Annotated in this window: 61 protein-coding genes and 2 tRNA genes; 36 read left to right on the forward strand and 27 right to left on the reverse strand. The window is 40.0% G+C overall.

Going from position 1 to position 57,671, the window contains the following annotated elements; genetic code table 11:
* Positions 1–36: 36 nt before the first annotated feature.
* Positions 37–963 carry a type II methionyl aminopeptidase gene (gene map / locus BK009_RS08765; RefSeq protein ID WP_169032713.1) on the forward strand — a complete coding sequence of 309 codons (927 nt, stop codon included), beginning with the start codon at positions 37–39 and terminating at the stop codon, positions 961–963.
* 75 nt (positions 964–1,038) lie between these two features.
* On the opposite strand, the gene BK009_RS08770 is transcribed toward map, so the two are convergent.
* The 6 genes from BK009_RS08770 to frhA form a co-directional block, all read right to left on the reverse strand.
* On the reverse strand, positions 1,039–2,082 hold the full coding sequence (locus BK009_RS08770) for a zinc ribbon domain-containing protein (RefSeq protein ID WP_100909401.1): 1,044 nt from the start codon (positions 2,080–2,082) through the stop codon (positions 1,039–1,041).
* 62 nt (positions 2,083–2,144) lie between these two features.
* Positions 2,145–2,516, reverse strand: a complete 372-nt coding sequence (locus BK009_RS08775; protein WP_100905388.1) for a tetratricopeptide repeat protein — start codon at positions 2,514–2,516, stop codon at positions 2,145–2,147.
* A 222-nt stretch (positions 2,517–2,738) separates the two neighbouring features.
* On the reverse strand, positions 2,739–3,623 hold the full coding sequence (gene frhB, locus BK009_RS08780; protein WP_100905387.1) for a coenzyme F420 hydrogenase subunit beta: 885 nt from the start codon (positions 3,621–3,623) through the stop codon (positions 2,739–2,741).
* An 11-nt stretch (positions 3,624–3,634) separates the two neighbouring features.
* On the reverse strand, positions 3,635–4,423 hold the full coding sequence (gene frhG, locus BK009_RS08785; protein ID WP_394340087.1) for a coenzyme F420 hydrogenase subunit gamma: 789 nt from the start codon (positions 4,421–4,423) through the stop codon (positions 3,635–3,637).
* 9 nt (positions 4,424–4,432) lie between these two features.
* A complete protein-coding gene (gene frhD, locus BK009_RS08790; protein WP_100905385.1) occupies positions 4,433–4,903 on the reverse strand; it encodes a coenzyme F420-reducing hydrogenase, FrhD protein in 471 nt (156 codons plus the stop codon).
* An 8-nt stretch (positions 4,904–4,911) separates the two neighbouring features.
* Complete coding sequence (gene frhA / locus BK009_RS08795) at positions 4,912–6,129, reverse strand: coenzyme F420 hydrogenase subunit alpha (protein ID WP_100909402.1); 1,218 nt, start codon at positions 6,127–6,129, stop codon at positions 4,912–4,914.
* A 354-nt stretch (positions 6,130–6,483) separates the two neighbouring features.
* On the opposite strand from frhA, the gene BK009_RS08800 reads away from it, so the two are divergent.
* From BK009_RS08800 to BK009_RS08815, 4 genes are all read left to right on the forward strand, one after another.
* Positions 6,484–6,930, forward strand: a complete 447-nt coding sequence (locus BK009_RS08800) for a PepSY domain-containing protein (RefSeq protein ID WP_100905383.1) — start codon at positions 6,484–6,486, stop codon at positions 6,928–6,930.
* Positions 6,930–7,649: a proteasome assembly chaperone family protein gene (locus BK009_RS08805; RefSeq protein WP_100909403.1), complete on the forward strand. Its 720-nt coding sequence runs from the start codon at positions 6,930–6,932 to the stop codon at positions 7,647–7,649. Before BK009_RS08800 ends, BK009_RS08805 begins: the two co-directional genes overlap by 1 nt.
* Positions 7,650–7,657: 8 nt before the next feature.
* A tRNA-Arg gene (locus BK009_RS08810) sits at positions 7,658–7,731 on the forward strand.
* 111 nt (positions 7,732–7,842) lie between these two features.
* Positions 7,843–7,917, forward strand: a tRNA-Arg gene (locus BK009_RS08815).
* Positions 7,918–8,390: 473 nt separating this feature from the next.
* Here the strand turns inward: BK009_RS08815 and BK009_RS12425 are convergent.
* The 17 genes from BK009_RS12425 to hpt all read right to left on the reverse strand — a co-directional run bounded on the left by BK009_RS12425 (position 8,391) and on the right by hpt (position 20,778).
* On the reverse strand, positions 8,391–9,605 hold the full coding sequence (locus BK009_RS12425; RefSeq protein ID WP_100907334.1) for a transposase: 1,215 nt from the start codon (positions 9,603–9,605) through the stop codon (positions 8,391–8,393).
* A 188-nt stretch (positions 9,606–9,793) separates the two neighbouring features.
* Entirely contained in the window at positions 9,794–11,020 is a 1,227-nt protein-coding gene (locus tag BK009_RS08830; RefSeq protein WP_100909406.1) for a TIGR00375 family protein, read from the reverse strand.
* Positions 11,021–11,125: 105 nt separating this feature from the next.
* Positions 11,126–11,899, reverse strand: a complete 774-nt coding sequence (locus tag BK009_RS08835) for a proteasome assembly chaperone family protein (RefSeq protein WP_100907151.1) — start codon at positions 11,897–11,899, stop codon at positions 11,126–11,128.
* A gap of 87 nt (positions 11,900–11,986) precedes the next feature.
* Positions 11,987–12,154, reverse strand: a complete 168-nt coding sequence (locus tag BK009_RS08840; protein WP_100905379.1) for an RNA-protein complex protein Nop10 — start codon at positions 12,152–12,154, stop codon at positions 11,987–11,989.
* Entirely contained in the window at positions 12,151–12,930 is a 780-nt protein-coding gene (locus tag BK009_RS08845) for a translation initiation factor IF-2 subunit alpha (RefSeq protein WP_100905378.1), read from the reverse strand. The genes BK009_RS08840 and BK009_RS08845 overlap by 4 nt, the downstream gene beginning before the upstream one ends.
* Before the next feature lie 9 nt (positions 12,931–12,939).
* Positions 12,940–13,116 carry a 30S ribosomal protein S27e gene (locus BK009_RS08850; RefSeq protein WP_004029362.1) on the reverse strand — a complete coding sequence of 59 codons (177 nt, stop codon included), beginning with the start codon at positions 13,114–13,116 and terminating at the stop codon, positions 12,940–12,942.
* Between the two features lie 10 nt (positions 13,117–13,126).
* On the reverse strand, positions 13,127–13,408 hold the full coding sequence (locus tag BK009_RS08855) for a 50S ribosomal protein L44e (protein WP_100905377.1): 282 nt from the start codon (positions 13,406–13,408) through the stop codon (positions 13,127–13,129).
* A gap of 113 nt (positions 13,409–13,521) precedes the next feature.
* A complete protein-coding gene (locus BK009_RS08860) occupies positions 13,522–14,538 on the reverse strand; it encodes a DNA replication complex subunit Gins51 (RefSeq protein ID WP_100909407.1) in 1,017 nt (338 codons plus the stop codon).
* Between the two features lie 13 nt (positions 14,539–14,551).
* A complete protein-coding gene (pcn, locus tag BK009_RS08865) occupies positions 14,552–15,286 on the reverse strand; it encodes a proliferating cell nuclear antigen (pcna) (protein WP_100905375.1) in 735 nt (244 codons plus the stop codon).
* A 15-nt stretch (positions 15,287–15,301) separates the two neighbouring features.
* Entirely contained in the window at positions 15,302–15,997 is a 696-nt protein-coding gene (locus tag BK009_RS08870; protein ID WP_100909408.1) for a hypothetical protein, read from the reverse strand.
* 26 nt (positions 15,998–16,023) lie between these two features.
* Complete coding sequence (locus BK009_RS08875) at positions 16,024–16,338, reverse strand: transcription factor S (protein ID WP_100905373.1); 315 nt, start codon at positions 16,336–16,338, stop codon at positions 16,024–16,026.
* A gap of 163 nt (positions 16,339–16,501) precedes the next feature.
* The gene (locus BK009_RS08880) at positions 16,502–16,915 is read right to left on the reverse strand and encodes an NUDIX domain-containing protein (RefSeq protein WP_100907153.1); all 414 of its coding nucleotides are present in this window, start codon (positions 16,913–16,915) and stop codon (positions 16,502–16,504) included.
* Positions 16,916–17,003: 88 nt separating this feature from the next.
* Positions 17,004–17,606 (reverse strand): endonuclease dU, encoded by a 603-nt coding sequence (locus BK009_RS08885; RefSeq protein WP_232728080.1) that lies wholly within the window; start codon positions 17,604–17,606, stop codon positions 17,004–17,006.
* A gap of 10 nt (positions 17,607–17,616) precedes the next feature.
* Entirely contained in the window at positions 17,617–17,964 is a 348-nt protein-coding gene (locus tag BK009_RS08890; protein ID WP_100909410.1) for a DNA-directed RNA polymerase subunit L, read from the reverse strand.
* Between the two features lies 1 nt (position 17,965).
* Positions 17,966–18,535, reverse strand: a complete 570-nt coding sequence (locus BK009_RS08895; RefSeq protein WP_100905369.1) for an exosome complex RNA-binding protein Csl4 — start codon at positions 18,533–18,535, stop codon at positions 17,966–17,968.
* A gap of 518 nt (positions 18,536–19,053) precedes the next feature.
* Entirely contained in the window at positions 19,054–20,043 is a 990-nt protein-coding gene (gene dph2 / locus BK009_RS08900; RefSeq protein ID WP_100909411.1) for a diphthamide biosynthesis enzyme Dph2, read from the reverse strand.
* Positions 20,044–20,199: 156 nt separating this feature from the next.
* Positions 20,200–20,778: a hypoxanthine/guanine phosphoribosyltransferase gene (hpt, locus tag BK009_RS08905; RefSeq protein WP_100909412.1), complete on the reverse strand. Its 579-nt coding sequence runs from the start codon at positions 20,776–20,778 to the stop codon at positions 20,200–20,202.
* Between the two features lie 403 nt (positions 20,779–21,181).
* Here hpt and BK009_RS08910 point away from each other — a divergent pair, with 403 nt between their 5' ends.
* The 26 genes from BK009_RS08910 to BK009_RS12815 all read left to right on the forward strand — a co-directional run bounded on the left by BK009_RS08910 (position 21,182) and on the right by BK009_RS12815 (position 47,145).
* Positions 21,182–22,513 (forward strand): signal recognition particle protein Srp54, encoded by a 1,332-nt coding sequence (locus tag BK009_RS08910; protein ID WP_100907157.1) that lies wholly within the window; start codon positions 21,182–21,184, stop codon positions 22,511–22,513.
* A 140-nt stretch (positions 22,514–22,653) separates the two neighbouring features.
* Positions 22,654–23,874 carry a tRNA pseudouridine(54/55) synthase Pus10 gene (locus BK009_RS08915; protein ID WP_100907158.1) on the forward strand — a complete coding sequence of 407 codons (1,221 nt, stop codon included), beginning with the start codon at positions 22,654–22,656 and terminating at the stop codon, positions 23,872–23,874.
* A gap of 295 nt (positions 23,875–24,169) precedes the next feature.
* Positions 24,170–24,463 (forward strand): 50S ribosomal protein L21e, encoded by a 294-nt coding sequence (locus BK009_RS08920; RefSeq protein ID WP_100907159.1) that lies wholly within the window; start codon positions 24,170–24,172, stop codon positions 24,461–24,463.
* Between the two features lie 5 nt (positions 24,464–24,468).
* Positions 24,469–24,810 (forward strand): RNA polymerase Rpb4 family protein, encoded by a 342-nt coding sequence (locus tag BK009_RS08925; protein ID WP_100907160.1) that lies wholly within the window; start codon positions 24,469–24,471, stop codon positions 24,808–24,810.
* Positions 24,811–24,938: 128 nt separating this feature from the next.
* Positions 24,939–25,523, forward strand: coding sequence for a DUF655 domain-containing protein (locus BK009_RS08930; RefSeq protein ID WP_100905362.1), 585 nt, complete (start codon positions 24,939–24,941; stop codon positions 25,521–25,523).
* A 35-nt stretch (positions 25,524–25,558) separates the two neighbouring features.
* A complete protein-coding gene (gene rsmA / locus BK009_RS08935) occupies positions 25,559–26,401 on the forward strand; it encodes a 16S rRNA (adenine(1518)-N(6)/adenine(1519)-N(6))-dimethyltransferase RsmA (RefSeq protein WP_100907161.1) in 843 nt (280 codons plus the stop codon).
* 56 nt (positions 26,402–26,457) lie between these two features.
* Positions 26,458–26,799, forward strand: a complete 342-nt coding sequence (locus BK009_RS08940) for a carboxymuconolactone decarboxylase family protein (RefSeq protein ID WP_232728081.1) — start codon at positions 26,458–26,460, stop codon at positions 26,797–26,799.
* Positions 26,800–26,917: 118 nt separating this feature from the next.
* Positions 26,918–27,520: a HemK2/MTQ2 family protein methyltransferase gene (locus BK009_RS08945; protein ID WP_100907162.1), complete on the forward strand. Its 603-nt coding sequence runs from the start codon at positions 26,918–26,920 to the stop codon at positions 27,518–27,520.
* Positions 27,521–27,729: 209 nt separating this feature from the next.
* Entirely contained in the window at positions 27,730–33,708 is a 5,979-nt protein-coding gene (locus BK009_RS08950; protein WP_100909413.1) for an Ig-like domain-containing protein, read from the forward strand.
* Positions 33,709–33,803: 95 nt separating this feature from the next.
* Positions 33,804–34,781: a hypothetical protein gene (locus BK009_RS08955; protein ID WP_100905356.1), complete on the forward strand. Its 978-nt coding sequence runs from the start codon at positions 33,804–33,806 to the stop codon at positions 34,779–34,781.
* Positions 34,782–34,875: 94 nt separating this feature from the next.
* A complete protein-coding gene (locus tag BK009_RS08960; RefSeq protein ID WP_100905355.1) occupies positions 34,876–35,379 on the forward strand; it encodes a hypothetical protein in 504 nt (167 codons plus the stop codon).
* Positions 35,343–35,768: a hypothetical protein gene (locus BK009_RS08965; RefSeq protein ID WP_100905354.1), complete on the forward strand. Its 426-nt coding sequence runs from the start codon at positions 35,343–35,345 to the stop codon at positions 35,766–35,768. Before BK009_RS08960 ends, BK009_RS08965 begins: the two co-directional genes overlap by 37 nt.
* Positions 35,769–35,782: 14 nt before the next feature.
* Positions 35,783–36,679, forward strand: coding sequence for a hypothetical protein (locus BK009_RS08970; protein WP_100905353.1), 897 nt, complete (start codon positions 35,783–35,785; stop codon positions 36,677–36,679).
* An 84-nt stretch (positions 36,680–36,763) separates the two neighbouring features.
* Complete coding sequence (locus tag BK009_RS12430) at positions 36,764–36,931, forward strand: hypothetical protein (protein WP_157809446.1); 168 nt, start codon at positions 36,764–36,766, stop codon at positions 36,929–36,931.
* Positions 36,882–38,699, forward strand: coding sequence for an Ig-like domain-containing protein (locus BK009_RS08975; protein ID WP_100909414.1), 1,818 nt, complete (start codon positions 36,882–36,884; stop codon positions 38,697–38,699). The genes BK009_RS12430 and BK009_RS08975 overlap by 50 nt, the downstream gene beginning before the upstream one ends.
* Before the next feature lie 12 nt (positions 38,700–38,711).
* Positions 38,712–39,608 (forward strand): hypothetical protein, encoded by an 897-nt coding sequence (locus BK009_RS08980; protein WP_100905351.1) that lies wholly within the window; start codon positions 38,712–38,714, stop codon positions 39,606–39,608.
* A gap of 54 nt (positions 39,609–39,662) precedes the next feature.
* Positions 39,663–40,631 (forward strand): hypothetical protein, encoded by a 969-nt coding sequence (locus BK009_RS08985; RefSeq protein WP_100909415.1) that lies wholly within the window; start codon positions 39,663–39,665, stop codon positions 40,629–40,631.
* 22 nt (positions 40,632–40,653) lie between these two features.
* Complete coding sequence (locus tag BK009_RS08990) at positions 40,654–41,664, forward strand: hypothetical protein (protein WP_100909416.1); 1,011 nt, start codon at positions 40,654–40,656, stop codon at positions 41,662–41,664.
* 76 nt (positions 41,665–41,740) lie between these two features.
* Positions 41,741–41,941, forward strand: coding sequence for a hypothetical protein (locus BK009_RS12435; RefSeq protein WP_157809720.1), 201 nt, complete (start codon positions 41,741–41,743; stop codon positions 41,939–41,941).
* Entirely contained in the window at positions 41,917–43,170 is a 1,254-nt protein-coding gene (locus BK009_RS08995; RefSeq protein ID WP_100909417.1) for an Ig-like domain-containing protein, read from the forward strand. The genes BK009_RS12435 and BK009_RS08995 overlap by 25 nt, the downstream gene beginning before the upstream one ends.
* Positions 43,171–43,181: 11 nt before the next feature.
* On the forward strand, positions 43,182–44,183 hold the full coding sequence (locus tag BK009_RS09000) for a hypothetical protein (protein ID WP_157809721.1): 1,002 nt from the start codon (positions 43,182–43,184) through the stop codon (positions 44,181–44,183).
* 29 nt (positions 44,184–44,212) lie between these two features.
* A complete protein-coding gene (locus BK009_RS12810) occupies positions 44,213–44,344 on the forward strand; it encodes a hypothetical protein (protein WP_257790620.1) in 132 nt (43 codons plus the stop codon).
* Positions 44,345–44,391: 47 nt separating this feature from the next.
* A complete protein-coding gene (locus BK009_RS09005; protein WP_257790630.1) occupies positions 44,392–45,621 on the forward strand; it encodes an Ig-like domain-containing protein in 1,230 nt (409 codons plus the stop codon).
* 11 nt (positions 45,622–45,632) lie between these two features.
* Positions 45,633–46,520 (forward strand): hypothetical protein, encoded by an 888-nt coding sequence (locus BK009_RS09010; RefSeq protein ID WP_100909420.1) that lies wholly within the window; start codon positions 45,633–45,635, stop codon positions 46,518–46,520.
* A 75-nt stretch (positions 46,521–46,595) separates the two neighbouring features.
* A complete protein-coding gene (locus BK009_RS09015) occupies positions 46,596–46,973 on the forward strand; it encodes an Ig-like domain-containing protein (protein WP_257790631.1) in 378 nt (125 codons plus the stop codon).
* A 40-nt stretch (positions 46,974–47,013) separates the two neighbouring features.
* The gene (locus BK009_RS12815) at positions 47,014–47,145 is read left to right on the forward strand and encodes a hypothetical protein (protein ID WP_255553805.1); all 132 of its coding nucleotides are present in this window, start codon (positions 47,014–47,016) and stop codon (positions 47,143–47,145) included.
* 291 nt (positions 47,146–47,436) lie between these two features.
* Here BK009_RS12815 and BK009_RS09025 read toward each other — a convergent pair whose 3' ends face one another.
* On the reverse strand, positions 47,437–48,447 hold the full coding sequence (locus BK009_RS09025) for a hypothetical protein (protein ID WP_100907168.1): 1,011 nt from the start codon (positions 48,445–48,447) through the stop codon (positions 47,437–47,439).
* 20 nt (positions 48,448–48,467) lie between these two features.
* Positions 48,468–49,439 carry a hypothetical protein gene (locus BK009_RS09030; RefSeq protein ID WP_232728082.1) on the reverse strand — a complete coding sequence of 324 codons (972 nt, stop codon included), beginning with the start codon at positions 49,437–49,439 and terminating at the stop codon, positions 48,468–48,470.
* Between the two features lie 368 nt (positions 49,440–49,807).
* On the opposite strand from BK009_RS09030, the gene BK009_RS09035 reads away from it, so the two are divergent.
* From BK009_RS09035 to amrS, 4 genes are all read left to right on the forward strand, one after another.
* On the forward strand, positions 49,808–50,206 hold the full coding sequence (locus BK009_RS09035) for a Zn-ribbon domain-containing OB-fold protein (protein ID WP_100905344.1): 399 nt from the start codon (positions 49,808–49,810) through the stop codon (positions 50,204–50,206).
* Complete coding sequence (cfbA, locus tag BK009_RS09040) at positions 50,178–50,636, forward strand: sirohydrochlorin nickelochelatase (RefSeq protein WP_100909423.1); 459 nt, start codon at positions 50,178–50,180, stop codon at positions 50,634–50,636. Before BK009_RS09035 ends, cfbA begins: the two co-directional genes overlap by 29 nt.
* 5 nt (positions 50,637–50,641) lie before the next feature.
* A complete protein-coding gene (thiL, locus tag BK009_RS09045; RefSeq protein ID WP_100909424.1) occupies positions 50,642–51,703 on the forward strand; it encodes a thiamine-phosphate kinase in 1,062 nt (353 codons plus the stop codon).
* 103 nt (positions 51,704–51,806) lie between these two features.
* Positions 51,807–52,811, forward strand: a complete 1,005-nt coding sequence (amrS, locus tag BK009_RS09050) for an AmmeMemoRadiSam system radical SAM enzyme (protein WP_100909425.1) — start codon at positions 51,807–51,809, stop codon at positions 52,809–52,811.
* 104 nt (positions 52,812–52,915) lie between these two features.
* Here the strand turns inward: amrS and BK009_RS09055 are convergent, their stop codons facing one another.
* Both BK009_RS09055 and purE read right to left on the reverse strand, forming a co-directional pair.
* The gene (locus BK009_RS09055) at positions 52,916–54,199 is read right to left on the reverse strand and encodes a UbiD family decarboxylase (RefSeq protein ID WP_100907172.1); all 1,284 of its coding nucleotides are present in this window, start codon (positions 54,197–54,199) and stop codon (positions 52,916–52,918) included.
* A 332-nt stretch (positions 54,200–54,531) separates the two neighbouring features.
* Entirely contained in the window at positions 54,532–55,587 is a 1,056-nt protein-coding gene (gene purE / locus BK009_RS09060; RefSeq protein ID WP_100905339.1) for a 5-(carboxyamino)imidazole ribonucleotide mutase, read from the reverse strand.
* Between the two features lie 205 nt (positions 55,588–55,792).
* On the opposite strand from purE, the gene BK009_RS09065 reads away from it, so the two are divergent.
* Complete coding sequence (locus BK009_RS09065; RefSeq protein WP_100905338.1) at positions 55,793–57,523, forward strand: glycosyltransferase; 1,731 nt, start codon at positions 55,793–55,795, stop codon at positions 57,521–57,523.
* Positions 57,524–57,671 lie beyond the last annotated feature (148 nt).

A 57,671-nucleotide genomic window follows, 5' to 3' on the forward strand; every position in this document is an offset into this window, starting at 1 on the left:
AAATTGTTGGAAAAATATCAGTCCATGTGTGATGCCATGATAGACATGTACCAAAAAGCAGGCAAAATTGTAAAAGATGTTAGAGAACTGGCAGTTGATGAAGTTCATGAAGGAATGAAAGTTTTAAGTCTGATAAACCTCATTGAATCAGAAATTATTAAAAGAGGAGGTTTCCCAGCTTTTCCATGTAACATATCCATAAATGAGGTTACAGCCCATTACACCTCACCTCCCGGGGATGATACCCTCCTTAAAGAAGGAGATTTGGTGAAAATTGACTTAGGGGCCCATTTTGATGGTTTCATTGCTGATTCAGCTACTACTGTGATGATCGGATCAGGAGAAGGTCCTTACAAATCTGGAGAGAAAGTTTACACCCCTGAAAAACAGGTTGAAATGATTGAAACGGCTAAGCATGCCCTCGAAGTTGCCATTAGTAACATCAGACCCGGTGCTGAGCTGGGCAAAATTGGTGAAGCAGTGGAAGATTATGTAAAATCCCAGGGTTATTTAACCGTAGCCAATCTAACTGGTCACAGTATGGATCGATGGATTCTCCATTCAGGGTTATCTGTACCCAATATTAAGGAAAAAAATCATCATCAAATAGAAGAAGGGGATGTTCTTGCCATAGAACCTTTTATAACTGATGGTGTTGGTGTGGTTGGGGACATGAAAGATACTTTTATCTTCAGATTCCTCCGAGACCGACCTCTGCGCCTGGCTCCAGCCAGAAAGTTACTTGATCTGATAAAAATGAAGTATGCAAACCTTCCTTTTGCTCAGAGATGGTTAAAGGAAGAACCAGGTATACGTCAATTGAATCCAGCCATGAGGCAACTTATCTCTTCAAGGGCAATCTATCCTTACCATGTTCTCCGTGAGAAGAGTGGGGCTAGGGTGGCCCAGGCTGAACATACGGTTATTGTGGAAGGAGATGGATGTACCGTTATAACTGAATAGGTTATAACCGGACAAAAAAAAGTGGAAAGTTTAAAGGGATGATGGAAATTAGATCTATGGTGAGTTAAGATTTATTCACCAGTCAAATCCATCATTATCCCCGCCTTCGAAAGAATCACAGATATCATCAAAGGAATCAAAAACATCATCAAATGAGTCAATTATAAAATCATCTAATCCATCAAAAACGTCCATGTCAAATAGATCAAAGGAATCATCGTAATCAAACAAATCTTCTCTCTTTTTTGATGCATTTCTTCCACCCATTTTCATTCCAATCAAAAAAGAAACCGGATAAAGTAAGTAGGGATAGAATTTTGATGTTTTGGTCTTAACATTGGCTAGTCTATTTTTCAATGACAGCAGCTGATCCATGTCGTAGGGGAGAATGAATATATGCGTGCCGACTGCTGATAAAAAAGCTTTAGCTTTCTCTGGATTGGAATCTGCCCATTGGAACAAATTATCTGAATCCTTAAATATATCATTTATTCTATTTTTAATTCCCACACCAGATCCAGTTAGCTCATATTTTGCAGGAGATACTATACCCTTCTTCTTAACCAATAAAACATATCCTTTTTCAATTAAAATAGGCATTACAAAATCAGTTTTATACTTTGAAAATGAAGGGCCAGTTAAACGAGATTTAAACGGTTTTAACATTTTTTTGAAATATTTTTTGAGATCTAATTCAGGATTTTTACTTAAGGGTGAAGTAAATATTTCTTCATGGGGCTTGAGATCCGTGTCAAAGTTTTCTCCCTTTCCTATCTTTTGAACATTTTTAGTGGACAAAAACCTCTTTTCCTCGCGAGAATCGATTTTGATAACTTTACGTGCTAAAAGATCCTTCATTGTTAATTTTAACAATTCTTTTCCATGAGCATTATCAGTAGCTAAATTTGAAGAATCCAAATATAAGATCAAATACGATTCCGCGGGTGTTAATTCCAAAGATTTTTCTCCAGAGGAATTCATTTCCCCATTTAAGGATTGATCATCAGATTTTTTATCAATATTAAGCCCGCATTCACTGCAGAATTTAGCATTAATGGGGTTTCGAGCACCACACTCACCACAAAAAATCACATTTTCAGGAATTTTTTTCTGCAACATTTTTCCACCATTATATCTCACCTGCGTTAACCATTTAAAGATTATTATAAATAATTTGAAGATTACAAATAATTTAGGGATTTTTGGGTTTTAACAACCCCTTCCTCCTCTTCATTTTCGTGGAATATCTTAAAAGATTCTTCAAAAAAGTACTGGGCACTTTCAACATCATCCTGCTCCCGGTACACTAATCCTATGTGATAAAGGGCTTCAGCCATATTATGATAATCATTGTTCTTTTCAGAATATTCATAAGCAATTTTAAAATAAGCATATGCTTTCTCATAAACCCCCCTTCTGAGGCTTATCACACCTTTTGAAATCAGTTTAGGTGGCCTATTCTTTTTTTCTTTTGAATAAATGTTATAATACAACATCAGCATTCCTGCATAGGCTAGAAACAGCGCCCCACTAATTAAAAAAATCATTTCCATTATTACTCCCCTTTACTCCCTAATCTAGTATTATTCCCATTCCATTTTTAGTTTTTACCTACCCATTGATTATGACTTAATTTGTAGTCTGGAATATCATACAGGTTTAGGTTGAATGTAATTAATCTAAATAGATGTCCTAAATTCAATAAATACTGGAAAAGCTATGTATACAATCCAATAATTTATCCAAAAAAAATAGTAAAAATAGGGATGTTATCCCTATACGTTGGCTAATGGGTCTTCTTTTTCACCGCTGCCTTTGAAAGGTACAGGTAAGCCCATGGCTTTCCTTTCATCTATTACTTTCATGGCTTTGGTTTTCTTGTCGGTGGCCAGTTTTTCAAGTAGGCCTAAACCTGGTTTTACATCATCCATTGATTTGGTTTCAATAACTCCAGCTTCAACAGCCTGTTTGAATATAGTGTCACCGGCATCGGTTCTGACGAAGACTGTGGACCAGCCATCGGGTGTTCCCACTGAGCCAGTTGATACGTCAGCTAGTTCTGCCACGTAGTCTAGACAGATTTTACATCCGTTCTGTTCGTATCCGTGGGTTTCTTTGAGTGGTATGCTGAGTAATTCGTCAGCAGTTTGGATCCAGAATTTACCTTTACCGATATCCATTTTTTCCACTAGGTCAAAGTCAACTCCTGCTTTTTCTGATATGAAAGTTCTCAGAGACTCGTATGGGAAGTTTTCCATACAGAAAATACCCAACATTAGGGCGATTTTGTCTGCTAAGAATCTTACACCGAATGGGTAGGATTGCATTTTCCTGATTCCCATGCTCTGGCAGGGAATGGCTACTGTACCAACTTTTTCTAGACCGTACTGTCGGACTGCTTTTTTAAGCATCCAGACGTTTGGAGAGAAGGTGTATTTGGTTCCAGCGGCGGCCAGTATCTCATCTGAGGACATGGCTACCATTGGTTCTGGTTTCCACATGACGTCAGTTGGTCCGGCTACTACTGCACCATCGATGAGTTTTTCATCCAGGGCGTAGCAGAATAGACCAGATACTATTCCTCCGTCTTGGGCTATTTTTTGGATCTGTTTGTCAGTTGATCTTGCTGCAACAACTTCTTTGTAGGTTCCTAATACCATTTTTTCACCTCCTATAACCCTAAGTCCTGGTTGATCCTTTCAGCAGGCCACCAGCTTCGTGGGCACTGCACGTAGCAGATTCCACATTTAATACAACGGTCACTGTTCAGTTCTGGTCTTCCGTTGGTCATGCTTAGGGCTCTGGTCTGGCAGGCCATGGCACAGGTCCCACATCCTATACATAGGGCCTGGTTTACCACTTTGCTCTGCAGGTCACAGCCACACGCTTCGGTGTAACCAGCCAGGTCCATCATGGGCTGTAAGTAGTCCATGTCACCGTTTATGGCAGCTACAACTGTTTTAGCTATTATTTCCGGTGATGGCGGGCAGCCAGGTATGGCCAGGTCCACTTTTACCAGATCAGCTATTGGCACGAATGATTCGTGGTTTGGCTGTGCTTGCTGTCCTCCTCGTGAGTATCGGGTGAAACAACCAGTTGCTGCGCAGGACCCGAAGGCCACTACTAAGCCTGCTTTTTCCCGTACTTCCTTGAGTTCATGTAAACTGTGTTCATCTTGCAGACACACAGATCCTTCAACCAGGGCTATGTCCATTTCAGGCATTTCCCATAGGTCTACCAGGGTTTGTCCGTAAACTATATCCACCATTTCAGTTAGTAAAGGTGCGAGGATGTCGTAATTCTCGGTTAACGACATTCCATCTCCAGTACATCCACTCAGGTGAATGTATCCTATTCTTGGTTTAGCTTTTTCTTCAGCCACTTTTTCAACCTCCTCTTGTGAAGCGTTCTTGTCAGGTTTTGCCTCCATTCCAAAAAACGATTTAATGCGGGCTAATATTGACATCAACTAACCCCTTATTTCCTTTAATATCAGTTCAATGGCCTTGGGAATGGCATCTTCCACACTTTTGCTTAACCCCATTTCCACATCGGGGGCAGAGATATGTTCTGGCTTGCATCCAATTACCATAACTTCGCAGATATCCGCTAAATCATGTAATGGTTCGTTAACTGGCCAGGAATGCACGTTTTCGTAGGAACCTTTGGGAATTTCGTCAACACTGAATTTACGGACTGTTCCAGGTTCTGCATTAAACTGTACCACATCCACCACTATCATCTTCTTCCATTCTTCATGAGGCAGGCTGAAGACAAAGTGGGGGCCACCGGTACCGGCATCGATTAACATGACACTATCTGGTAAGGGGTTTTCCTTAGAGTATTCTCCAAGTGCTTTTATCACTTCTGGTCCGAATCCGTCATCCGCAAAAAGGATGTTTCCGCATCCGACCACTATTATCTCTGCGCTGTATGGCATGCTCCTCCCTAAATCCTGACCATCTCGTTTTTGAGAATGCTCCGGTCTTCGTCGTCTACTACGATCATGTGAGTCGCACAGGACAGACATGGGTCGTAGGCTCGGATAACATGAGGTCCGAATTCATGGTGGAATCCTTCGGTGGCTGGTCCCATAGTGGGTATGTTCCAGGTGGTTGGTACCAGACAGCTGTAGAACTGAGTTTTACCATCGGCAACTTGGGCCATGTGAACATCCATTCCACGTGGTCCTTCAATAGCACCGACTCCCAGTTTATTGGTCCCAGTTACATCAAAATCAGCCATTACTGGGGCAGATGTGTCCAGTTCACCCAAAATGTCTATACATTTGGATAGTGCTGTTTTCATTTCCACTGCTCTGGCTACGTGCTGGGCCACTACACCTCTTTCTTTGAAATCACCATAAGTGGCTAACCTAGCCCTTGGACCCACTTCCACATTTCTGCCATCGTAGAGAGGGATGGTTGAACAAGCTCTTTTGGCTACTTCAGGGTCATCGTACCAGCTTTCTGGCATTATTTCTGTGAATCTGTCTAAATCAAAGTTATCCCGGTTACCGTATAATACATCGGTGGCGAGTGTTGGTGCGTTTGTAACACCTAATCCTTCTGGGAATCCTTTGTCTGCAACTAAACCAATGATTAATTCGACATGTGCGTCTAATTTTGGTTTAAGTTGTTTACATCTTGCGTAAAGCCTTTTTCTTGCAACTTCACTTATGTTACTGGCCATTCCACCGATCCTAACATCGGAGGGGTGTATACCTTCTCCAGCAACCATATCCACTACCATCTGCACGGTTTTCCGAATCTCAGATACGGATTCAACTGCAGTGGTAAACAGGTTTTCTGGCACAACATCGGGAGCTATCAAAAACTGATGGATAGCGTGGCTGTTTATGTGATGCGCAGCAAGGGTAAGTTCTCTTAACTGTCTAGCTGCTTTTGGTATTTCTATACCCAATGAATCATCCATAGCTTCTACTGAAGCCAGGGTGTGAGGTATAGGACATACTCCACAGATCCTTTGCACCATTACTGGGGCAGTTTCTGGAGCTTTCCCTGTCACCATCTTTTCTAAACCTCTAACAGGAGTAATACTAAAGTATCGGCCTTTGGTTACTATTCCTTCATCATCTACTTCCATGACCAACTCTGCGTGTCCTTCCTGTCGTGAGGTTGGCGATATAACTATTTTTTCGCTCAAATGTATCACCTCTTAGTTTTTATAAGAACATCAATATCTCTAACTTTTAAATATTATTATAAGCTTTTCTTTAAAGATCAAAATGAAAAATATAAATAGCATTAAAAACTTAATTATAAACTCCTATACTTTAATCAGGAAATTGAAATAAAGCAGAGCGGTGTTTCTTTTTATTTGATTAAATATTATTGGATTTTAGACTATTAATGAAGCATGGAATATAATCTTCAAAATCTTAATATAAGATTAGATCATTATAATAGAACTAATAAGGAATATAGAAAATATAAATTCCTAAACTAAAAACAAAATATTGTGATATATCCAACCTAATACTAATAAAGAGGTGAGCTGATGATAGACTCCAAAATTCTGGTGTCCGTGGTGATAGTATTACTGATAGGTGTAGCTGCTGCAGGTTACCAGATATCCAACCAGACTCCAGGGCTATGGCAACCAGTGACGTCAACCAACCCCGATACAAGCCAACAAGCAAGTTCAGTCGCTGGATCTGATTCAGGGAACCAGCAAAGTTCTGCATCCAGTGTTTCAACATCTACCAGCCAGAAAACCAGTGCATCTGGAAGTGAAACTGTTAAAATATCAACTTCCGAAGCTAAAACCATTGCACAAAAATACATTCTGCAAGACGGGGCTACTGCCGGAACCCCTAAACTGATTACATCCGATGGTAAAAAGATTTATTTAGTGCCAGTGCTGATGAATGGTAATCAGGTGGGTGAAATCTACATTGATCCTGAGACTGGTGCGAATTTAGGAGGAGCAGGGGGTGCTCCCTGATGGTTAAAATGGTGGAAACTGAAGTAGAATGCTGTAAAATAATCTCAGAAGATGTTGAAAATGCAACGGTCATTGAAGGATCTCCTGAACTGGGCCTTATCGGTAATATAGTAGGATGGCTTCTGGTGGAAGAACTTAAAATGGAAAAAATTGGACATATTGAGTCTAAACATTTCCCCCCATTAGCAGTCCTCTACCGGGGAGTAGCCATACATCCTTTTAGAATTTACAATGCCGATGATCTGGTACTATTTCTATCCGACTTCGTGGTTCCACCAAATGTCACCTACGACATGACCAATGCCATTGTTGAATGGATGAAAAAGAATAACAGTAAAGAACTCATCACCCTAAATAGTATTGCTGTCCGGCAAAAAACCAATGGAGTTGCAGCAGCTGCTAACTCTCCAGAAGGTTTAAAACGGTTAGGAGAGCTTGATCTTCCCATACTTCCCTTTGGAAATATAAACGGATTATCAGGAACTCTTCTTACACGTAGTATTGCCAGTGACATTCCGGCCTCATGTCTGTTTGCCGAGGTCTTGAATCAGTATCCTGATCCACGTGCAGCTGCCAGTGTAGTGGATGTTTTAAATAGGATGGTGAACATAGAAGTTAACTCCGAGCCACTTTTGAAAGAAGCCGAAGAAATAGAGTCAAGACTTAAGGAACTTGCTCAGGCTGTTCAAGGCGAAGGAGAATCACCTGCATACAGTTAAATTCATACGGGCCCGTAGCCTAGTTGGATAGGGCGTCGGACTTCTAATCCGAAGGTCCCGGGTTCAAATCCCGGCGGGTCCGTTACTTGTACCCTTTTTTAATTGAATACCCCGAGAGGTAGGATATTGTAAAAGTACTGAGGAATATAGAATAAAAATAATAATTAATTAGTATTTCTTTAATAATGAATGTGGGCCCGTAGCCTAGCCAGGATAGGGCATCAGACTCCTAATCTGAGGGTCCCGGGTTCAAATCCCGGCGGGTCCGTTTAATTTAATCTTTTAATTTTGTTTCCAATTATATAATAACTTTTTTAGGTCTGTTTTTACACTAAAGTTCTATAAATTAATGAGATAAATACTGATTCTGTAGATACACTAATTATATCCATTCCAGGGTTAATTAAATTCAAATATTCACTGCCCCAAAAAAAGTTGAAAAATAAAAATGTGGATAAAAATCAAGCAGAAATTTGAAAAAAAAAATTATTTTGCAGGGCTTCGGTTTAAAAATTGCGTCATGAAACTCACTAAGACAAAACCGGCAATAATTATTCCTAAAATCACCCAAGAGTATTCCATAGCTAAACTCATCTATAAACACCTCAAATTTTCCTTTTTTATTCTGGCAATGCTTATATTATTATTAATTTATAAAATTACTCCAACAATTCTGACTACCTATAGAATTGGATACTCACTCAGATTATAAAAACTTTTTCAATTCACGGGACTGTAAAGTTATTGGGTGTTGATATTTTTTCCATGTTTAGCTGTCCATTTTTTCATTTTTTGGTTTAGGTAGCTGAGTATTCCTTTTATTGTTTTGTAAATTTTCTTTATTTGGTTGGGGTCTGTTTGTCTGTAGTAATTTTCTACTTTGTTGGATGTTCGTTGTATGAATGGGCTTCTCATGAAGTGTGTGAGTCTTTGAAAGTCTGGAAGTATCTTTTTAGTGAGGTATCGTTGTAAAACTTTTGGAATATCTTTGAATTTGTCCAGTAGTGTTTCTAGTCTGTTTATTGATGTTTCTTCGTTGTATGTGCGGAATATGTTTTTTATGTCGGTGAAATAAAGGCATAATGTTATTTTTTCACGTTTGGAGACATTTTTGGACTTTAATATTTTGTGTACACTGTTTCCTATCATTTTAAATAGGTGAAATATGCATAATTGGTGTTTCACACCAATTTTGTCCATTATTCTTTTGTATCTTCGGAAATGATCGGTTGTAATTGCTATCAGTGGTTGATTTTTTGTGGATTCTTCAATAAATCTTTTTATGGTTTCTGTAGTTCTTTTAGGAGCTATTTCTTCTGCTATTGGTATGTTGAGTATGGTGTCGTATAATGTTAAACGGTAGTGTCTTTTACCGTTAAGTCGAATATACTGCTCATCATACGCGTAGTAACCTGAATAAAGTGTTATTGTGTTGGTTATTCGTTTTTCAACTTCTATGGTTTGCCATTTTTTAATGGTTGTGTGTGATGGTGAGTTTCCAAAGAACGTTTGAAAGTCTTCCCCCAATTTACGCAGCGAACGATAGCCTGTTTGAATCAAAGACTCTAATTTATCACTGTAAATATTAACGTATCTGTGATGAGGTTTTATAACTGAATCTAAGCTTGTTGTGAACTTTTTACTGCAACTTTTACATTTATATCGTCGCAAATAAATTTTTTGAGGTCCTGAATCAGCCAATATGGGGTTTCTTTCATGATATTCCTGTTTAATCACATGATTTGAATTACAATTAGGACAAATTGGGTTTAAATATTCGAAATGATTGTTTGAAAGTAAATTCAGGTTTTTATTCACGTTTCGAGTGATTTCAGACCTTTGAAATCTTCGTGTTAAAACTTCATCAAATTTTGGTTTTTCCACAACAAAATCGAAAAGATTAAGTTGCATGGACGCAATACTAGAACTGAGAGTAGTTATAATTTCATTAGGCATGTTATTATATCTATTCTCACTTTATACTTAATTTTAACGGTTTATAACTGGAATTTGATTTAAATCTGAAGTTTTTTAAATTTTTGTGAAATTTGCTTCAACACCCAAAAACTTTACAGCCACCAATTCACCATGGGATTATAATTCAAGTGGGATCAATATTCTTAAGAAAAATGCATTCTACAAGGTTATAAGAAAGCATCCAAGGTGGAGTTTTCATTAAAAACTAATTCCCCGTATTTTCCCCCACCGCCTACCTTTATTTGGAGTGTTTTATCCCGGAATGCCTTTATTCTGCGGGTGAGTTCCGAATCTATTTCCACCATCTCCTCTAGGGGTGCATCGATTAGTACTGATATTTCATCACCAAATTTTAGAATGAGTTCCTGCCATTTCCTCTGGACAAATTTGGTGGTAACTCCTTTACTGTGGGTTAGGCTGATGATTTCAGCCAGGGGCATGATATGGATATATGGGGGTCTGTGTGGGGGGTGGTGTGGTTCGTCCCAGGTGGCCAGTTCCTCCACCCGGTAGTCAACACCTTTTTTTATGGTGCCACCACAGGGACATTTCATGTTCATCTTCAGGGCTTCTTCAGGATGGAACTGCTGGTAACATTTGGTACAGGCAGTGTGATGATACTTACCCAGTCGGGGGTCAAAGCCATAGTTTGCTGTGATCTTCTTATGAGCAATTGCCCTGGCCAGGGCAGGGAAGCTTAAATTTTTGACGTCAATTTCATTAAACTCACGTCCCAACCGGTGGGGCCATGGAGAATGGGCATCGGAGTTGGTGAGGAAGGGCAGCTCCTGCAATTCCTCAATGCGATCCGCCATATTGGTATCTGCTGAGAGTCCCAGTTCCACAAAATCGGGTGTTTCACTGTAACAGTCCTGGATACTATTGTATTCTTTGTAGATACTGGTCCAGGGTGTGAATGCATGTGATGGTCCCATTATACAACCGTTTGCAAGGGCCAGTTCCTGTATCTCAGCACCGTTCATGCGCACCCTCGGCCTTCCATCGGAATCAAGATTGCCTTTAAGTTTTTTCCGCATTTGGTAGGCTGCGTCCAGAGAAGGGAGAATGATAAGGTGGTGGACTCTTTTAGAATCTTCCACCTCCGAGGTTAGAATGAGTTTGGTTTCCGGATTTTTGGATTGATCCCCTGGAATTTCCTCCTGAAGAAATTCATTGTGCATGCTTTTGGTTTCCTTAATCCTGAAAACCCCTTCAGTTGCTTCTTCAGTGGCCTCCTCTATCATGTTAAGCCATCCCTGATGAAAACCATCCCCGGTGGCAACTAAATGTAATCCTTTAAGACTTCCCTGAGAAGATAATAGCTCAGGAGTCATGTTTTTAGAAGTAGCCATGGAGTAACGGCCATGAATATGCAGATCAGCCCTTATGATCATGTTTTTGCACCTTTTTTAAATAAAATACCCCATTAAATATAATTTTTTTTAAACAAAATGTTAAAATAAAGATTAAAATAAAAAAAATAAAGCAATATAATAGGATTAACCTATATATCGCAGGTCTTCTTCCCCAGGAACAATGTTCATCCTTTCTGCCATTTCTCTTTCCATTTGCTGGGCTTTACTGATCATTTTCCGGGTTTCTTCAGCCCTTTCTTCCAGTTTTGCCACATCTAACTCTATTTTCAATAGTTCCAAGAGCACGGTGAGTACAGCTTTGGATGCATCGGCATCAATGAAGTATCCTGGTGTTTCACCCATTAAACAAACACCATTCATACCTCTGGAAATTCCCAGGCCCAGAATTAGACCTGATGCACCTATTATTCCACCATCCGCGGATCTTAAGGTTACTTCATGTTCTTTGAGCATTTCAGCTAGTTCTTTGTTGGTAGCTGCTCCGAAGACCTTTGGGTTTTCCACAGGTTGACCTGTTCCCAGACCGCCAAGGGTATATATTTCTTTAACACCGTATTTGTCAACGAAATCGAGTATAGACCCACATACATCATATTGACCTTCTGGACTAAGTCCTTGAGTGTTTCCTCCCAGGAAAATGAAGTCTCTTTCATCTTCACCCTGGCTTTTGAGGTAGTAAAACTCGTTTTTCATAGGCTCGATCAGCCCATCTTCATCTACGAAAACCTGTGGTGGGAATGATGGTGAGTAAAGTTCTGCGAATTTTTCTGCCCCCAGTTCGTGTATGATGTGTTCGGCAACCAGTTTGCCAACATGACCTATCCCTGGTAGGGCTTCAATAAATATGGGATCATCAAGATCCACTTCTTTAATCAGTTCTATGAAGGTTTCCTTCATCTAAAACACTCCTACATAACTAATAAAGGATTCTTATGAATAAGAATTAATAAAATATAAGACAATGCGTTCCTGAATGGAATGTGCCTAAGATTGGCTGATTTGTTTTTTGAGTATTCTCCGGTATTTACCGTATTTATCCTCAGGAGAATAGCGGGGAGGGTATACAACTTCTAGTTCTCCTCCGCAGTGTGGGCACTGATCTTTAAGGGTGTATTCCCTGCAGGAACTGCACCTTCTCATTTTCATCTTCATTCTAATTCCCGGTGGAACTCGCCCTCGCCACCAGCCTCTAGAACAGTTGCAATGGCTTCATCTGCAGCTTCTTTGAGAATGGTTTCAGCGGTGATGTAATCCGCGGATTTGACCAGTAACCGGTAGCGTGGTGCACCAACACATTGCACAGTAATGTTATCCTTATTAATTGATTTAAGGGCTGTGCGTATGATTTCCACTCCGTCTGGAGCATAGGAAGTAAGATCCACGTATCCAGTGATCTGTACTTCTGGAGGGGAGATGTTCTTCTGGGCTACTTTTGTTATGGCGTTTGCCCATGCTTCGTCCATTCCCCTTTCTATGAGGGAGTCTGCTCCTTCTTCAGCAGATATTTCAAATGCACCGTATAGGTCTCCGAATTCATCCATCATGGCGTAGCCTACTTCATCGTAAGCTGCATCCAGATCCTTGTCTATGCTTTTTGCTGCAAATTCAAGGAGTTTCTCTGCTTTTTGTTCGATTTTCCATTGCTGGATCTTACGGGTTCTTTGATCTTCCCTGATCCTTTTCATGGAAACGTCAACATGGCCCTTTTTGGGGTTAACACGGAGTACCCGGGCAACAATCTTCTGATTTTCCCGTACGTGGTCCCGAATGTTTTTCACCCATCCGGCAGATACCTCGGAGATGTGTATGAAAGCTTCTTCTCCAGGGTATTCTTCCAATTTGGCGAATGCGCCGTAATTAAGGACCTTATGCACGGTGGCCACGATCAAGTCACCTTCTTGTGGCCACTTATGCTTCATTCTTACCATTAAAACACCTTAGTCCAGGACTTCGATTATTTGGGCTACAACTTCAGATCTTCCGCCCTTAGATTTTACCAGAGATTTACCACAGATTATGCACTCCACTTTGGAGGCAGCATGATCGAAAACAACTTGTTGGTTGCCGCAGTCTCCACATTTGACTCTTAAAAAGTTACTTTTACTTTTTGACATTGTTATACACCTACTGCTGGATGAACTCTACTTTCCCAGCACGGAATGTTGAGCGTTTTATGTGAGATTTACCGCATTCTTTGCACTTGTATCTTAAGTCCAGTTTTTTGGTTGGTTTGTTACCTGATGGTAATGGTCGAGGGTATCCACGGTAACCGCTGGTTACACGTCTGAATTGCCTTTGACCCCATTTTAGTTCGCTGGCTTTTCTTCTTTTTGATTCTAATACTGTGTGAACTGTGTGTTTCTTGCAATTTGGACAGTAAGTTTTCCTTTCTTTAGGAATCTTCATATAATCACCTCTTTGGCTGTAAAAATAAGTCATGTGACCTGTAAAATTGATTAATGGTCCTCGGACTATTATAAAAAGCCTGACTCTATATCTCGCTATTTATATTTCACTGTTTATTTATACCTTTGGATGGACTTACCCTTTTGGTTTTTGATAAGTATGCGGGCATTAGGTTCAGGCATGGTAATGATGTCACCAGGATAAAATGGGCCGTAAACCTTGCTATCCACCCCCATGATGGAAGGCAATTCGTCCAAAATCATTAAAACCTCTGTGGACATCTTATGAGTACTAGAATTATCTTTGAATGATTCTGCTAAAACAACGTCACCAGAGGGAGGCTGAATTTCTTCAGATTCATTTTTAAAATTATCTGAAATACTAGAACTATTTTTTGAATCCCCAGTTATTTTTTTTCCTAAAGAAATTCCGTCTGATTTTTTTGAACCATCATTGGACAGTTCTTTATCATTGGACAGTTCTCTGCCAAACTGCCGGTATATTTCATCCTGGATCTCAGGAGGAATTTCATCCACGGCAGGGCTTATTTCTGCAGATTTTCCAGGTTTTTCTGGAATTAAAGGATCTTTAGGGAGTTCATCATAATTTATGGCCTTTTCACTTACCTTGCTCGGCTCATCAATTTGAATATCGGCCTTAGGTACTTTAATATCATTTTCATGAGTTTTAGAAGCCCTAAGCGGATTAAATGAACCTGATTTAATATCTTTGGAGTAAGATATAAGTGGAGACCTCATTTCTTCCCGGTAAGTGGTTAGGGACTGATAAATCTCCCTATAAAGATTTTCTTCCTCAGGAGTAGAATTTGAGGGAATTTTAGGCCTTTTATCACCTTTAGAATCTTTAAACAGGTGGTATGAACGCTGTGCATTCATTACTGCGCTGTTAGTTATTTTATACTCTCTCCTCTCACATATTTCAACTACTATCCTCTGAGCATCACGGAGAAGATAGGATTCAAATGAAAATGGATTACTATCTATCCTTTTCATCAATCGGTTGAAATAGTTGGAGATTTGTTGGTAGAAATCATTCCCAACCGGAGATAAACTACTTAGACTCCGTTCCTTTTTTTGGATCTCCCTCAAATTCTGGAAAAATTCATCCAACCCTATTCCTCACTTATTCCTCACTCTCTATCCTTGGAGCTAGAAGGAAACTCAATTCACCCTCATCAGAAGCCATTTTCAGGGCAAGATTAAGAGGCATGTCATTTCCAAGTCGTAGGACAGCAGATTCTGAGAATTTATCAGCTTTTAACATTTCTTTAACTTTTTCAAGGGAAAATATGGATCTTGCAGATTCTTCTATTCTTTCCCCGTGTAAGTACTCAATTTTAGCATCCCCAAATTCTCCTTCTGCAGATGCTTCAAATTTTTCCCCATCCACATGGAGAGCAATTTTATCAGAAACTATTCCTATATCCTGAATGGAGTCCTTAAGAAGTGAAAAGGGTACTTCGAATTCCGTAGGATATTCAAGCTGTGGAGGGCTTGGTGCTTCGTATTCTATGTCTATGAGACGAATCTTGAATTTTCTGCGGGCTTCACCCTCAAATGATATGATCAGGTTACCTTCATCCACAGTAAGCTCAACCATGTCCTCTGATTTAGCCCTTTTTAAGACTTTCATCAGTTCCTCGGTGTCCACGTTGATCTTCATGGGCTCGCCACACTGATATTCATCGAATACTCCCTTCTTGAGCTCCAAATGGACGAAAGTGATATGACTGCGGTCAAGAGCATCCAGACTTAAGCCCTCTTCATCGGCCTGCATCTGCACTTCATCTACAATGGATGATATGGCATCAAAACTGGTCTTCAAAATATTGGAATCACTTAAAACTGCCTTGAACATGTACATCCTCCTTAATTACTTTTTATCCTTCTCCTCTATATTATCCTTTTGTTTGTCTTTCTTATCTTTTGAGTTATCCTTGGAATCAGAGTCTTCAGCCACTTCCAGTTCACTGTGTATGCTTTTTAGGAAACTTCCCTCCAAAAGTCGGCTGGCAAAGATACCTGCGATAATCAAGACCCCCATCAATATTAAAAATGCAGAGATCACTGCTCTTTCACCAAATATCACATTATCTGCCACCCGTATTGTGGAGCCAAGAAGGTATACTATTCCAGCTATGATGAAAACCGTGCCTATTACCGCTCCACCAATTCTGATGGCCTGTTCTTTATTGGACCTGAGCTTCCGGTAAAAGTTGAATTTCATGAGTTCCTGGCTGAAATGGAATTCATGTGACTCTGAATCCTTAATATTTTTTTCTTTATTCTCTCTTTTCCCCTGAGGTTTTTGATCACTTGGAGACGAAACATGGGCAGAAGATTTCGGACTAATATCACCCCCTGCCAAAAAGTCTCTGAAACGCCGTTTTTCACCTTTATCATTAGAAGTGTTATTCTGACTAGTTTTAGGCTCCTGAGACTCATTAAACTCATCTGATCCAGTGGGTGCATCAGATTCATTAGCTGAGGAGGAGATTTGAGATACCTTAGATTGGTCAATTTCAGAGATTTCCTGGTTTTGACTTCCCTTTTTGGGTTCTCCTTCCAATTTAAACATCTCCAATTCAATAAGATTTAATCGTACTCTCTCCAAGTTTGTCCACACTTTGTGCATCTTAAAAACCTGGTTTCAGATTCATCAGCCCTTCTGGTTTGTTGTAACCACCAAAATGCCTCTCGATTGCCGCATTTAGGGCATAATGCCTTAGTGGTGGGCAGGGTCTTAATATCATCCCCAGTTACTATTACATTCTCCTTGGGGGCTACTTTCTCGGAAACCTCATACTCACTTAGAGATTCTTTAGTTATCTTTTTTTGGTAACCGCATGAACATTCAAAACAGTCACCTTTAGGGAACAGTACTGTCCCACATTTAGGGCAAAACTTCATTTAAATCCTCCTAATAAGATTTAACATAATATATAACTTTAATTCATTTAATCCTATTATTTACATGTTTAACTTATGATTTTGGAAATTTGTTAGTTAGTGATGATCATTAATACAGACTCGTTTATTATGATTTTAGTATTATAATTTAATTTTTCCCCTTTTATGAAATTCTTTTTATCGCATCTTTTAATATTTTATTATGATCAAAGGCTAAATTCATCTCCATAGCCTCATTAACAGTGAAGCATGCAACTTCAGTTGCGTCAGTATCTGCTTTAAGCATACCTTCAGTTTTAATGGCCAGGAAACATACCGTAACCAAGTGCCCCCTGGGATCCCTTGCAGGATCCGAATAAACTCCCAATAAATCTTGAATTTCGATTTTTGCACCTGTTTCTTCCTTAACTTCCCTTATAACTGCTTCCTCAACTGTTTCACCATATTCAACGAAACCGCCAGGTAAAGCCCATGAACCTTTATAAGGAGAGTTTTTACGCTTTATGAATATTATTTTCCCCTTAATGGTATTTATTACTGCATCAACAGTTAATAGAGGATGTTTATATCTTGTAATAGATATGCACGCACCTTCATTGTTAAGATTGTCCTGCCAGTTGTGTGTTGGAGAAAGGCATGTTTATGCCCCTCCCAGAAATCTTGTATTAAGCATTTCCTTTGGATTCCCCAGTAATTACACCAGCAGCTATAATATGTGCTGCCCTAATGGGTTCGGGTATTGCACTCCGGGTTGCAGAAAGTTTCACGATCTCGCGAGCATCTTCCGGACTGATACCACACAGCTGCATGTAGATAAACTCCTGGTTGGCATGAACTTTATAGATCTCCCCGGCATCAAGAATATGATTCCAACGTTCTTCCCAATCTGGAAATTTTTTCAAAGCTTTTTTTATACGTGGTAAGTCAGGATATTTACGCATGATGACTATAACTGGTACTTCTGTTTCATGGAATATCTTCTGGATATTAACCACGTTAAATCCACCTAGGGTGATGCCATCTAACATCATTACCCCTAGCTGTTCCAGATGCCGGGAGCCATTAACCATACGAATTAAAGATGTAGTGGCATCAGTGCCATCCACCGTTATATGGGTGCGAAGAACCCCATCCAGCCATTTTCCTGCCCGGAAGAGAGTTCCAATAACCATGACTTGTTCCCGGCTGTGGGGAACAAATGGAGCATCGTCCAAACCCAGAATTCTTATTTCTGGTTTGATGTTTCTGAATTTCTTGATGTTTTTCAAGATTTCCAGATCACTTCTTCTTTTTGGTGGTTTTCTTGGTGCTTTTTTTAGCAGTTTTTTTGGTCTGCTTTTTGGCTTTCTTTCCTTTAGTTTTTCCATCACCATCAGATTCTATGAGCTCTTTAAATTCATCACATCTGGATTTAAGAGTTTCAGCAGCGTTTTTTAGGGATTTTTTAGGATTTTTAGCCCTTATGTAGAGCTTTGGCTCCCCGATAATAGGGTGATCTATTACATATGCTGCTGCTTCCACATCCTTATCTTCCATAAGGGCCTTTCGCAGAGCATTACAGAGCGTGTGGGTCTCTCCTGTTATTTCTATCTCTAATTCATTCCTTTTGTCAGTTATAATCTTCATTTTATCCCCCGTAATTTGAAGAGATGTTTCTAGTCTCTTTTCTACCGCAGTTAGGGCATTTAACTTCTTTTTTACCAATCTTTTTCATGAAATGTCGGCAGTTGGTACACATGGCCTTTAAAACGCCCAGTTCATTTTCAGCAGTGGTGAGATCAGCGTTGTCCACTCCCATTACCTTAGTGACTCGGGCCTGTATAAGATCTCCAATATGGAAATCATCAGTGAGTTTGTCCACGTATCCCTTTCTTGCCTGAGAAATGTGTATGGCGCCCAGGAAAGTGATGGGTAGACTTCTTTTACTGTCTTTAATTCCATCTACATCTACTAGTGCTCTTTGTCCTCTAACTTCTCTTATCTGCCCTAAAACTACGTCCCCTTTTTTTAATATTACAGGGGATTTGGTTTTGGGAATTATGGATATTTTTTTGTTTTCCTGATCTATGGTTACTGTTCCCGCCACCAGGGACCTGATTTCACCATGGTCGTCATAGGTCCATTCAGACGGGAGAAACTCCTCAGTGACTCCTAAAGCGTCACCAGGAAGAACGAAATCTCCGTTTTTTGCTTTCATCTAATTCACCTCATTTTAAAAAACAAGCGTACTCTAATTATTCACATGCTTTGCTTTCAATGATATATTCATAATTACGATTGAATACTTATTTTACCATGAAAACACTTGAAAACCTTTATTCATAACTTTAACATTGATTAATGAATTTTTAAGCGTTCCAGACGAATTTATAAAATTTTAATGATTTATAATGTAGTGTATGATATGATATAATTCTAATTGAATTCATGATGAGTTTATTATGATTCTAAATTTTTGAATAATATCTGATAAAAATCAGATTTATGAATTAGGTGATGATCAATGAATGCGATAAATTATACTGTGAGATTAAATCAGTGTGAACAATAATTTTTTTTATGTTTATGAAATTAAAATGTGATTGTAATGGTTATTATTCCAATATCGAAATCATCTAACCGAAGAAAGATAGGTGATAATATTTTCTTATATATTTACATTATTAATATTTGTTGAATACTGTGTTTAGCTTATGAATTAATAATTATATGACCTTAGTATTTAATCTCATCCATCTCGTAATCTTCCCATTCTCTCCTCCCCAGAACAATCTCCAGTTCCTGAGGAGTTAAAAGAGGTTTTTTATACATTTTAGAATCATCAATAGCTATTCTAGGGCAAGCAGTTACTATAAATGCATCTAAGTCCATGTATGGCAGTAAACTGGGAGGGTTTATTTCATTCATGAATATAAGATAAGCTTCCTTACCTTCATTATATATCATCTTCTTTAAATCTTTTGCCAGCTCCCAACGGCACTGACCCTCCTTGGAGGAGATGAGTATTCCGAATTTATTAGCCTCTTTAGCCCGGGTTATGCGGGCGAATCTTATTCTGAGAATTCTGTCGGTGAATTCATCAATATTTCGTGCCTGGTTAAGGTAGGGGTCGGCTATGATTACTGGTTTTTGGGTGGAGAGTTTTATTCCCAGTGGGTGGAAGTTGCCACTACCCATATAAAGAAACGCATCCACTGGCAGATCCTGAACTGATGAAAAATTACATCCCAATACTTGGCCCGGTAGTGTACCGACACCAGCCTTCATGAGAACTTCCATGCCATTTTCCTCCAGGAAATGGGCCGCGTCCTCTAAAAAATGCAGATGCTGAGTGGTGGTCACCAGACCAATTTTCTTCTTTCCCTCCAGAAACTTCAGAGCTTCTTTCAAAATCTCCATGGACTCCAATTGATAATGGGCTTCAACAAAAAGTGTGGGAACTTTATAATCAATGGGGAGGGGCGTATGTCCAAAATGTACCAGTAAGTCCACCATACCTTCCATCACATTATCCGAGAGATCACATGCCCCATAACAGGGATCACCAGATATTAAAACCATAGCCCCGGTTTCATCTTCTATTTTGTGGGCTAATTCAGTTGCATGAACTTTAAGACCTTCAGGGAATTGTAAACCAACAATTTTGGCCCCTTGTTCCCTGATTTTATTCAGTATCTGGTGGATGTTGAATTGATAATTAGTCATAATACCCTTGAATTATCCGGTTAAATTTTAATTTTATCCTCTAAATACATTTTTAGATTAATATTTTTTATGAGCATTGATTATTCCTTTTTAAATTAGTTTCTTTCAAATTAATACTTAAATTAATCTAAAATCTTCATCCAAGCTCTTATTAGATTAATCCTGTTGACCTGCAGTGATTTTTTCCACCACCACTTTACCCTGGATGACATTGGCCCGTACCAGGGTGTTAACCTTAATTCCAGTTTCGTTCTCCACGAATTTTCGACCGTCACCCTTTTCGATGATGGCCATTACATCCACGATCTCTGTATCTATGCGTTTGAGGGCTTTGATCACCGCAGTCATGGTCCCCCCGGTGCTGACTACGTCATCCACCAGGAAAACACGATCGCCCTTGCTTAGGCCGTTGACGTATAATTCACCTTCACTGTATCCTGTTGTTTGGTGTACTGCAATTTCTCCTTCCAATCCATAGGAACGTTTTCTTACCACCACAAAGGGAATGTTGGTGAGGAGGGAGATGGCTGTTGCCAGGTGGATGCCCATGGCTTCCACACAGACAATTATATCCACATCCATGTTTCCAAATTGGGAAGCCGCTTCTGCTACTTCTTGCAGGATTTCAGCTTCAACCAGAGGCACTCCATCGGTTATGGGATGTACAAAATAATCGTATTCGCCTTTTTTCACGACTGGGGCTTCAACAAGACTTTTAACTAGCTTTTCCAGCATTAGATCACCTTGATTAAGAGATTATATAATGGGACTTCACCTACGGGGCTTTACCCAAAAGAATAGGTTGAGATAACCCATTGTTTTAGTGCATGTATTAATTATAATATATCATGTTCCCTGATTATTTTTAGTATATTAATATAATAACTCTATGAATTTGCATGGTTTAAGTACGGTGTGATGAGAATACCCAATCCAAAATTATTTTATATAATATTAAATTTAGATGAGTAAACAAGTAGAATTTTTTATTAGAAATTTTAAGAATATATAAAAATATTAGAGGTAGCTTACTGATTTTTCGCTGAATGGAAAAAAGCTTACCTCCTGAATCAAACACATCAAAAATAGTTTAACCTGTAAATTAAATTGATTGGGATAAAGACCTGGTGATGAGATCATGTTAGGTAACCTGGGTAAAAATCTGACCAAAACCATGAAGAAATTGGCCGGAATGACCATTATCGATGAGGAAGTGGTTAAAGAGGTCATTAAAGACATTCAAAGGGCTTTGATCCAGTCTGATGTTAACATAAAGCTGGTTCTGAATCTATCCAAAACTATAGAAGATAGGGCATTGAATGAAGAACCCCCTAAAGGAGTTACCGCCAAGGAACACGTTATTAAAATCGTATACGATGAATTGGTCCATCTTTTGGGAGATAAAGCAAAAGAAGTTGAGATTGATAAGAAACCCTACAAAATACTCTTCGTGGGATTGCAGGGAAGTGGTAAAACCACTACCATTGGAAAAATGGGGCGATACTTACAGAAGAAGGGTTTCAATCCCGCTATAATCTGTACCGATACCTGGAGGCCTGCAGCCTACGAACAGCTGCGCCAGCTTACGGAGAGCCTGAACTTATCCCTCTACGGAGACCCCGATAACCAAGATGCTCTTGACCTGGCTAGAAAAGGTTTAAATGAGTTCAAAAAGCAGGATCTTATAATTGTGGATACTGCCGGACGCCATAAGGAGGAAAAAGATCTCCTGGACGAAATGGAACAGATTTCGGCAGTAGTAGAGCCAGATGAAGTTATGCTGGTCATTGATGGTACTATTGGGCAACAAGCCAGAGAACAGGCCCTTGCTTTTAGTAAAACCACCAAAATTGGATCCATTGTAATCACTAAACTGGATGGGTCAGCCAAGGGGGGAGGTGCCCTGTCAGCAGTGTCGGAGATTGGAGCACCCATCAAGTTCATTGGAACTGGTGAAAAGATAGAGGACCTGGAAGCCTTCGACCCTGAACGGTTCATATCCAGATTACTGGGAATGGGAGATATTAAAAGTCTCATTGAACGTGCTGAGGAAATTGCCGAAGAAGACGTGGATGCTGAAGCCATGGACGCCATGCTCAGTGGTAAATTCACCCTGAAGGACATGTACAGTCAGTTTGAGATGATGAACAAAATGGGGCCCATGCAGCAGGTGATGAACCTGTTACCTGGTATGGGGAATAAACTACCCAAAAACGCTTCCCAGGTAACTGAGGAAAAGCTGGGCAAGTATAAAATCTTGATGGACTCCATGACTGAAGAGGAACTCGCCCATCCTGAAATCATTAAGCAATCCCGGGTTAAAAGAATAGCCCGAGGGGCGGGAATGCGTAACGAGGATGTTAAAGAACTCCTGAAATATTATCAAGTTACCAAAAAAGCCATTAAAGGCTTCGGAAAACGTAAGATGAATGGGCCACTGGGCCAGATGATGCGCCAGATGATGCGGTGACCTACTGCCAACTTTTTTTTAAGTTGTAAACTGCATTAAGGTGACTAAATTCCTTTTATGAATTTAAGAACATCCCTTAAATCCATTAATCATGATAATGTATATCCAGTAAAATCTAATTTATATCAGGACAGAAGACCATGAATAAAATTAAAGAACAAACCCAGAAAATAATTGAAATCAGCGAAGGGAACATTTGCAATCGTTGTCTGGGTAGGAATTTTTATCCCCAGCTTTCAGGTAATGACAATCAAGAACGGGGAATCTATGTTAAGGATGTTCTCGAAATTGTCACTACAGTTCCGGATGAGAGTGAAACTTGCTATGTATGTGGAGATATTTTTTTAAACTTGGGAGATGCCCTTGAAAAAATAATCAACACAATCCATGATTCCAAAGTTGAATTTAAAACCTTTCTGGTAGGTTGCCGCCTTCCCCGGGAAATTCTGGAAAAAGAGAGAAAAATACAGGAAGAAATTGGAAACACCAGTGACAGTATCAAGAAAGAAATTAACCGGGAGTTGGGTAAAGAATTAGAACACCGCCTGGAACGGGAAGTGGATTTTGACAACCCCCACTTGGTGATTATGATGGACTTTACCCGTGACCGGGTGGAGCTTCAGATGAATCCATTGTTCATTGAGGGCAGATACCGCAAGCTTCTAAGGGGTATCCCCCAGACCAGATGGCCCTGCCGAAAATGCAGGGGAAAGGGATGTGAGAGATGCGATTTCACCGGTAAAATGTACCCCGAATCTGTTGAAGAATTAATAGCCGAAAAGGTTTTAGATGCAACTGAAGGTCATGAATCTCGATTTCACGGTGCTGGAAGGGAAGACGTGGATGTTAGGATGTTAGGCAGAGGGAGGCCATTTGTACTGGAGATAAAGGAGCCCAGAGTACGTGAATTAAAACTGGAAGAACTGACATCCCAAATAAATCAGGAATGCCAGGGTAAAGTAGAAGTTCTTGATTTAAAAATGGTGAATAAAGATCGCAGAAGTGGAATTAAAGCATCATCAACCGAAACCTACAAAACCTACCGTGCCCTGGTAGAACTGGAAGAAACGGTTGATGAAGATAAATTGAATGATTTAAATTCCCTTAATATAATCAAACAACGGACTCCTATTCGAGTTTCCCATAGGAGAGCTGATAAGATCCGTACACGAGAAGTGAAGGAAATTCAAGTTAAACTATTGGATTCAAACCACTTTGAATTGATTGTGAATTGTGAAGGTGGATTGTATATTAAAGAACTTATATCCAGTGATGAAAATCGAACCCGGCCCAGTGTGACATCCTTACTGGGCATATCTGCCAAGTGTATCGAGTTGGATGTGTTAGAGGTTAACATTTAAATGGATGGAAGGATAGTTTTATAAACTCAGTTACATCATAAATAATTTTAATCGATTTCACGGAGCCAATGACCATTGGAGGATTCATACGAATTTTATCTTAAATTAAAGGTTAAGCTCTATGAGAGATAACATCATAAAATTAACAACCATACTAGCTTATGTTTCATTAAAAGCTAACTAAATGGTCAAGTAACTCTATTGGAGTAATAAAGCTTCAAAAACAGCGAAATTGTAAGTAAATTTAATAACTAAATTTAATAGCCCATTTCTAACTGAAGTGGAGGTTTTGAAAATGACTCAGAGATCAAGAGGTTTTAGAAGTAAAACAAGGTACAAGCTTAAAAAGACTTTAAGAACAGGGAGAAGCAATCCCATAACCAAAAAGATACAGACCTTCCAGGAAGACGATCTGGTTCACATAATAATCGACCCCAGCGTTCACAAAGGCCAACCTCACCCACGTTTCCATGGTAAAACTGGTAAAGTGGCTGAAAAAAGAGGCCGAGCTTACATAGTAGCAATTAATGATGGGAATAAAGCTAAAAAACTGATTATTCGACCTGAACACCTGAAAATACAGGAGTGATGGGGATGATTGGTAAAAGAGTCATTGAGACCGACCCAATACCTCTAGTGCAAGTCAAACCAATGCTGGAAGAGCGAGAGGAAGTTCATGAACTTAATTATGAACAGAACCTGGCCCTGGATCATGTTACCAAATTCGCTAAAATATCAGTGGAGAATGCAGAGAAGCTGGTTGGTGAACTGGAAGAGATTATCAAAAAGACCCAGGCGATTAAGATAGCAGATGTCATGCCGGAAGATATGGATGACATGAGACTGATTTTTGCCAAGGAAAGGGGATCTCATAAAAAGGAAGAAATGGAAAAAATACTGAAAATTGTTGATAAATACCGGGAAAACAAGGAATAAGCTTTTAAAGCTCATTTTTCAGGTGACAATTTTTTAAATATTTTTATGGGAACCTTTTAAGCATCGGCTTGAACTTAGATTTGTTAGCGAACAAATTAGTTAAATAATTATATCATCAGGGTGGTTAAATGGAGGATTATGCTATTATTTTGGACTATCTGCCTCTTGGTTATGTTAAAGCAGGATCAAATTCCTATAAACGTAAACCTGTGGCTCAGGCAATTGGTACAGAAGAATTCACCCTGCTGGAGCTAACACCCAAAGAAAGTGAAAACCTGGACATCCATGAAAAGGTTTACATCGGGGCAGGCAAAAGAGACAAAATTGCCAGGGTCAACCGCAGACTACCCTTCAATAAAATGACATCAACAGCTAAAATAGAGCTTAATTACGTTATTGAGGAAATTATAAAGGCAAAAGAAGATAAGTTTATAGAATTCTTCAATGAAGCCGGCCCCATTTCAACTAGACTGCACCAGATTGAACTTTTACCAGGTGTTGGTAAAAAGCATATGTGGGATATCATTGAGGCTCGGAAGGAAGCACCTTTCCAAAATTTTGCCGATGTTAAAGAACGAGTTCCCATGCTATCTGACCCTGTGAAACTCATTGCCAAACGAATTCACCTGGAACTGGAAGCAGCAGAAGATAGGAAGGGTAAAAAGAAATACATCCTCTTTACCAGACCCCCTAAACGGAAATTCCAAAACTAATATTCTTTTTAAACCAAAGGATAACGATCAAGGAAATGTTGGCCCAAGAAACCTCCCAACTGTTAAAAAAGCACCAGATAAGGTTAAATCGGAGGAAAGGCCAAAATTACCTTATCAATAACCATATTTTATCCAGGATTGTTGAAAATGCCAACATCAGTGATTCAGACGTGGTACTGGAGATCGGAGCTGGTATCGGCACTTTAACCATCCCCCTTGCTAGAAAAGCTGCTAAAGTGGTTGCCTTTGAGCAGGATAAACGGATTATTCACCTTCTCCAAGAAAGACTCCAGGAACTGGAAATATACAATGTAGAGGTCGTGGAGGGTGATGCCACCAAGATGGAGTTTCCCTATTTTAACAAAGTAGTATCCAACCTACCTTACCAGATATCCTCACCCATAACCTTCAAACTCCTTAAATATGACTTTGATTATGCTATTTTAATGTATCAACTGGAATTTGCCCAGAGAATGGTAGCCCAACCAGGGACATCCAATTATTCCCGTCTGTCGGTGATGATGCACCTGTGTACCCACACCGAACTTCTTTTCAAGGTCCCCCCCAATGCTTTCTTACCCCCACCCAGAATTTCCTCCGCAGTAATCAAGTTAACACCCCGAAAGAATCCCCAAGTTGAGGAATTCTTCATTAAAACCTGCCGTGCATTATTCCAGCATAAAAAAAAGAAATCAGGTAAGGCATTACTGCAATCTTTCCATGAAATATCCAGTTCGAACCTGGAAAAGCGCGAGATCAGAGATATTATCTCAAAAATAGACAACAAACTCACTGAGAAAAGGGTTTTTAAGCTGGAGGGGGAAGAAATTTTAATTATTTCCAACGAACTAAAAGATTTAATGAATAATCCAAGTTAGGATTAATTAGTAACCTAAGTTAGGATTAAATAATAATCTAAGTAGGGAGATAAATAATGAAAAAAACTGATGAGATGGAAAAAATTGGGAAAAACCCTTTCCAAATATTTCAGGATGAATTTCCAGAATTAGCCGGACGTTTCAATGACCTGGTGGATGCACAGCGTTCCCTTAAGGGAATGGATCCTAAAACCAAACAGCTGGTGAATATTGCCATCCAAACCGCTAATCGCAACCCCATGGGAGTGAAAATGCACTCGTTTATGGCTAAAAAACAGGGAGCATCTCGAGATGAGATTTTAGGGGCGGTGGTGCTTAACCTACATCTTTCAGGTTTGTCAAATGTGCTTGATTGCCTTCCATCAGCTCTGGAAGGTTTGGAATCTGTTGAAGATTGAGATTAGTTAATTAATGAATAAGCCCCAAAAAAAGGTGGGAATGCAAAAATAAATAACCACTTTCATTATTTATCTGTTATATACTTTGAACTGTATCAACTGAAAAAAGGAACCTGTTATGTTAGATTACAAGGGAATTCACTACGAAAACTATCCTGAAGTTTACGAACCTGCAGAAGATACTTTTTTATTTGCTGAAAATCTTCAGGTGGGAAGAAGGGACCGCGTCCTGGAGATTGGGACTGGGACCGGGATCATTGCCATTATTGTCTCCAGAAAGTGTAGTACAGTGATTGCCACTGATATTAACCCCCAGGCAATAGATTGTACTGCTAAAAATATCATCGCCAATAAGGCTTACAATGTGGAATTAAGAAAGGGTGACTTGTTTGAACCAGTGCCGGATGAAAAATTCGATCTGATCCTTTTCAACACACCATACCTCCCCACTTCAGAGGAAGAACGATTTGATGATGAACTGGATGCGGCCTGGGATGGTGGTGAGGATGGTCGTAAGGTAATAGACCGATTTTTAAGTGATGTGAAGGGCCATCTTAATCCAGGTGGAAGGGTTCAACTAGTACAGTCATCACTTTCAGACATCAATGAAACTATTGAAAAATTAGAGGATATGGGCATGGATGCATCGGTCACTGCCCGGGAGAACTGTTTTTTTGAAGAGGTGGTAGTTATAACTGGAGTTATGGCAAATTTCTCTTGATTTAACATTTTTTTTTATTTTTATTTTCATAGAGATCTTAAAGATTAAAAGATCGCTTATTAAATTACCCTCACTTTTTTCCCATTAAGATCATAACATTTATAAAATACTTATAACTGATATCACTTCATACTTTATGTTATTCAAATAGTATTTTATAAGGAGTCTTACTGGAAACTGAGAAATAATAATAAAATGGGGGCGGAGTAGTGAAAACAGAACAATTCTATCTAATTTTTGGCATCATCTTCCTATTTACACTTTTTACACTCCCTACAACCCATGCATCAAGTTTAGAGCAAAATTACACTTATGATTCTGATTTTGAAAAAGGAACCCTGGTTAACCTAGAACTCAACCCAAACCATGACCAGTTACAACTCACCAACAAATCCCAATCATCTTTCTCATTCATATGGGTCCCCAATAGCAACGAAGGCACAGTATCCAAAGTAGATACTGTAACTGGACAGGAAGTGGCCCGGTACCGCACCGGCCCCCAGAACAATGGTAACCCCTCCCGAACTACCGTGGATCTGGACGGTAGCTGCTGGCTGGGAAACCGACAAACCGGCACTGCAGTTAAAATTGGCCTCCTGGAAAATGGAGGATACATCGACCGCAACCATAATGGAATAATCGAAACATCCCGGGATCTCAACGGGGACGGAGTAATAACCGGTAGTGAGCTCCTCTTATGGGGGCAGGACGAATGCCTGTTATGGGAGGTGGTACTCATCCCTGGCCACGAGGGCACCTACACCCCTGGAGATTACACCGGACCCTACGCCAACGATAACAACAATCCAGGACCTCGAGGTGTGGCAGTAGACTCCCAAAACAATGTCTGGTTTGGATGCTATGGAACTGGCAAATACTACTATGTCAATGGCACCACTGGGATAATTATAAAAACCTTGGATATTTCATCTACTGGACACACACCCTACGGGGCAATAATAGATCAAAACGGAATACTATGGTCTTCAGGGAGTTCAGGGAACAATGTGGTATGGATCGACCCGTCCAATGACAGCTTCGGACGTGTGAACGTTCCCCATATTGCCTATGGTCTGGGAATTGACAGGAATAATCATCTTTTCGTTTCTGGATGGACTAGCCGAGCTTTTTCAAGGATCAACACCTTAACTAAAACCATTGAATGGACCAAAGCCTGCCGAACCAATTCCAGGGGATTGGTGATCACTGATGATGGTGATGTGTGGATTGCCTCTTATGATCCTTACTTTGGATGGGACATTTGGGCTACCGGTTATGTTAGCCGTTATTCTAATAACGGAGAACTTAAAGCAACTATACAATTAGGGCCTGCTAATAAAGGACATATTATCACTGGAGTGTCAGTTGATAATTCCGGGAAGATATGGGCTGTTGACAATGGTAGTGAAAATATCTACCGCATTGATCCGGCTATTAATCTGCCAGATCTCACTAAAGCACTTCCTGGAACCCGCCATTATGGTTATAGTGACATGACCGGAACCGTTTCCCAGAGCATCACCACCCAGAAAGGTAGCTGGACAGTGATCCATGACTCTCAAACCCCATACACACCATGGGGGCCTTTAATCTGGAATAGCTACGAACCTAACAGCACCAAAATCACAGTAAGGGTAAAAAGTTCCAATGATGGGATGAACTGGTCACCATGGGAAACTGTTAACAATAACTCACCACTGCAAAACACGCCACCCGGCAGATATTTAGTGGTTGAAACTACCCTGCAAAGATTTCAGGGAAGTATCTCACCCATCCTTTACGATCTTGCAGTCAAAGCACTGGTGGCTGACCTATCTGTACAAGTTGATGGAGCTTCTGAAGTTATTGCTGGAGAACAAAAAACTTACCAGGTCACCATAGAAAACCAGGGCCCATACCAATCCACCAACACTATATTCATTGGTGATGTACCATTAAAAAATCCAGAATACTCCATAGACAACGGAACATTCTGGAAAACCTGGACTGGAACGTTACAACTGGAAAACCTGGATAAAAATGATTTTAAAAGCTTCTTACTAAGGGGTTTAGTGCCTTCCTGGGCCAGTGGCACATTACAATTCACTGGAAGAATCTCCTCAGACACCCAAGACATCAACCTCACCAATAACATTTACCACCACTTCACAGTTGTGGACACAGAGTGTGACCTTTCTGTAGGTGTTACTGATTACCCAGACCCTGCCAATCCCGGGGAACAACTCACCTATCAAGTAAACATTCAGAATAGTGGCCATTCCACCGCCCGTAACGTTAATCTCACTGGCAACTTTCCATTACAAAACCTGGAATATTCAGTAGATGAGGGTAGTAACTGGAATTCATGGACTGGCCCTTTGAGTCTGGGAACAATACACCCCCATAGTTTAAAATCAGTATTGTTCCGGGGATTGATACCCTCCTCTGCCACTGACATTTTAAACTGCACAGTTCAGGTGGAAAGTAGCACCGCCGATACCAACCATACTAATAACATCTGCAACCAATCCACCACCATTATAAGTGTTTCAAACCTCTCAGTTAGCATGACTGAAATCCCGGAAACTGTGGCTGGAGATACAATCACCACCACCATAACTGTGTCTAATGATGGACCATCAGACGCACCGAATGTTACAGTTTCACTGAAATCCATCCTGGAATCACTGGAACAGTTAATCAATGGCAACTGGCTCCCCATGGTAGGTTTATTAGGTTTGGGAACCATTCCTGCAGGAGAAAGTCGAAGCATTCAGGTGAGAGGAACCATACCCTCCTCCCTGGAAGGGGCCTTGAACATCATAGCCCGGGTAAATGGAAGTAACTCAGATTACACCAGTGTTCTTTTATTAACTAACTCCACACAACTCCAGGTGAATATGGAAACACCCCCCAGTGTCCAGGCAGGGCATAATTTAACCTTTAAAGTAAATGTTAGAAATCCCGGGCCTTCTACCCCTGAGATGGTAATTCTCACTGGAACGTTCCCCCTAATTAACCCCCAGTTTTCCATGGATGATGGAGTAACCTGGAATCCCTGGAGGGGGATGGTGGAACTAGGCAAGATGGATGTCAATGAATCTGTACAAATCATTTTCCAGGGAGAAATACCATCATCCCTTAATGGTACCCTGAATCTAACCACCTCCCTACTAATACCAGGCAGGGACCCGCAGAAACTCACCGGCACTCCTATTGGTCTGGAGAAAATTGCGGATCTTAAGATCACCCTCACCATCAACAAGCCCCATCCCTATGTGGAGGAGGATTTCCAGGTTAAAATCAGGGTGGAAAACCAGGGTCCAGGTGACAGCAGCCAGGCCCGGGTGGAATATGAACTCCCACCAGGCATGGAGATAATTGGAAACCACATCTACGATGGAAATGGGAATGTGTGGATCCTGGGAGACATACCCCGGGGAGGAATAGTCACCCTGATTTTAAAGGCACGTTCTCATAGTTTAAATGTTCTGCAGCCTGCGGCTGTGGCTTATGGCATGGAATACGATCCAAACCTCCTTAACAATCGAGATTCATCATCACTCCTGGCTTATTTAGTACCATCAAGCCCTATCCTACACCCAGTTAATGCAGCCACTTCCTCCGGTGTTAGGGGACGGGAGGGAGATCCTAAGACCGTGCCTATGCAAAAAACAGGGCTAGCCTTTAATTTCACCACTTTTCTGATCTTTGTGGTTTTTGTGGGAGTTTCCCTCCGTAACAACAAGTATGCGAAGAATAAAAAGTTATTCCTTATTGCCACCCTATTTTTGGCCCTGGCAGCATCCGGTGCAGCATTTGCAGACACACCACCAGACACTGCAGATTTAAACCCGGAAAGAGTTAAATCCGGCGATGTGATCACAATTGAAGCCAATCCCACCCCATCCACCACCAAAGTAAAAGTTTACCTCCAAGATGAGACTTACGACATGGGGAAAGAATCTGACAACATCTGGCAATATAAATATGTAACTCCACAGGTGGCTGATGGTAATTATCCGGTTTTAATCACTGCCTGGAACACCTCTGGAGGTCAAAGACAGTTCCAACTCAACTACACACTTGATAACACTCCACCTCTAATGGAAGCCACCCTCAACACCAACCAGGTCAGATCCGGAGACAAGATCACCATAAAAGTAGAATCAGACCAGGATACATCTATGATCCAGGCACTATTTAGAGGGGAAACTCTGAATCTGGCTAAACAAATTGATGGAACGTGGAACCTGGAATATATTATACCAGAATCCACACCAGATGGTTTATACACCCTCATAATCACAGGAAAGGATAATCTTGGTAACACTGCCACCAATTACCTTCCCTTAACCCTTGATAACACCCCCACCATTCCTCCCAGTACATCCACCTTAACGGGTAAAGTCACCCCAGACATCACCAGATCCGGACAAAATATAACCATTGACGCCTTTACTGGGCCTGAAACCATCACCCTGGATACGGTGATAATGGATGTGACCCATCAACTCACTAAACAAGCAGATGAAACCTGGAAACTTATCTATGCCATTCCAGATGCCCCTGACGGAAGTTATCCAGTACTGCTCACCGCCACTGATAACAATGGCACACAGAAAAACACCACACTTTCCCTAACCATTGATAACACCCCACCACAAATAGACGCCACCTTAACCCCCGAACTGGTGCGTACTGGTAATATAATCACCATAATCGCCACCACCAGTTCTGATGCAGAGAAGGTAACAGTAACCATATTAGGGGAAACCCTGAAACTCAAAAAACAATCCCCCAATACCTGGATGCTCAGATACGCAGTACCAACTGCAACCGATGGATTACACAACATCCATATCACCGCCACTGACAAAGCAGGTAACCAGGCACCAAACACTCTCAGCTTCACAGTGGATAACACCCCACCCATACTAAACCCCACATTAAACCAGACACTGGTTAAATCAGGTGATAAGATCACCATAACCACCACCACATCAGACCCGGAAACCCAATCTGTGAAAGCATACATCCAAAATAACACCTACCAACTCACCAAAAAACAAGACAACACCTGGAGCCTGGAATACACCACACCCTTGGTGGGTGATGGGGTCTACTCCATCATACTCATTGCCCGGGACCTGGTGGGTAACACCAACCACACACCACTCACCTTCACAGTAGACTACACACCACCAATCATCAACCCGGAAATCAACCCAGAAGCGGCTAAACCCGGAGAAACAATAAACATAAACGTCCACGCCTCCCCAGACACGCAGAGTGTGGTGGCCATAATCGGTACACAAAGAATCAACCTCACACACAACAATGGAATTTGGACCACAAATTACACCATACCACTAGACGCCACCTTTGACATCCACACCATACGAATAGAAGGAACCGACATGGCAGGAAATGTTGGTAAAAACACTGCCAGTTATGAAGTGCAGGATCCTAACCCTAACCCCGGACCTGGATCTAATCCTGGGTCCGGCCCGGGACCTAGCCCTGGACCTAATCCTGAACCAGGACCAACACCCAGCCCCTTAAACCTAAGCACACAGTTACAACGTGACATAGCCAGAGTCAGACAAGCAGTGCAACAAGGCAGCTTCCAAGACGAAATGAACCGATCATTTATACCTGACTGGACTTTACAACCTCCTGAACCACCTGAACCAACAAAAGAAGAGTTAAACGAATGGGAATCTTTCTTAATTAAATTTGGCGCTGAAACAATTCTATTTGGCGCCACAGCATTAATACCAAACGAATACCTCCGAGAAGTACAAAACGGATTTACGAGAGTCTTTTCTGCTTTTGATGACATATTAAGAAGCTTAGGATTTGGGAAACAAATCAATCAAGTAACTCAATTGATACAAAGATCACATCAAGCCCTAAAAAACCCTGCATTTAATAAATGGCTTAATCGATTGACAGCAGTGATGGATGGTTTAGGTCCAAACGCAGGTATTAAAATCTTAGAAAAATTCTTGGTCAAATGCTTCCCTAGCGCCGCTAAAGAAATCAATATTTTCTTAAACGCATTCTCCATCGTGCAGTTCTGTCTAGATCCATTCGGGACACTAAACGCTATTATTGATGCAGCTATCGCTTTATTTGCAAAAGTAATTCCGGATGTTGAAGATCTTACAAAATTCCTCATCGCCGACCCATTACATTGGATCTAAATAATACATGAATGTCAACCAAAAAAAAGATAAAAAAACATTTAAAGTACTATTAAAACAAAAATGGAAATTAACGAAAATATTAGAGATACTCCATGAGCATTTCTGAAAAACTTGAAAACAAAGCCATTGAAAAAGACCGGCAGATGGGACGTGAAGAGATTGAGAAACTCTTGGCGTTCTTAGAAAACTATGAAACTGAAGGATTAAATGAAGTACTGTCTGAAATACATAGATTGGTAGAATCCAGATATTATAAAAAATTAATGGAAGCTTTTAGAAGTGAAGCTTATGTAAAAGGGAAAGAACCTTTTTCGATAAATGAATTAAATCATGTGCAGATTTTAAAACTTGCTCGAGAAAATTTACACTTTGGTGGGCTGTTTAACACGATTTTTACACCTTCATTAGTGACTGCTAAGCAATTCGTAACCATCTACAGTTTCATGGAGTACACCCACTATCTTAACACTCATAAAACCTCAACCCGTGAAGTTCTTGTAAACCTATATTTCAGCAAACTCGACGAAAGAATAATCTTTGCCCTAAACCATTTTGATGAAGTAGAACTGGAAAAACTGCCCCAACCAAATAAAAAATACTTTAAAAACCTTAAAAAGCTTAAATGGAAGAATAAAAGAACAAAAAAACTCTACAACAAACTTAACGATTTTATGTTTGAAATCAAAAGACTCGTGACTAATTATCCTCGCCTGTCTGAACAATCAGGTTGGATCACAACTTACAGAATAACAGAAGATCTTTTCATCCAAACATTAGCCGGCTGTAATGCAGTAAATGAAGGTAGGCTGCAAATTGAAGATCAAGACGTGGTGATAGCTTACAAAACTCTTTTTAAACTTATTAAAACAGATGTTACTAAATACAAAGCTATTCCTGAGCTTTTACAGAGCATTGATAAATATCAAGAACCTTCTGAATTAGGAAGTTATCTTGTCTGTGACAAATGTGGTGGATACTACCAACTACAACCAGGCGAATCAATAGATGATTTCTCGGATGTGTGTGAGTGCGGTGGCAGATTAGAATACCATAAAAGTCTGGAAAATTGAATAATAAACCCTAAAATCAATCCAGAAGCAGGAAAACCTGGAGAAACAATTAACATAATCGTCCACGCCCCCCCCCCCTGACACGCAGAGTGTGGTGGCTATTGTAGGCACACAAAGAATCAACCTCACCCCCACAGACAGAATTTGGACCACCAACTACACCATACCACTTGATACCACTTTTGACATCCACACCATACGAATAGAAGGAACCGACGCCGTGGGAAATGTCGGTAAGAGCATAGCCAGTTACGAAGTGTTGGACCCTAACCCCATACCTTCCTGGTTTGAAGATATGATAAACCCAGATACATCTAACCCTGGAAATATACTAGGTTTAATAACCCAAACTGGATCTGGAAATAATGGAGGCTCCCATAAGCCAGGATCTGGGACAATCGGAGGCAACGACCAACTCTACCGAGACCAAATGTACATCCGAAACACACTAACCTACACACCCACCACCGACCCAAATACCAACACCACTACACACCCACCCAAAATGTCTGAATGGAAAATAGACAACAACATAATCCCTGAAATATTAATAGCAGCAGAATGCTGGCCACTTCCGCAATCGCTGCAAGATTCTTAAATGGAGAAGTACAAGAGCTTAAAAACAGCTTTGAAAAATGGGCTGTGAAACATCTAGGGAATAAAGTGCCAAGTACAGAATCAATGGTTTTATATGTAATTTCTATTGGCATTTTTGCGTTGGACCCCGGGCTTGTGGATGGAATTTTGCTTTTTGTTGGGATGTTTGGGTTTTTCTTCAATTTCATTGCAGCAATAATGTATAGCGGAGCAATGGATATTTTTGGCTATTTTTTAATGGCAGTTGCTATCATTAAGTTAGTCAAAAAATATTGGGGGCTTGATGTTGTACAAATGGCGAGTGATAAGTTAAGTAAATTAAAGGAAATATTTACAAACGAATTTGGCCCAATATTTGATCATCTAAAAGAAATGTTTGGATTAAAATAGAATAAGATGGTATAATGTTTTCGAATAAAGAATCCGACTTTGAAAAGTTGGAAAGGCTTTTCTGGGAGTTTGTAAATAGGTATGGTGAAGAAGGATTTGAGAAAATCCTTTCTAATTTAGACAACCCCAAAAAGTTGGGTTATAGTGAAAAATTAGTCGATAACCATATTTCTACTCCAGTTTGTAGGGCCCCAGAATTTCACAATAATATGAAGAAAACTTTCGCTAGAGGATATACGGATTTTTTAAAATATGTCTATGGAGTAAGACTTAGAACAATGGCTGTGAACACTTTACCTGAAGAAGTGGCAGGCAGAGGTCAGATTATTATTGCCATTATGAATTTGCCACGTGGTTGGCCATTCACTAAATTCACATACGATGAATTCTTATCATTATATTTATTATTAGAGCGTCTTTATTTTGTCCAAATTGAACATAAATTAGGAGTAGAAGACCTTCTGAATATCTATTTTAGTGGTTTAGACGAACGAATTGTGTTCTTTATGGACGAATTTGACATAGTTGACAATGCAAACCTTCCAGAACCCTCTAAAGATTATTTTCAGGTTCTCAAATATGTGAAATATCAAGATGAAACCATTAAACAAATGAAAAGAGATCTGGGTTATTTGATCGGAACTGCAATTAAATATTACGTTGGTAAATTAGGAGGATGGGAAAGAAATGTCTTAAAAACTTTAATCTATTGTTCCGCAGTGTCAGATGGAAGAAAGATCATTATCAGAGAGGATATTATAAGAGGCTATAAAACTTATTTCAAACTTTTGAACACTGATATCACCAAATACAAAGCCCGAGAGGATGTTTTAAACGCTACGAATTATGATAGTTTTAAAGCTAAAATGTCATACTACAATCTAAGATTATTGCATGGAAAAAATCCATAACATGATATAATGTTTGCAAAAAATTCCTCCTATTAGAAATTAGAAAGGCTTTTCTAGGAGTTTGTTAACAATTACGGCAAAGAGATGATATCTAGAACTGAATGCACTATACCAGAATCCACACCAGATAGTTTATACACCATTATAATCACGGGACAGGATGATCTGGGTAACGCGACTACTAATTACCTCTTCTTAACTATTGATAACACCCCCTACCACATCTCCCAGCGCATCCACCTTAACGGGTAAAGTCACCCCAGACATTACCCAGTCCGGAGAAAATATAACCATTGAGGCATTTACTGGACCTGAAACCACCAGCCGGGATGTGGTGATTATGGGTGTGACCTATCAACTCACTAAACAAGCAGATGAAACCTGGAAACTTATCTATGCCATTCCAGATGCCCCTGACGGAAGTTATCCAGTACTGCTCACCGCCACTGATAACAACGGCACACAGAAAAACACCACACTTTCCCTAACCATTGATAACACACCACCACAATTAGATGCCCTATTAACCCCTGAACTGGTACGTACAGGTAACGTGCTTACCATAACTGCCACCACCAGTTCTGATGCAGAGAAAGTAACTGCAGTTATATTTGGGGAAACATTGAAACTGAAAAAACAATCCACCAATTCGTGGATGCTCAGATACGCAGTACCAAACGCAACCGACGGATCACACAACATCCAAATCACCGCCACAGACAAAGCAGGCAACCAGGCACAAACCACACTTAACTTCACAGTAGACAACACCCCTCCCACACTAAACCCCACCATAAACCAGACGCTGGTTAAATCAGGTGATAAGATCACCATAACCACCACAGCAGACAACGACACCCAATCGGTAAAGGCATACATCCAAGACAACACCTACCAACTCACCAAAAACCAAGACAACACCTGGAGCATGGAATACACCACACCACAAATTGGTGATGGAGTCTACTCCATCATACTCATAGCCCGGGACATGGTGGGTAACACCAACCACACCCCACTCAGTTTCACTGTGGACAATACCCCACCAGTTATAAACCCTGAAATCAGCCCAGAAGCAGCTAAACCTGGAGAAAACATCACGATAACCGTAACCGCATCATCAGACACACAAAATGTAGTGGCCATCATAGGCACACAAAGAACCACTTTAAATTATTCTAATGGAACTTGGACCACCACTTACACCATACCACTAGATAGCACCTTTGACATCCACACCATGCGAATAGAAGGAACAGACACCGTGGGGAATGTAGGGAAGAACATCGCCAGTTACGAAGTACTGGACCCTAACACTATACCTCCCTGGTTTGAAGACCTGATAAACCCCGACACACCCACCAATATACCAATTTATACAAACAATCCCGGACCCGGAAACACAGGAGGATCTAACGGCCCAGGATCCGGAACAATAGGAGGCAACGACCAACTCTACAGAGACCAAATGTACATCCGGAACACGCTAACCCCACCCAAAGACAGCCCCAATGGCACCAGTCCACCCAAACAAGAAATGCCAGGATGGAACATAGACACCAGCCTGATACCTGAAATATTAATAGCATCAGCAATGCTAGCCACATCCGCAGTAGCAGCCAGATTCTTACATGGCGAAACTAAAGACATGGAAAACAGATTCGGAAAATGGGCAGTAGAAAATTTGGGAGTAAAGGATCCAGGACTCCGAGACTTCATTCTATTCGGAGTTTCTATTGGAATTTTCGTGATAGACCCAACATTACTCGATGCCATTATGATTTTCTTGACAATTGCAGGAATTTGGTTCGATTTTATTTATAAAATGATGTTTAGTGGGACCATGCAAATTTTTGGCTACTTCCTTCTAGCAGTGGCTATAATTAAACTTGTCAAGAAATATTTCGGACTTGATATAGTACAAATGGCAACAGATAAATTAGGTAAATTTAATGAAATAATCATTGACAAATTCAAGCCCATCATTGATCGTTTGAAAGAGATGGTTGGATTAAAATAGATAAAAGATAATATGTTTTCTAAGAAATCCCCCTATGAGAAGTTAGAAAGCCGTTTCTGGGAATTTGTAAATAATTATAGTGAAGATGGTTTAGAGAACATTCTCTCTAATTTAGATAATCCACAGAAGTTGGGTTATACCGAAGAATTAGTCGATAATCACATTTTCAGCCCAGTATGTATGGCCACTGCCCATCGTAATATACGGCGTGAAGTTTTTTCTGATAACTACACAAATTTTTTAAAATACATTTATGGAGTTAGGCTCAGAACAATCGCAGCACAAATATTACCCACAAAAATTGCAGGTTGGGGGATGATTATCGCAATCCTTGAAAATCTACCACAAGGATGGCCCTTCACCAAAATAACACACGATGAGTTTGAATCAATATATTTGTTACTAGAAAGGCTTTATTTTGTGCAATCAAATCATAAACTCGGCGCTGATGATCTTTTGGATATTTATTTCAGCGGATTGGATGAGCGGTTAGTTTTCTTTTTGGATGAATTTGATATTGTTAGTGATGAGGACATTCCTGAACCTTCTAAGGAATATTTCAAAACTCTGAAGCACGTGAAATATCAGGATTCAACGGTAAAATCCATGCACCGAGATTTAGGGTATTTAGTTAGTTATTCAATCAGATACTACCTTTCAGGAAGACTGGGCGGATGGGAAGGCGACATATTGAAAACATTAACATATTGTTCAGCAGTTTCTGATGGAAGAAAAATTATTATTAGGGATGATGTTGTAAGGGCTTTTAACGCTTATTTCAAGCTTTTAAATACAGATATAACCAAATATAAAGCTAGAAAGGATATTGTAAACTCCGCAGATTATAACAGCTTCAGAGCCAAACTTATGTACTATTCACTGAGACTCACGCACGGACTAACTCCGTAAATTCACCCAAATTCATCAAATAGCTCGAATAAACACCAATAATCTCACATCCAAATGGAAAACACCCCAATCATTATACCAGAAATCAACCCAGAAGCAGGAAAACCTGGAGAAACAATAAACATAACCGTCCATGCCTCCCCTGACACGCAGAGTGTGGTGGCCATCATAGGCACACAAAGAATCAACCTCACCTTCACCAACGGAACCGGAATCTGGACCACCAACTACACCATACCACTAGATAGCACCTTTGACATCCACACCATACGAATAGAAGGAACAGACACCGTGGGAAACATTGGGAAGAACACCGCCAGTTACGAAGTAATGGATCCTAACCCCATACCTCCCTGGCTTGAAGAACTAATAAACCCCGACAAACCCACACCCACTGATATGCCAATTTATACAAACAATCCCGAACCCGGAAATAATGGAGGCTCCAATAAGCCAGGATCCGGAACAATCGGAGGCAACGACCAACTTTACAGAGACCAAATGTACATCCGAGACACATTAACCTACACACCCCCCACCGACCCAAACACCAACACAACAACAACCCCACCCAAAATGTCCGAATGGAACATAGACACTAACCTCATCACAGATTTGTTGGTTCCAATACAAATCGCAGGTGGATTAGCATTAGCATTTTTTGCTGAAGGTAAAAAGTTTTCCCAACCAACTCAGAAAATCATTGATTGGTTTGGACAGGTTAAACCATTTAATGCAAAGACCCTCGGCCTATTTATTCTTGAAATTGCTCTTTTTTTCGTTGACCCCGGATTAATGAGTTATGTAAGCCTAGTTTGGGGAAGTTTAGCCTTTATGAGTCTAATATCTCTCGTTACTCAATCAGCTCAAACTAGATTTTACGATATTCTTTCAGTTATCATTTTATTAGTAACATTAGCCATTATTATAAAAAACATATCAGAACATAACTCCAAAGGCCCAGTGGGAAAATGGCTGGAAGATTTAGTATGGGACCTCATAAAAAGATTAAGAGGCAAATAATATCGTAGAAGGATAAAAAAAAATGGTTCAATTCAAGCGTAATATTCAATCAGAAGAAGAAAAACTAAACAAGTTGATCAATGAATTCCGAAAAGATTATGGAGATATTCTAGATAGCATATTCACAGAATTAAACGAACCAGAGAGTTTAGGTTACAGTATCGAATTAATAAACATTGTTAAAGATTATCTACCCCCATATTTTGATTCCAATGATATTTTAGGTTACGATATTAGGAGTTTTGGATATGACAATAATGTAATATCAAGTACTGGTGCCAAAACCATAAAAAAATACAAAACTAATATTAAACTCAGGAATATAGCTCATAAAAATTTAATAACATGGAAATCTAAAGCATTTCCAGATTGGCTCCTGACTGGTATATCTGAAAGATTCAAAAATCCTTTTATAGAATACACCAACTTTCAAAAACTCTATTTTCTTCTTGAACGGCTTTATTTCCTAAGATTAGGACATAAATTATCTTTTGAAGATCTTTTGGATGTTTACTTCAGCGGTTTAGACGAAAACTTGACATTTGCTTTATTTAAATTTAAAATAAACAATGAGACACTTCAACATATAGCTCAATTCTTTCAAAAATTAAACAAAGTTAAACATCCCGACAAAAATGTTGCAGAATTTGAATACAGATCTCGAATAATAGTCAGAACAACGTTATCTCTAACATATGGAAATTATGGATCATTTGCAAAAATAGAAGAAGAATTTCTATCATATCTTGCTGGTTGTAATGCTGTAAAACATAACCGAAACCAAATCATGATAGATGATTATCTTATTGCATATAAAACATATTATAAACTCCTTAAAACTGATGTGACTCTGTACAAGGCAAAACCTGAGATATTAAAAGAACTTGGATTGGAAGTTACATCTCAAAATTCCCAAGACGGTTACTTGATCTGCGACAATTGCAAAGGCTATTATAAGTTACAGCCTGGCGAATCACCTTACGACTTTTCGGATAAGTGTGAATGCGGAGGTAAACTCATTTACAAAAAATAACTTGATGCTGACTAAACAGAAGCAACCCTATTACACTTAAAAACCGTTTTAAATACTTTCAAACGATATCCAACCCATGTACATCATAATCCAGGTATTATTCAGAGGGAAACCCCTGAAACTCAAAAAACAATCCTCCAATACCTGGATCTCAGATACGCAGTACCCAAAGCAACAGACGGATTACACAACATCCACTTCACTGCCACTGATAAAGCTGGTAACCAGGCACCAAACACTCTCAGCTTCACAGTGGATAACACCCCACCCACACTAAACCCCACCATAAACCAGACACTGCTTAAATCCGGTGACAAGATCACCATAACCACCACCACAGCAGACAACGACACACAATCTGTAAAAGCATACATTCAGGACGACACCTACCAACTCACCAAAAACCCTAACAACACCTGGAACATGGAATACACCACACCACAAATTGGTGACGGAGTCTACTCCATCCTACTCATAGCCCAGGACCTGGTGGGCAACACCAACCACACACCACTCACCTTCACAGTAGACAACACACCCCCTGTTATCAACCCTGAAATCATTCCAGAAGCAGGTAAACCTGGAGAAACAATAAACATAACCGCGAATGCCTCCGCAGACACGCAGAGTGTGGTGGCTATTATAGGTACACAAAGAATCAACCTCACCTTCACCAATGGAATTTGGACCACCAATTACACCATACCACTAGATAGCACATTTGACATCCACACCATACGAATAGAAGGAACAGACACCGTGGGAAACATTGGAAAGAACACCGCCAGTTACGAAATACTGGATCCTAACCCCATACCTTCCTGGCTTGAAGATCTAATAAATCCAGACACACCTAACCCTGGAAATAAACCAGGTTTAATAACCAACACAGGACCTGGAAATAATGGAGGCCCTAATAAGCCAGGATCCGGAACAATCGGAGGCAACAACCAACTATACCGAGACCAAATGTACATCCGAAAAACCTTAACCTACACACCCACCACCGACCCAAACACCAACACCACCACAACACCACCAGAAATGCCAGGATGGGAAATAGACACGAGTGTTATTGAGCAGCTATTACTGGCAGCATGTCTTGTTTCAGGTGGATTGGCATTTGCCTACTTATCCGACACTAATATGAAAAGTAAAATAGCAAAGTATATTGTAGATAAGGGCGCAGGCACGAACTTTGTATTTAGACCTCAAGACGTGGCTTTATTTGCATTAGATGTGGTCTGCTTTTTGGTTAGTCCAGATCTTTTCAGTTGGATGATGATTGTCTATCAGACCCTCGCTTTCATGCAATTTATAGACATTTTAACTAAGTCCGCACAAACAAATATCTATGCTATATTTTCAGCAGTTATCCTGATGTTAAGTTTAGCTGTTATTCTCAAGAACATAGCAGATAATAAATTAAATAGTCCATTATTTGATGCCATAGATTGGATTGAGCAATTTGTAAAAGATTCTATTAAGCGATTATTTGGAAAGTAGGGGGCATGCAAGTGGGTTCACTTAAGAAACTTTTTCAATCAACAGATAAAAACTTAGAATCATTGATTAATGAGTTTAGGAAAGAATATGGATCCATTTTGGATTTTGTGATTTTTACTCTAGATAATCCTGATGAATTGGGTTATGATAGCTTCTTAATTAATGTTACTAAAAGGGCATATCCTCCTTATTTTGACGCGGATGATCTTTTTAGCTTTGATAAAGAAATTATTACTGGAGGAAATGCAAACAAAATTAGGAAATATATTGACAATATGCGCCTTAGAAATCTTGCAAAAAAAGAGTTAATATATTGGACTTCAGAAGGGCCAATGAATAGACTTATTTATGGAATTTTTGAAGGGTATAGATCAGCTTATATCGAATACGCTCACTTTTCCAGAATTTATCTTTTTTTGGAAAGACTTTATTCTAGGGCCCTTGATAGAAAATTAGAGTTTAATGATTTATTAAATATTTATTTTAGTGGTTTAGACAAATTAATAACTTTTAACCTAGACAAATTTGATATGATTAATCATAAAAAAGAACCTACAATAGATTTCTTTCAAAAATTAGGTAAAATAAACCGTCCCGATCAAGAAGTTATTAATTTTCAGTATAAAGCCAGACAAATCATTAGAATGAGCCTATCTTTAACTTATGGAGGATATGGATCATTTGCAAGAATAGAAGAAGAATTTTTAGCATATCTCGCAGGTTGCAGTGCCGTGAAACACAATCGAAACCAAATAACAATAGAAGATTACATCACCGCATATAAAACATACTACAAACTTCTAAAAACTGACGTGACTCAATACCAGGCAAAACCCGAGATATTAAAAGAACTTGGATTGGAAGTTACATCTCAAAATTCCCAAAATGGTTACATTGTCTGCGACAAATGCGGCGGATATTATCAATTACAACCAGGCGAGTCCCCTGACGATTTTTCAGACACTTGCGAATGTGGAGGTTATTTAATTTATAAAAATGATTTGGACAATTAGTAATCATTTGAAAAACTAGAATCAATAACATGATGCTCAGATACGCAGTACCAACTGCAACTGATGGATTACACAACATTCTCATAACCGCCAAAATAAAGCAGATAACCAGGCACAAACCACTCTCAACTTCACAGCAGATAACACACCACCCACATTAAACCCCACCCTAAACCAAACCCTAGTTAAATTAGGTGACAAGATCACCATAACCACCACATCAGACCCTGACACCCAATCTGTAAAAGCATACATTCAGGACGACACCTACCAACTCACCAAAAACCCTAACAACACCTGGAACCTGGAATACACCACACCACAAATTGGTGACGGAATCTACTCCATCCTACTCATAGCCCAGGACCTGGTGGGTAACACCAACCAAACACCACTCACCTTCACAGTAGACAACACCCCACCCGTTATCAACCCGGAAATCAATCCAGAAAGTGTCAATCCCGGAGAAACAATAAATATAACCGTAACCACCTCCCCCGACACACAGAGTGTGGTGGCCATTATAGGCACACAAAGAATCAACCTCACACACAACAATGGAACCTGGACCACCAATTATACCCTACCCCTAGATAGCACCTTTGACATCCACACCATACGAATAGAAGGAACCGACACCGTGGGAAACATCGGAAAGAACACATGCAGTTACGAAATAGTGGATCCGAACCCCATACCCTCCTGGCTTAATGATCTGATAAACTCTGACACTCCTAGCCCCGGAAATTCACCGGATTTAACAACGAACACCGGACCAGGAAACAACGAAGGCTCCAACAATCCAGGACCCGGAACAATCGGAGGCAACGACCAACTCTACCGAGACCAAATGTACATCCGAAACACACTAACCTACACACCCACCACCGACCCAAACACCAACACAACAACCAAACCCCCAGAAATGTCCGAATGGAAAATAGACACCATTTTAATTGGTGAACTCTTACTAGCTGCATTTATGATAGCTACAACGGCAGCCGCCGTAATATTGGCCGAAAGAGAATCCAAACAATCCCTAACAGAAGAAACAAAATCAAAAGAAGGAATACTAGGAAAATTCGGAGAACTCTTCGGAAAACCTAAAACAACCAAAAGTGGAAAAATAGAGTTTAATTTTGTTGATAGTATTATTGCTGCGGCTACCCTGTTTGAATTTATAGTATCTCCTAGTTTGCTTTCGGGCATTCTCCTATTTGTTGGAATGTTCGGAGTTGTATTTAGCTTTATTGCAAAGATGATGTACAGCCCTCTAATGACCCTGTATTCAATTGCAATGCTATCTATCATGTCATTCTTCATTGTGAAAAAATATTGGGAATATTCCCACGGAGATGTGAAAAAAATGGAAGAATTGTTAAAAAGAGACCTTGAAACAATATCCGAAAGATTAAAGGAATTATTCCTAATAAAATAGTACATAGCACTATGTCAACAAAATCCCTCTCAACCCTAGAAATTGAACCGTTGATCAACAAATTCTTAGAACTTTATAGTGAGATAATAGACTTTGAAAACCTCACCAAGAAACTAGAAACTCCCCAAAAATTAGGTTATTGTGAAAAACTTGTGAAAGACAATTATCTAATCAAAGGGCCAGTGATAGACGGTTCCCTCAGTGTATTCCCTTATATAACTGAGGAGTATAAAGATTTTTTTAAGTTCGCCCATGGTGTGAGACTAAGGAGGATGGCATTCAACAATGTACCATGGAATAATAGTGGGCCGGATATGCTTAGGGATTGGAAATATGGATGGCCTCTAACTCAAATTAATTATCGGAACTTCAGTAGTTTATATTCACAATTGGAACAATTGTATCTTGTTAATGTGAACAGGGAGCTTAGTTGTCAAGATTTATTAAATATTTATTTCGGAGGATTAGATGAGCGTTTATTTTTCTTTTTAGATGAATTCGACCAAATAACAGATGAAGAAATACCCACCCCTACAAAAGAATATTTTAAAACCTTGCGAAAGGTAAAATGCAAAGATTCTGTTCTAAAACAACTGATTTACAATCTAGAATTTCTAATCAGAGTCTCCTTAAATAAAAAATTTCAAAAATGCGACATATACACTAAAGATGAGCCAAGTCTGATCAAGGGACTTATTTACTTCTCAGCCGCAGCAAATAAAAGAAATACAATAACAGAAGAAGACATCATAAAAGCTTACAACACCCATTTCAAACTTTTAAAAACAGATGTCACCCACTATCCCCTTAGAGAAGATGTGTTCAAAAGTACTAATTACAACAGTATAAAAGCCAAATTAGTGCACTACAGCCTTAAACTGGGAATAACACACGGATGAAAAAACCACCACACCCACACTAAACCCCACCATCAGCCAGAGCTGGTCAAATCAGGTGACAAGATCACCATAACCATTACAGCAGACCCTGACACCCAATCTGTAAAAGCATACATTCAGGATAACACCTACCAACTCACCAAAAATAAAGGCACTTGGAGCATGGAATATCCCACACCACAAATTGGTGACGGAGTCTACTCCATCCTACTCATGGCCCAGGACATGGTGGGCAACACCAACCAAACACCACTCACATTCACTGTGGACAACACACCACCCGTCATCAATCCGGAAATCAATCCAGAAAGTGCCAAACCTGAAGAAACAATAACCATAACCGTAACCACATCACCAGACACGCAGAGTGTGGTGGCAATTATAGGCACGCAAAGAATCAACCTCACACAACAATGGAATCTGGACCACCAATTATACCCTACCCCTAGATAGCACCTTTGACATCCACACCATACTAATAGAAGGAACAGACATGGTAGGAAATGCGGGCCCCAATCCAAGACCAGAGCCTAATCCCGGGCTAAATCCAGGACCCATGCCTGGGCCCGAACCAGAACCAACACCCCACCCCCTTAAACAACCCACAAACACAGTTACAACGTGACATAGCAGGAGTCAGACAAGCAGTGCAACAAGGCAGCATCCAAGATGGAATGAACCAATTTTTCATGCCTGACTGGAATTTACAATCACCTGAACCAACACCAAAAGAATTTAATGAATGGGAATCTCAGCATTTCCAGATTCTCATGACTGGTGTATCTAAAAGATTCAAAAATCATTTTATAGAGTACACTAACTTTCGAAACTCTATTTTTTCCTTGAAAGGCTTTGGATAGATCATGAAATTATAATTAATATTCTCTTATAAAAGGCTGTAATTCAGAAGTATCCATCAAACCCATACCTTAAAAACAAAATAACAGGGCTGAGGAGTTAAGTATTGAACTTTTACATTTTCCGGAGGAGTTCCCTTTGGAAATGCTGCTAGATGAGTATTAAAGGCTTTATCTGGATTTCCAGAGGAATATACATGTAACCAGAGTACAGCAGTGCTGTTGTTACCCATGATCCCTTCTATCATGCCATTTAGGAGAATGGGCTTGTTTTGGAAAAGTTGAGTATATTCTGTCCTATTTTCCGGCCTATCTATCATCCACATTGCCACCGGGTCTTCTATGCTAGCTGGGTCGGTTATTAGGTAAAAATCTGTGGAATTTAACATACCATCTGTCACCCTTAAAGGATAACAGACCCATCCAGCTTCCCTGTTTTTATAATCCACCTTTTCATGTGATTGACTTCCAGTACCCTCCCCATGTGGGCATTCATCCCCAAACTGGTTCTGGGAGGATAACAGAGATTGATCCCGAGCATTGATAAAAACCATTTCCGTGGTGTTAAGGTAATTGCAAAGAACAGTACGGTTTTCCACAAACACTTCAGAGGATGAGTCGTTTTCACCAATATCTTTCACGTTGATGGGTTCCAGAGACTGATCCACAGGATAGATCACCAGAGTGGATTTACAATGGGAAGGAATTACATTACCATTTATTAGTTTATCATAATTCTCTTCAAGACGTTTTATCTTCACCATACTAATTACGTTGGAGTGGGTTTTTTTATTTATTTCCAGGTCCGATAATCCTGGGGTGACACCATTTACATCTGGAAATTTCTCCCAATTTTCTGGATTTCCAGGAGTTTTAACCAGCATATCAGCACCAGCCTGGGCAATTCTTTCCAGAGAATTTCCATAGGAATAATCTTCCATTTTAGAACCAACAATGTCCATGGCATCTGCAGAAACTCCTAATATGACGGTTATGATAATAAGAGCCATCATTATATCTATGGAGAAGACCATTCCATATTTATTTCCTGCAAATCTATCCCCAGACATTTTTTTCACTTGGATCCTTTCTAAAAAATGGGCACCCCATACTTTTGCCGGTGGGAGTTATCCAGATACAAGGAGAAATAGTGATTTTCACTACTGAAATATAATATAGGGTGGCCAGAATAGGTTCCGTGTCCAGTATCATTGAAAATAACGTGATCCACTGAACTGGGAGCAGTGGAGGAATTATTCATACAGGGGGAAATTGTTGGTGCAGGTATGATGAAGGTTTCCATACCATAATGGGAACAGATACCCTTTCCTTCCATTCTGCAGAGGAAGCAGGCCCCATCATTACTTTCATGATAAAACCCATTGTCGATACAGTTTTTCAAATTTACCAATTCATTGGTGTTTCCATGGAGGATGTAAGGATCATAGGGGCATTTTTTGATTGATAATGGAGAAGTGGCATTTTCATAAGCCTCATAGTTTTTAATTCCCCTGGATTGGAGATAATTTGCCAGGCTGGAACCGTAAGATATGCGTTCTTCATTTATGGTGGCACCTCCATGACCCCTGCACTTAACAAAAGGTAAGGGATCGTAGATAGGGAATGATCCATTGGTAAGGGAGATGTTCTGGGTTAAATTTACATTATGTTTCAGGGTGCCCTTTTCCACAGTGATTTTTGATTTGACCTCCACACAGAATGGATCGTAACTATTATCCACCTTCAATATTATACACTCAACAAACACGCCCTTATCAGCGTATTTGGAACAGTACTTATCCATTCTATTCTGAAATTCTTCTTTAACCTCCTTTCTACTGTTGGAAAGGGGAATTCCACTATTTACAACTTCGAGAGATTTGTCTCTAATCACTTCCCGCCCTATAAATGGTAAATTCGTCTCCAGATCTGTTGCAACACCTAAAACCTCATGAGAGTTTAGGGTAGCTTCCTGAGTTTGTGCTTCATTTGTACTTAGGTCCACCAACACCATTAACAGCAAAAATGCTGGTAAAATTAGGAAAAAAGAAGCTAAACTCATTACATAACCCTTATTGTTCATTATTTCCCATTTTTTGTTTTTATAATATGGTTTCTAGGCTTTTTATGAGAATTTTACCACGAATATAATTATTATTTATTATATAAAAAGTAATACAATATAAAGTTATTTCTAAAACAAAAAAATATATTATGCCATACCAAAATAGGATAAAGACTAAAAAAGATCATAAAAATATATCAATTGGATCCCGCCTTAATCCCATGAATCATAAAACATATAAAAACACCAGTGATTATATAAGGATTTATAGAAATTAGATCAAATTATAAAAATCTAAATCAGATTGAACTGAATTTTCAGCTAAACCATAACCAATTAATCAAAAGCTTAGCGAGGTATAATAAATGAAAGATATTGTAAGAGGCTGGCGTCACATCTCCCAAAGATATAATCTCATCGGATCAAAGTGTTTACAATGCGGTGAAGTATTTTTCCCCATGAGGGTTATTTGCCCTAAATGCAGAAGAAAAGGTCAATTAGAACCCATAAAATTCAATGGAAACGGAAAAATTATGAGCTACTCTGTTATACACACCCCCACAGATGAATTTAAGAATATATCCCCCTACGCTGTGGCTATTATTGAACTAGAAGAGGGAGCCAAAATCACCAGCCAAATCGTGGATTGTAACCCCGATGAAATCGAAATAGGTCAGCAAGTAGAGCTAGTATTCCGGAAAATCAGAGAAGAAGGCGACGAAGGAGTGATATCCTATGGTTACAAATTCAAACTCAAACAGTAAAGTAGGGATCGTGTTAGTGGGCCACGGCAGCCGACTACCCTATGGTAAAGATGTTCTAAGTCAGTTAGCAGAGATCTACAGGAATGAAAGTGATCATCCGGTGGAAATAGGATTTATGAACATGAACAAACCCTCCATCCCCGCATCCATCAATAAACTGTCCCAGATGGGGGTTGAAAAAATTGTGGTTACCCCTGTGTTCCTGGCACCAGGCGTGCACACCACCGAGGACATCCCCCGTATTCTAGGACTAAATAATAATGGAGACGAAACCCAGGAACACAGCCACGACCATGGCCATGGTCACAGCCACGACCACGGGGAAACTGAGGAGATCCATTTCCACGGAGAAATAATCTACACTGATCCCCTGGGTCCCGATCCAAAAATCGTTTCCATAATAAAAGACCGGGTAAACAATGCCCTCTAAAGATAATGCCCTCTAAAGATATAAAACAACCAAAAAATCTTAAAATTTCAGATATTGGTGAGAAAAAACTCATTAAACGACTCCTTTCAAGGAGTCGTGCTCTCCAACCTAATTCTCCTTTTTTTGATGATTTTTATTTTAAAAGCCTCAGTGATGATGCTGCACTTATCGACCTGGATGATAAATACTTAGTGGTTACTGCTGATCTTATACTGGAATCCGCCCACTTACCCCAGGATATGAGTCCTAAAGAGAAGGGTATGAAGGTGGTTACCGTGAATGTCAGTGACCTGGCTGCCATGGGAGCCAAACCCATTGGTTTCATACTGTCTCTGGGATTACCAGGAGACCTTCCTCTGGATGAATTCGACGAAATAATGGATGGCGTGCTCTATTCATGCCAGAACTACGAAATAGGACTTACTGGGGGAGACACAAACCAATCTGATGAACTAATCCTTAGTGGAACCGGTTTAGGAGTGGTGGATAAAAAAAAAGTTCTAATGAAAGATGGTGCCAGTCCAGGGGATGTAGTGGCAGTCACCGGTCCCCTTGGTGTGGCTGCAGCAGGATTTGAATTCTTACTATCACCACCCCCTGTAAAGGAAGTTCTTAAAAAAAATCTAAAACCTTCCACCTTAAAATTAATCAAAAAACATGCCATTGAGCCTCAAGCTCGATTAAACGAAGGAATAATGCTAGCTGATACTGGTGCAGTGACTTCTGCCACGGATATAACTGATGGTCTGGCTAGTGAAGTGGGTGAACTGGTTTCTGCCTCCGAAAATGGAGTGGGGATAACCCTTTATGAAACCCTGATTCCCATAATTCCAGAAGTGGAAGAGGTGGCACATGCATTAAATAAGGACCCACTGGATTTTGCCCTTTATTATGGTGAGGACTTTGAACTTCTTTTAACTGTTGAAAAAGATGATTTTAGCCATTTAAAGGACCAGTTTGGGCTTTATGAGGTGGGTGTGGTGACCAGTTCTGGGAAGATGGAAATAGTAAATAAAGATGGAAAAACAAATTTATTAGAGTCCAAAGGTTACCAGCACTTTAAATAGTGAAGATCTTGAATAAAGGATAAGATTCTTAAATAAGTGTAAATACCTTGAATCAGATTATTTTCTAAAAATCATTGCACATGAAATAGGGAGGGTCTATTCAATGAAGAGGGAAGCCATGCTTTATGAGAAGCTGGATGGAATGTTGAACTGCCATGTATGTAACCGGAGATGTGTTATCTCTCCAGGAAAGACTGGTTTTTGTGGGATGAGAGAGAATGATCAGGGGATCATGTACAGCCTTAACTATGCCTCTGCATCCTCAGTGGCAGTAGACCCCATTGAAAAAAAACCACTTTTCCATTTTTACCCCGGCAGCCTATCATTCAGCCTGGGAAGTGTTGGCTGTAATTTCCGCTGCCCCTACTGCCAGAACTGGGCCATATCACAGGCCGATCTCCATGAAATCGGAACCCGAAATATTCTACCTGATGAGGCCATCAAGCTGGCTCTGGAAAATGACTGTAAATCCATTTCCTGGACCTACAATGAACCCACCATGTGGTTTGAATACACCTATGACTCGGCAAAACTGGCCCATGAAAATAATTTAAAAACAGTTTACGTTACCAATGGTTACATGAGCTCAGAATCTCTGGAATTAATCTCACCCTACCTGGATGCAGCCAATGTGGATATGAAGGGGATGTCTGAAAAGTTCTACCAGGAACTGTGCCAAGCCCACTTGGAACCAGTGCTGGAAAATATTCAGACCATGCATGATCATGACATTCACATCGAACTAACTAATCTGGTGATACCCGGCTACAATGATTCCAAGGAAGACCTCAAGTTACTGGTGGAATTTGTGGCCGATGTAGATGTACGCATTCCTCTCCATTTCACTCGATTCTATCCCCATTACCAGATGAACCAAGTCCCCCCTACTCCGGTGGAAACCCTGGAAAAAGCCCAGAAGATGGCTTTAGATGCAGGTGTGAAGTACGTTTATGTGGGAAATGTTCCCGGGAGTGATGGTGAGAATACAAGGTGCCCTGAATGCAGTGAACTCCTCATAAGGAGAGATGGTTTCAGTATCGGAGAGAATAATCTGAAAAAGGACAAAAAATGTCCAGAATGTGGGGCAGAAATTGATATTGTATTTTAGTTATTTTTCTAAGGCTATGTCCCTTATTTTAGTTTATAAAAAAATATTAAATGGATACTTTAAAAAAGATGAATTAAAGGATAATTTGGGCTTATAAAAAGTAATTAAATGGAAGAACTAACTCTTTCAAATTTTTCCAGCTTGTCCAGTGGTTTGGTGGCATCCACTCCAACTTTGGTGGTGGTTCCGTCTGGTTTGGCACAGGGGTCCAGGGATGATCCACGGGCTCCAGGTACAATCAGAATGTCTTCATCACCCTTGACCCTGGTGGCGATGGCGTATTCCACATCTTCGGCATCGAATATGTCAATGTCCTCGTCCACCACTACACAGTGTTTTAGTGAGGGGTGTGCGGCTAGTGCAGCCATTATAACATTTTTACCATCGCCCTGGGTTTGTTTCTGTATGGACACTGCAGCGTGGAGCCAGCAGCACCCACCCTCTGTTAGGGCCACATTTTTAACTGTGGGCAAGGTGTTTTGAACAGCACTGAATATTCTAGGTTCCTGGGGGAGGCCCTGCAAGAGTTTGTGCTCGAGACCTGCCGGCATTATTGCATGGTACATTGAATCATGACGGTAATGCATTCGTTCCAGTTCGATCACTGGTTCCATCCGCACCACATCATAGGTGTCGGTCAGGTCAACGAATGGCCCTTCTTCAGCCCTTTCGTGAGGTAGCATTCGTCCTTCCAGGAGTATTTCGCACTCAGGAACATCTAAATCCACTGTTTCACATTTTATTAGTTTCATTTCTCCCTGGTGGAAGTGATTGGCCACTTCCAGTTCATCCACATTGATGGGCACAGAAGTAGTGGTGGCCAGAAGAGTGGCAGGATGCATTCCAATGGCAATGGCCAGTTCTAAAGGTTCATCCAGTTCTTCAGCACGTTTATGATAGGTGTAAAGGTGACGGGGAACTATACGGGCAGTTAGCTTGTCCTTTCCCAGAAGAAGCATACGGTGGATGGATGCATTCCGGATACCGGTTTCAGGATCCTTGGCAATGATCACCCCTGAAGTAATGTATGGTCCTCCATCACGCAGGTAGTAAGTTAGTATAGGTATTTCATTGAGGTCTGCAGGTTTGGAGACATCAAAACAATCCCCCAGGTTTTTAAAATCATTAATGGGTACCGGATTATTGATTGCATCCATTATTTTCTGAGTAATTCCAGCCACATCGGTATTTATGGCCCGGGCAATCTTCTCACGAGTGTTACATATCCCGGATATGACTTTCATACCTGATTCACTGATGTTTTCCATTATGATGGTTTCTTTAGGATATTTTTTCATAAATTCAGCGGCTTCAAGGTTAACTGAAACCTCTTTATCAATTTTAATAGTGTTAAAATCTTTTTCAAGAGTTTTTAGGAATCCTTTCATAAGTTCACCAACCATTTATTTTATAGAGTAATAATAAATATTTAGAGGAATATTAGGAGTATCAAAATCCAGACATAATTAGCTGGGCATAAAAAGCTGTTTGCAGAGCATTTACCTCCTGTTTCTTCCTTTTTTCTATCTTTTTTCATAACTCTTAGCATTATAATATTTGACTTAGTTGGTGAATATATTTATTGATAACAATAATAAGGTGAATTGTAAAATTCTATGATTTATGAAGATAAAACTGAATTAAACCCAATTCCTTAGGTTGAGTTATTAAAAAGATATACAGCTAAAATATAGTGATTAGATAAAAAAGAGCATGAAATTCATCTTTTACAGTTGATATTACCCTTGAAACGTAAAAGATCTTCCATTATTTCTTCATCCCCTATACTCAGCATTTCAGCCGCGAGTATAGCTGCATTTCCACCTGAATCAATACCAGTGGTGGCTACTGGAACACCGGGAGGCATGTTCACCATGGATAACAGGGCATCCATACCCCCCATTTTAATGGCACATGGCACTCCAATAACTGGTTTTTCAGTGTAGGCCACCACGGCACCAGTTACATGGGCTGAAAGTCCAGATATGGCAATGAATATTTTTGCATCTTTATTTCGTTTCAGGAAGTTCTCAAATTTATCCGGAGAGCGGACTGGGGACACCACTGAAGAGTCATAAGTGATGTTGAGTTTATCCAGGAACATGGTTGTTCTTTTGGCCACTTTGATATCACTGTAACTTCCAGAAATCACCGCCACTTGAGGCGGGCGAATTTCATCCCTAACTTTACCGGGGTGGGTGGTAATTTTATGGATTTTATCCGCAGGACTTTCTTTAACAGTTTCTTTTTGCTCCAGATCAGGGTTTATTCTGGAATAGTATTTGCCATTCATCTGGAGGAAAAGTTTTTCTTCATCTTCAGCGATCTTGGAATAGTATTCTTTGCGGAAAGAGGATAATCTTTCCCGGATATTCACATCATCAATACCTATGATCTGAGCAGCGAGTAAGGCCGCGTTTTCACCACGATCGATTCCTACGGTTGCCACTGGTGCACCTAAGGGCATCTGCACTGAGGCAAAAAGAGCATCCAGCCCAGCCACCTTAACATCCACTGGCACCCCAATAACCGGTTTATGAGTAATCCCTGCTATTATGCCTGGAAGATGGGCTGATAATCCTGCTATTCCTATAAAAACTTCTACACCATTTTTGGCTGAATTTAAAACTATTTTTTTAACTTTCTCATGGGTGCGATGCGCTGAAGCCACCCGGAGATCGTAGTATATTCCCAGTTTTTCCAGAATTGCGGTGGCTTTTTCGGCAATTTTAAAATCAGAAGCACTACCCAGTATGATCATTACCTTTGGTTCCATTATAATCCTCACTTTTTACTATCGGGTACAATTAGAAATCAATACTACCCACTTACACATAATAATATGCTTTAACTGATAATAAAACTTTTAGTTAAATAGACCAAAATAAAAGGAGAAGTCTTATATAAGCTTATAAGTTAGTTTGGGTAATTAGTTGTATAGAATTTGATGTTCGTTGTATAGAATTAGAGGTGTAATATAAGTGTCTTGGATTATTCTGTTATTTGTCCTGATCATCGCTTCGGTGAAAACCAGGAGCTCAAAAAAACCAATGACCGTTTCGGTCATATTACCAGCTTATAATGAGGAAAAAACTGTTGCCAGTGTGATAAAAACAGTGCAGGCCCTGAATTATGTTGATGAAATAATCGTGGTCAATGATGGTTCCCTGGATGATACCGAACAGGTGGCAAAAGAAGCAGGAGCCACAGTTATAAGCCACACCAAAAACCGTGGGAAGGGTGCCGCTATAAAAACTGGATTTAAGAATTCTAAAGGAGATGTGGTAGTGTTTATGGATGCTGATCTCCAGAAGCTGGTCCCCAAACAGGTGGACAAAATGATCCAACCCATCCTTAATGATGAGGCAGATGTTACCAAAACCAAATTCAAAAGAGAAGCAGGTCGAGTGACTGAACTAACTGCTAAGCCTCTTTTAAGCTTTTTCTTCCCAGAAATCAAGTTTGAACAACCCTTAAGTGGTCAATTCGCTGCTAAAAGATCTTTCCTGAATAACATTCAACTGGAAGATGATTACGGAGTGGATGTTGGAATTGTATTGGACGCCGATGTGATGGGAGTACGGGTTAAAGAAGTGGACATAGGAAATATCAGCCACTCTATGTCCTCCCTCTACGAACTGAACATCGTGGCCACTGAAGTAGTGAGGACCATAGTGGATCGGGCCAACAGCTACGGTAGAATAACCATGATCGACACCCTGGGAAAATCCATCAGGATGGGTGTTCTAGGTCTTTCTTTAACCACCCTTGGATTCTTCTTTGTCTTCTTCATCAGAATCCGCCCTTCATACCTCGCCCTATACATAGGACTAGCCATAGTCGTAATCGGGATTATCATAGCCACATATTACATCATTAAGATCATCAGGGCATCTATTAAAACCATTTTAAGGCCAGATGATAAGTCCCGGAACCTGAAATCATTCTTCTACATGCACTCACCCCTTGTAGTTTCCGCACTTATCATGTTCGCAGTGCTCTTTACCATGTTGGGCTCGGTGCACGTGGATGAAGGGAAAATATCCATTGAACCCGCTGCTAGAAATGTGATATTCTGGAAGCAACCAGTTGAAAACCAAACCATCGATATCCGGGGACCCTACACCGTGGACAGTGCCCTGGAAAATGAGTTTTCAATTATTAGAATACCGCAGGATGCTCTGAATACATTGGAACTGGGATATGGAGATAAGATTATCATTGGCGAGCAGAGTTATACTCTGAATCAGACCATTCCTGGTGAGGATAGCATAATGAGAATACCATACAATGCCCGTACCACCCTAGGAATCAATGTACGTGACGTTATACGAGATACTGATCTGCGTAATTACTTCAAGGACCTCTACGCCACCAAGAACATCACTCTGAGCACGTCCAATATGACTATGGTTGAAGGGATTATAATCAAAAACACAGTAAGTGATGCTAAAACCATCAATATCTACCTCAACAATGAGAAAATAGGCACAACCACCGGGATACTTAAAGATGGATCTTATAAAATCTATATGAATGGTTACCTTTATAAGACAATCCAAGTGAACAATGATAACTCCCAAAAAACATTCACAATGACTAAAGGCAATAACGTGGTGAGGATTGAAGTTGCTGGAGATGTCAAGTCCAGTACAGAGCTCCCCACATCTGATAAGGGAATTTTGTTCTACTTTAACTTCCCAGGTAGTTGAAGTTAAACTGAAATTTCCTTTTTTATAACTGAATTACTTTAGTTTTCGCATAATCAAAGAATGAAATTCAGAAAGAATGAAATAGAAATCTAAAAAAGGGAGATTTCGTTAAAAAATAGCCAGACACCAGTAACAGTGCAAACATACA

This window comes from Methanobacterium subterraneum, assembly GCF_002813695.1.
GTDB classification, from domain to species: Archaea; Methanobacteriota; Methanobacteria; order Methanobacteriales; family Methanobacteriaceae; genus Methanobacterium; species Methanobacterium subterraneum.

Excerpts from the sequence above, each read along its gene's own strand:
- frhB (WP_100905387.1), bottom strand. The coding sequence starts at position 3,623 with ATGGTATTAGGAACCTACAAAGAAGTTGTTGCAGCAAGATCAACTGAC.
- BK009_RS08955 (WP_100905356.1), top strand. The coding sequence starts at position 33,804 with ATGAGCATTTCTGAAAAACTTGAAAACAAAGCCATTGAAAAAGACCGG.
- purE (WP_100905339.1), bottom strand. The coding sequence starts at position 55,587 with ATGGAACCAAAGGTAATGATCATACTGGGTAGTGCTTCTGATTTTAAA.
- BK009_RS08940 (WP_232728081.1), top strand. The coding sequence starts at position 26,458 with ATGAAAAAAACTGATGAGATGGAAAAAATTGGGAAAAACCCTTTCCAA.
- BK009_RS12425 (WP_100907334.1), bottom strand. The coding sequence starts at position 9,605 with ATGCCTAATGAAATTATAACTACTCTCAGTTCTAGTATTGCGTCCATG.
- BK009_RS09030 (WP_232728082.1), bottom strand. The coding sequence starts at position 49,439 with ATGAGTTTAGCTTCTTTTTTCCTAATTTTACCAGCATTTTTGCTGTTA.
- BK009_RS08990 (WP_100909416.1), top strand. The coding sequence starts at position 40,654 with ATGGTTCAATTCAAGCGTAATATTCAATCAGAAGAAGAAAAACTAAAC.
- BK009_RS09010 (WP_100909420.1), top strand. The coding sequence starts at position 45,633 with ATGTCAACAAAATCCCTCTCAACCCTAGAAATTGAACCGTTGATCAAC.
- BK009_RS08930 (WP_100905362.1), top strand. The coding sequence starts at position 24,939 with ATGGAGGATTATGCTATTATTTTGGACTATCTGCCTCTTGGTTATGTT.
- BK009_RS08970 (WP_100905353.1), top strand. The coding sequence starts at position 35,783 with ATGTTTTCGAATAAAGAATCCGACTTTGAAAAGTTGGAAAGGCTTTTC.
- BK009_RS12810 (WP_257790620.1), top strand. The coding sequence starts at position 44,213 with ATGATGCTCAGATACGCAGTACCAACTGCAACTGATGGATTACACAAC.
- BK009_RS09055 (WP_100907172.1), bottom strand. The coding sequence starts at position 54,199 with ATGAAAGGATTCCTAAAAACTCTTGAAAAAGATTTTAACACTATTAAA.
- BK009_RS08890 (WP_100909410.1), bottom strand. The coding sequence starts at position 17,964 with ATGAAGATTATAACTGACAAAAGGAATGAATTAGAGATAGAAATAACA.
- frhD (WP_100905385.1), bottom strand. The coding sequence starts at position 4,903 with ATGCCATACAGCGCAGAGATAATAGTGGTCGGATGCGGAAACATCCTT.
- BK009_RS08945 (WP_100907162.1), top strand. The coding sequence starts at position 26,918 with ATGTTAGATTACAAGGGAATTCACTACGAAAACTATCCTGAAGTTTAC.
- BK009_RS08980 (WP_100905351.1), top strand. The coding sequence starts at position 38,712 with ATGTTTTCTAAGAAATCCCCCTATGAGAAGTTAGAAAGCCGTTTCTGG.
- BK009_RS08840 (WP_100905379.1), bottom strand. The coding sequence starts at position 12,154 with ATGAAGATGAAAATGAGAAGGTGCAGTTCCTGCAGGGAATACACCCTT.
- BK009_RS08770 (WP_100909401.1), bottom strand. The coding sequence starts at position 2,082 with ATGTTGCAGAAAAAAATTCCTGAAAATGTGATTTTTTGTGGTGAGTGT.
- BK009_RS08805 (WP_100909403.1), top strand. The coding sequence starts at position 6,930 with ATGGTTAAAATGGTGGAAACTGAAGTAGAATGCTGTAAAATAATCTCA.
- BK009_RS08775 (WP_100905388.1), bottom strand. The coding sequence starts at position 2,516 with ATGGAAATGATTTTTTTAATTAGTGGGGCGCTGTTTCTAGCCTATGCA.
- map (WP_169032713.1), top strand. The coding sequence starts at position 37 with ATGATAGACATGTACCAAAAAGCAGGCAAAATTGTAAAAGATGTTAGA.
- BK009_RS08875 (WP_100905373.1), bottom strand. The coding sequence starts at position 16,338 with ATGAAGTTTTGCCCTAAATGTGGGACAGTACTGTTCCCTAAAGGTGAC.
- BK009_RS08965 (WP_100905354.1), top strand. The coding sequence starts at position 35,343 with ATGCTGGCCACTTCCGCAATCGCTGCAAGATTCTTAAATGGAGAAGTA.
- BK009_RS08845 (WP_100905378.1), bottom strand. The coding sequence starts at position 12,930 with ATGGTAAGAATGAAGCATAAGTGGCCACAAGAAGGTGACTTGATCGTG.
- BK009_RS08915 (WP_100907158.1), top strand. The coding sequence starts at position 22,654 with ATGAATAAAATTAAAGAACAAACCCAGAAAATAATTGAAATCAGCGAA.
- dph2 (WP_100909411.1), bottom strand. The coding sequence starts at position 20,043 with ATGACTAATTATCAATTCAACATCCACCAGATACTGAATAAAATCAGG.
- BK009_RS12815 (WP_255553805.1), top strand. The coding sequence starts at position 47,014 with ATGGTAGGAAATGCGGGCCCCAATCCAAGACCAGAGCCTAATCCCGGG.
- rsmA (WP_100907161.1), top strand. The coding sequence starts at position 25,559 with ATGTTGGCCCAAGAAACCTCCCAACTGTTAAAAAAGCACCAGATAAGG.
- pcn (WP_100905375.1), bottom strand. The coding sequence starts at position 15,286 with ATGTTCAAGGCAGTTTTAAGTGATTCCAATATTTTGAAGACCAGTTTT.
- thiL (WP_100909424.1), top strand. The coding sequence starts at position 50,642 with ATGCCCTCTAAAGATATAAAACAACCAAAAAATCTTAAAATTTCAGAT.
- BK009_RS08800 (WP_100905383.1), top strand. The coding sequence starts at position 6,484 with ATGATAGACTCCAAAATTCTGGTGTCCGTGGTGATAGTATTACTGATA.
- BK009_RS08910 (WP_100907157.1), top strand. The coding sequence starts at position 21,182 with ATGTTAGGTAACCTGGGTAAAAATCTGACCAAAACCATGAAGAAATTG.
- hpt (WP_100909412.1), bottom strand. The coding sequence starts at position 20,778 with ATGCTGGAAAAGCTAGTTAAAAGTCTTGTTGAAGCCCCAGTCGTGAAA.
- BK009_RS09035 (WP_100905344.1), top strand. The coding sequence starts at position 49,808 with ATGAAAGATATTGTAAGAGGCTGGCGTCACATCTCCCAAAGATATAAT.
- cfbA (WP_100909423.1), top strand. The coding sequence starts at position 50,178 with ATGGTTACAAATTCAAACTCAAACAGTAAAGTAGGGATCGTGTTAGTG.
- BK009_RS08895 (WP_100905369.1), bottom strand. The coding sequence starts at position 18,535 with ATGAAAGCAAAAAACGGAGATTTCGTTCTTCCTGGTGACGCTTTAGGA.
- BK009_RS12435 (WP_157809720.1), top strand. The coding sequence starts at position 41,741 with ATGTACATCATAATCCAGGTATTATTCAGAGGGAAACCCCTGAAACTC.
- BK009_RS08850 (WP_004029362.1), bottom strand. The coding sequence starts at position 13,116 with ATGTCAAAAAGTAAAAGTAACTTTTTAAGAGTCAAATGTGGAGACTGC.
- BK009_RS08925 (WP_100907160.1), top strand. The coding sequence starts at position 24,469 with ATGATTGGTAAAAGAGTCATTGAGACCGACCCAATACCTCTAGTGCAA.
- BK009_RS08985 (WP_100909415.1), top strand. The coding sequence starts at position 39,663 with ATGGAAAACACCCCAATCATTATACCAGAAATCAACCCAGAAGCAGGA.
- BK009_RS08830 (WP_100909406.1), bottom strand. The coding sequence starts at position 11,020 with ATGATCATAAGGGCTGATCTGCATATTCATGGCCGTTACTCCATGGCT.
- BK009_RS08855 (WP_100905377.1), bottom strand. The coding sequence starts at position 13,408 with ATGAAGATTCCTAAAGAAAGGAAAACTTACTGTCCAAATTGCAAGAAA.
- amrS (WP_100909425.1), top strand. The coding sequence starts at position 51,807 with ATGAAGAGGGAAGCCATGCTTTATGAGAAGCTGGATGGAATGTTGAAC.
- BK009_RS08835 (WP_100907151.1), bottom strand. The coding sequence starts at position 11,899 with ATGAAGGAAACCTTCATAGAACTGATTAAAGAAGTGGATCTTGATGAT.
- BK009_RS08920 (WP_100907159.1), top strand. The coding sequence starts at position 24,170 with ATGACTCAGAGATCAAGAGGTTTTAGAAGTAAAACAAGGTACAAGCTT.
- BK009_RS12430 (WP_157809446.1), top strand. The coding sequence starts at position 36,764 with ATGATATCTAGAACTGAATGCACTATACCAGAATCCACACCAGATAGT.
- BK009_RS09025 (WP_100907168.1), bottom strand. The coding sequence starts at position 48,447 with ATGTCTGGGGATAGATTTGCAGGAAATAAATATGGAATGGTCTTCTCC.